Origin of the sequence: Enterobacter cloacae complex sp. IR5450, assembly GCF_049238665.1 — a bacterium.
GTDB lineage: Bacteria > Pseudomonadota > Gammaproteobacteria > Enterobacterales > Enterobacteriaceae > Enterobacter > Enterobacter hormaechei_C.
In genome coordinates, this window is the sequence record NZ_JBMKIC010000022.1 from 1 (window position 1) to 57671 (window position 57671).

The following is a 57671-nucleotide window of genomic DNA, read 5'->3' on the forward strand; positions in this document are numbered from 1 at the left end:
CAGTGGTTGCAGGCAATCGACAGGTAATAGGCGAAGACATTCTGATGCCAGACGCCGTTATCCTCCTGCCAGTCGCCGCCCGCGTATTCATAAATACGCCGGAAGCTGACCTCCGGGGTCAGGTCTTTGTAATCCTTGCAGGCCAGCTCGCAGGTTTTGCACCCGGTGCAGCGGCTGGAATCAATAAAAAATCCATACTGGGTTGTCATCGGTTACTCCTTACGCCTTTTCAACCTGAACGAGGTTTGTGTGGGATGGGTTGCCCTTCGCCAGCGGCGATGGACGCTGCGTAGTGAGAACGTTGATGCAGCCCGCCTGATCGATACGGTTCGCATCCGGGTTATACCAGGCCCCTTCCCCCAGCGCGACAACGCCAGGCATCATACGCGGAGTCACTTTAGCTTCGATATGCACTTCGCCACGTCCGTTGAAGATACGTACGCGATCGCCATTACTGATGCCGCGGGCTTTCGCATCCATCGGGTTGATCCACATCTCCTGTCGGCAGGCCGCTTTCAGTACGTCAACGTTGCCGTAGGTGGAGTGAACACGCGCTTTGTAGTGGAAACCGGTCAACTGAAGCGGGAATTTCTCCGTCAGCGGATCGTTGTAGTTTTCGAAGCCTGGCGTATAAATCGGCAGCGGATCGATAACGTCCCCTTCCGGCAATTCCCACGTTGCGGCAATTTTTGCCAGCTCTTCGGAGTAGATCTCGATTTTGCCCGACGGCGTGGTCAGCGGATTGGCCTGCGGATCGTCGCGGAAGGCTTTATACGCCACGTGATGCCCTTCCGGATCGCGCTGCTTGTACATGCCCTGCTTGCGGAAGGTATCGAAGTCCGGCAGGTCAGGAATGGCTTTGCGGGAAAGCTCGTGCAGATGGCGCATCCACCCTTCCTGAGTACGTCCTTCAGTGAACTGCTGCTCAACGCCAAGACGTTTCGCCAGCTCGGAAGTCATCTCATAGATGGTTTTGCACTCGAAGCGCGGTTTGATGGCCTGGTCAGTGAAGATCACATAGGACATATTGCCGCAGGAGGCATCCAGCGCGAAATCCATCTGCTCAGACGCGGTGCAGTCTGGGAGCAGAATATCGGCATACTTTGCCGATGAGGTCATGTGGCAGTCGATCACCACAATCATTTCGCACTTCTTATCGTCCTGCAAAATTTCATGGGTGCGGTTGATCTCTGAGTGCTGGTTGATCAGGCAGTTACCGGCATAGTTCCAGATCATTTTGATCGGCACGTCCAGCTTATCTTTGCCCCGAACACCGTCGCGCAGCGCAGTCATTTCCGGGCCGCGCTCGATCGCGTCTGTCCACATAAACATGGAGATGCTGGTCTGAACCGGGTTATCCAGCGTTGGCATACGTTCAAACGGTACTTCATACGAGCCTTCACGCGCCCCGCTATTACCGCCGTGAATACCGACATTGCCAGTCAGAATCGAGAGCATAGAAATAGCGCGGGTGGCAATTTCGCCATTCGCGTGGCGCTGAGGTCCCCAGCCCTGGCTGATATAAGCCGGTTTGGTTGAACCAATTTCACGTGCCAGCTGAACAATACGTTCGACAGGAATGCCGGTGATAGTGGATGCCCACTCCGGGGTTTTCGCCACGCCGTCGCTGCCCTGGCCAAGAATATAGGCTTTATAGTGCCCGTTAGCCGGTGCGCTGGCTGGCAGCGTCTTCTCGTCGTAACCAACGCAGTATTTATCCAGGAACGGCTGGTCGACGAGGTTTTCAGTAATCATCACATACGCCAGCGCATTGACCAGCGCCGCGTCGGTACCAGGGCGGATGGGGATCCACTCGTCTTCACGCCCTGCGCCGGTATCGGTGTAGCGCGGATCGACGATGATCATTCGTGCGTTGGATTTGGCGCGCGCCTGCTCAAGGTAATAGGTTACCCCGCCGCCGCTCATGCGCGTTTCGCCTGGGTTGTTGCCGAACAACACCACCAGTTTACTGTTCTCGATATCCGACGGGCTGTTGCCGTCTGCCCAGCCGCCGTAGGTATAGTTCAGGCCCGCGGCAATCTGTGCGGAAGAGTAGTCGCCGTAATGATTGAGATAGCCGCCGCAGCAGTTCATCAGGCGCGCCACCAGCGTTTTACCCGGCGGCCAGGAACGGGTCATGGTGCCGCCAAGCGTCCCGGTGCCGTAGTTGAGGTAGATAGATTCGTTGCCGTACTCTTTGATCAGGCGCTGCATGTTGGTCGCGATAATATCGTAGGCTTCGTCCCAGCTAATGCGCTCGAACTTCCCTTCCCCACGCTTACCGACGCGCTTCATTGGGTATTTCAGACGATCCGGGTTATATACGCGACGGCGCATTGAGCGACCACGCAGACAGGCACGAACCTGATGTAACCCTTCGTAGTTATCATCGCCGGTATTGTCGGTTTCGACATATTTGATTTCACCGTCCACCACGTGCATACGCAGTGGGCAGCGGCTACCGCAGTTAACGGTACAGGCACTCCACACCACTTTTTCCGGGGCTGAAGCGGGAGACAGAGCCTCCGCCGCCGACGCCAGTCGGGTAAAGGGGAGCGTAAAGGCGCTGCTGGCAACCGCCAGACCACCTATTGCCGTGGTTTTCATCAACCCACGGCGAGTGACCTCGGCTGCCATTAACGCTTCAGGCGCTTTGATTTTCATAAAGACTCACTTTGGTTGCTCACAAAGAAAAGAGAGGCGGCGCAAACCGCTATGTAGTTTTATTTATAACGAATTACAACGTTATTGGTGTTTTATGCTGACTTTCGTTCGGAGGAGTATTACTACTTTAGAGGGAGGGGTTATTGCTTCGTATCAAATCAGAGGCATAAAAAAAGCGCCCTGAGGCGCTTTTTTGTCTTAGTGCAAATAATTATCCGATGAACTGCTGGCCTTTCATGTAAGGGCGCAGCACTTCAGGGATCTCAATGCGCCCGTCAGCCTGCTGGTAGTTTTCCAGCACAGCAACCAGCGTACGGCCTACTGCCAGACCAGAACCGTTCAGGGTATGAACCAGACGGGTTTTCTTGTCAGATTTGCTGCGGCAACGCGCCTGCATACGACGCGCCTGGAAATCCCAGACGTTGGAGCAGGAGGAGATTTCACGGTAGGTGTTCTGCGCAGGCACCCAGACTTCAAGGTCGAAGGTTTTGCAGGCACCGAAGCCCATGTCGCCGGTGCACAGCGCCATACGACGGTATGGTAGACCCAGCAGCTCCAGCACTTTTTCCGCGTGGCCGGTCATCTCTTCCAGCGCGTCCATAGACTCTTCCGGACGAACGATCTGCACCATCTCAACTTTATCGAACTGGTGCATACGGATCAGACCGCGCGTATCGCGGCCGTAAGAACCGGCTTCAGAACGGAAACATGGAGAGTGCGCAGTCAGTTTGATTGGCAGATCGTCTTCGTCGATGATCTCATCACGCACGAGGTTGGTCAGCGGCACTTCCGCAGTTGGGATCAGCGCGTAGTTGCTGCTGTCAGCTTCCTCGTCCAGCGGACGGGTATGGAACAGATCGCCGGCAAATTTCGGCAGCTGGCCTGTACCGTACAGCGTATCGTGGTTAACCAGATACGGAACGTAGGTTTCGCTGTAGCCGTGCTGCTCGGTGTGCAGATCCAGCATGAACTGCGCCAGCGCGCGGTGCAGGTGAGCAATTTGCCCTTTCATTACCACGAAGCGAGAACCGGTCAGCTTAACCGCTGCCGCAAAGTCCAGGCCCGCGTGCATTTCGCCCAGCGTCACGTGATCGCGCACTTCGAAGTCAAACTCGCGAGGCGTACCCCAGCGTTTCACTTCAACGTTGTCGTTTTCGTCTTTGCCGACAGGCACGCTGTCGTCAGGAATGTTCGGGATCGCCAGAGCAATATCGCGAATTTCAGCCTGAAGAACGTCCAGTTCAGCTTTCGCCTGATCCAGCTCTTCACCCAGTTTGTTCACTTCCAGGCGTAATGGCTCAATATCTTCCCCGCGCGCTTTCGCCTGGCCAATGGATTTCGATCGAGAATTACGCTCTGCTTGCAGATTTTCAGTTTGTACCTGCAAAACTTTACGACGCTCTTCAAGAGCGCGCAGCTTATCTACATCCAGCTTAAAGCCCCGGCGTGCCAGTTTTTCAGCGACTGCGTCTGGCTCATTACGCAGCAGATTGGGATCGAGCATGCTTATCCTGTGCTTATCGAATTAAAAAAGGAAAAAGTGACCACAGCCTGCGGCCACAGAGATATATTGCCAACATTACCGCAACGATTGAACTAACGGTAGCGTTTTATAGGGCTATTTTGATCCTGTCCGGCAAGCCAGGCGAGCTTTTCGCCAATCTTACCCTCAAGACCTCTGTTTGTAGGGTGATAATAGCGGGTTTGTGCCATCTCCTGCGGGAAATACTCCTCCCCGGCGGCGTAGGCATTGGGTTCATCATGGGCGTAGCGATACTCCTGCCCGTAACCCATTTCTTTCATCAGCTTTGTAGGGGCATTGCGAAGGTGTACCGGAACGTCGTAATCCGAACGTTCACGTGCATCCGACATCGCCGCTTTGAAGGCGGTATACACCGCGTTACTTTTCGGCGCGCAGGCCAGATAGACAATTGCCTGCGCAATGGCACGCTCACCTTCCGCGGGTCCGACGCGGGTAAAGCAGTCCCAGGCGGAAATAGCGACCTGCATGGCGCGTGGATCGGCATTACCGACATCTTCTGACGCAATGGCCAGGCAGCGACGCGCGACATATAACGGATCGCCACCGGCGGTAATGATACGCGCGTACCAGTAGAGCGCCGCATCCGGGGCGCTGCCGCGCACGGACTTATGTAATGCAGAGATCAGGTCGTAAAAACGATCGCCTTTATTATCGAAGCGTGCGCTCCGCTCACCGGCTATTTCGGTCAGCAGCTCCTGCTTTAGCACCCGCTTTCCGGCATCATCCACTTCGGCCATATCGGCCATCATTTCCAGCGTATTCAGTGCCCGACGCGCATCGCCGTTGACCAGTTCAGCGATCGCACGACGCGTCTCGTCCGGCAGAACGATATCCTGTCCGCCGTAACCCCGCGCTTTGTCCGCCATCGCCTGGGTCAGAACCTTTTCGATATCCTCTGTGGTCAGGGATTTAAGCAGGTAAACGCGGGCGCGGGAAAGCAGCGCGGAGTTGAGTTCAAACGACGGGTTTTCCGTGGTTGCGCCGATGAAGAAAATCGTGCCGTCTTCAATGTGCGGCAGAAACGCATCCTGCTGGCTCTTGTTGAAACGGTGGACTTCATCAACAAACAGAATGGTGCGGCGCCCGGCATTACGGTTTTGCCGTGCGCGCTCGATCGCCTCGCGGATCTCCTTCACGCCGGAGGTAACCGCCGAGATGCGCTCAACGTCCGCGTTAGCATAGCGGGCGATCACTTCAGCGAGGGTGGTTTTGCCGGTGCCGGGTGGCCCCCAGAGGATCATGGAGTGCAGATGCCCCGCCTCAATAGCGCGAGGCAAGGGTTTCCCCGCAGCCAGCAGGTGTTGCTGGCCGATGTACTGCGCTAAATTTTCTGGCCGCATACGGGCGGCCAGAGGTTGAAACGCATTATCTGAAAAATCGAGCGACAGGTTGCTCACTCATGCCTCTTACTTATTACGTTGGTCGTCCACCGTTACGCCCTGCGGCGGGGTAAAGATGAATTTCGAAGCATCTACAGCGCCGTTTTGCTGAGACTTAAGCTGATAGCTACTGCGCTGATCGTCCTGCTCAACCGCGCCGAACTGATTGATGGTACCGTTGCTGCTCACGTTAATCGTGAACTGCTTCAGATTACCGTTGCTGCCTTTTGGCGTCAGGATGAACTCATCACCGTTTTGTTTGATGTTGTACTGCTGCCAGTCGCTGGACTGGTTACGGGCAATGAGCATAAACGGCGTATTGCTGGTCGCGTCTTTCAGCCAGGTGGCGGTTGCCTGCTCAACAAACGGGTTGTAGAACCACAAGGTTTTCCCGTCGGACACCAGCACGCTTTCATCAGGCTGGGTCATGTGCCAGTTGAAGAGATTCGGGCGTTTCACCCACAAATCCCCCTGACCTTCCTGCACCGCGTTGCCGCTGCCGTCAGTCACTTTTTGCGTGAAGCTGGCGTGGAAGCTGCTCACTTTATCCAGTCGGCTTTTAAGGTCGCTGGCTGCATCAGCCCAGACGCTGCTGGCAACAAAACTGGAGAGTAATGCACAGGCGATGGCGATTTTTTTCATTGTTATTCCTTAAAATACGTCTTCCCGATATGGGGGTTCCGTTTCTATTCTGGACCTGCCCGAAGGCAGGCGACAGAAGAATATGCTTAATTTTTGCTGATTTACCCTTCTTTGCAATCGCTGAAGGTTAATCAAAAGGCGGTGGTGCCAGCACCTCTCGGTTACCGTTATGCCCCTGTTCGCTCACAATACCCTGGGCTTCCATCTGCTCGATAATACGCGCCGCGCGGTTGTAGCCGATACGGAACTGGCGCTGGACGCCGGAGATGGACGCCTTACGTTTTTCGGTGACGAAATTAACCGCCTGGTCAAATAACGGATCCAGTTCTTCGCCGCCGTCAAAACCACCGCCGCCACCTTCGCTTTCACTGTCGGAGGTGATGCCGTCAACGTATTGCGGCCGCCCGCGCGCTTTCCAGTCCTGTACCACCGCATGCACTTCCTGGTCGCGAACAAACGCACCGTGGACACGCACCGGCGAGGTGGAGTTCGGGCCGGAATAGAGCATATCACCCATTCCCAGCAGCGACTCTGCACCGCCCTGGTCAAGGATAGTACGCGAGTCAATTTTACTCGACACGGTAAACGCGATACGGGTCGGGATGTTTGCCTTAATAAGACCGGTGATAACGTCTACGGACGGACGCTGCGTTGCCAGTACCAGGTGGATGCCCGCCGCACGCGCTTTCTGTGCCAGACGCGCAATCAGCTCTTCCACTTTCTTACCAACGGTCATCATCAGGTCGGCAAATTCATCCACCAGCACCACGATGTAAGGCAGTTTTTCCAGCACCGGATGCTGGGCATCCATGCTGTCACCCGGCTTCCAGTATGGGTCCGGAATCGGACGGCCCATACGCGCCGCCTCGGCGATTTTCTCGTTATAACCGGCCAGGTTACGCACGCCCAGCGCCGACATCAGCTTGTAGCGACGCTCCATTTCATTGACGCTCCAGCGCAATGCGTTGGCGGCGTCCTTCATGTCGGTCACCACTTCCGTTAACAGGTGCGGAATGCCTTCGTAGACGGACAGTTCAAGCATTTTCGGGTCGATCATGATGAAACGCACATCTTCAGGCTGCGCTTTGTAGAGCATACTGAGGATCATGGCGTTCACCCCGACTGATTTACCGGAGCCGGTGGTACCCGCAACCAGCAGATGCGGCATCTTCGCGAGATCGGCAACCACCGGATCGCCGGCGATATCTTTACCCAGCACCACGGTCAGCGGGGACGGGTTGTCGCGGAATTTGGTGTTATCCAGAACTTCACGCAGATAAACGGTCTGGCGTTTCTTGTTTGGCAGCTCAAGGCCAACGTAAGGCTTACCTGGGATCACCTCCACCACGCGTACCGCCACGGTCGACAGAGAACGCGCCAGGTCACGGGACAGGTTAGAAATACGTGCCGCTTTTACGCCTGGCGCCAGATTCAGTTCGAAACGGGTGATCACCGGGCCAGGTGAGTAGTTCACCACGTCCGCTTTAATACGGAAGTCAGCCAGACGCGCTTCCACCAGACGGGCCATCTGTTCAAGGGCAAAGGTATCCACCGGCTCGACTTCCGCTGGCGGCGGCGTTAACAGATCCAGCGACGGCAGCGGCGTACTTGGTCGTTGCAGCGGACGGCTGTCTCCGTTACGCATCAGCAGCGGGTGAATCAGGCTTTCCTGCGGCTGTGGTGCTGGCTGCTGGAACTGCGGCTGCGGCGGTTGGGCCGGTGGTGTATGCGGCTGCGCATTAACCTGTGGCGCTGGCGCCTGACGCACCGGTTCCGCTTCCGGCATCACGCTCGGCGTGAACAGCGGTTCGCTCGGACCGTCATCCACCAGATCTTTCATCGGTGAAAATTCAAAATCCGAGAGCGAGAACGGATTTGCCCCCGAAGGCTGCTCACCGGAATAACGTTGCTGTTGCGTGGCGGCAAACTGACGCGCTAATTCCGCTTCGGCAGCATCATCTTCATCCTGCTGAGAATGAACATCGTGTTGGTAATCATTCCCGTAGCGTTGAGTCTGTTGGGCAGCAAACTGACGCGCCAGCTCATCCTGATGCAGTTCGTCGGCATCATCTTCGTAGTCGGATTCACGGGCTTTCTCTTCCGCCATACGCTGGGAAGGCAGTTTAATGCCATAAGAGGCCAGCTCCCGGCGCGTAGGTACGCGCACGCGATTAGGGCGCGGCAATTGTGGACCAATGCCCTCTTTCACCTGAGGACGCGGCGCACCGTCGGTTGCCGGGCTGAATAGCGGAGCGGACGCGGCAGCGGCTGCCGTTGCCTGCTTCACGGTTTCTGCTCCTGACGCAACGGCTGGCGCTGGGTCTACAGGTGCAACGCTCGCAGAAGGCGCTTTTACAACAGGCTCCTGCACCGGCTCAGGCACGGGCTGATACCAGGCGGCAAGCTGCTCGCGCTCACGGGCACGGCGCTCTTCCACTTCTTCAAAATAGTACAATGGCGGACGGGATGGCTTCGCTTCCTCCACCACTTCGGGTTCAGACACCGGCGCAACATATGGCTGTTCAGGCACAGCGGGTTCGGGCGTATAAGCCTGATACGGCTGTTGCGGCTCGCTGGCAGGCTCAGACGGATGATACGATTGCTGACACTGTTCCTGCTGCACAGGAATATAGCTTTCAGGCTCCGGCGCAATGGTCGGTTCAGGCGTATGGACGCCTGGCGCAGTCTGCCAGTCCACCTGCGGTTGCTGGATCGCGGACTCCGGTGCCGGAACAGGCGAGGACGGCATCACGGCTTCAACAGGCGCAACATGGGCCTGCGCAGCCGTCGTTGCGGCGGCAGCAGCGGCTACCGGTTCAGTCACGGAATGACCATGCAACAGCGGATCGTATTCGTCATACTCACCCGGCGTAGCTCGATGACCAGAGAACAACACATCATCAGGATCGACGGCCGCACCGCGATACTCAATCTGCTCGTCTTCATCCATACGTTTGCCGGAGAAAAGCGCGGCATCCGTTTTACGGCCTAACGGGTTAGCGAATTTTTCAGCAACGCGCTGGCGGCGTGCCAGAGCACCGCGCAGAATACGGGCACGGCGGGATTCACGACGCTGCACAGGTGCCTCGTCTTCCTCTTCGTATTCATCTTCATATTCGTCTTCATCGACCCACGTATCATCACGACGGGTACGATTGCTGGCAAACGTCAGCAGAGTCAGAATAAAGCTGCCGATTTTTTCGGCAATGCTCACCCAGGACCAGCCGGTAAACAGCGTCAGGCCCGCCACCCAGATGCAGAGCAGCGCCAGCGTGCCGCCGCTGCTGTGAAGCATCGGTTGCAGCGCGGAGCTCAACAGGCTGCCAATCACACCGCCGGAGGCGAAATACCAGATGTCATCGGCATTGATCGCCGCCAGTCCGCAGGAGGTGAGGATCAGCGCCAGGGCGCCAATCAGGCGCAGCGAAACGGCAAAATAATCGATGTAGTCGTCGTTCTGTCGATGACGCCAGGCAAACCAGCATCCGCCAATAATGATGACGGGAAGGGTATAGGCCATCACACCGAAAATGAAGAAGAGCGTGTCCGCAAGCCAGGCGCCGGGAACGCCACCCAAATTATGGATAGGCTCATGCCATGCGGTTTGCGACCAGCTGGGATCTGAGGGGTTGAAACTGAGTAAGGCAGCCATCAGCCAGACGGCAAAAAGGGCAATAACAATCAGTAACGCCTCAAGGAGACGACGTCCGCTGCTTAGCTTAGATAATGTGACTTCTTTGTCTTCAGTGTATTCCTGGCTCAAGAAAGGCTCTCCAGGTATCAGGCATGTCCTGCCTGTGTGCTAAAACGGACAACAGCGCCGGGACTCCCCGGCACTGTTGCTGTATGGATTAACAGGAGTGTAATCAAACTACACTGATTTTGCACCTGTTCCGTGTTAGCGCGTCTTAATAACCAGACGATTGCTCTGTTTGACCTCTTCCATCACCACATAAGTACGGGTGTCGTTCACGCCTGGCAGACGCAGCAGGGTTTCCCCCAGCAGCTTACGGTAGGCGGACATATCAGGCACACGGGTTTTTAACAGGTAGTCAAAATCACCGGAAACCAGATGACACTCTTGAATTTCTTCAAGTTTTTGTACAGCGGCGTTAAATTGCTCAAACACATCTGGTGCACCACGATTCAGAGTAATCTCAACAAATACCAGAAGTGAGGCATCCAGATAATGCGGGTTCAGCAGAGCCGTATAGCCCTGAATAAAACCCTGTCTTTCCAGTCGACGCACACGCTCAAGGCACGGCGTCGGGGAAAGTCCCACACGTTTTGAAAGCTCGACGTTGGAAATACGCCCATCCTTTTGCAATTCATTAAGAATGTTACGATCGATACGGTCGAGATCTTTGCCAGGGCGCTTCTTGCTATCTACCATTATTATTGTCTCTCTGTATTCCTTCCCTACTCCTGCCTGGACCCTGTGCACATCACTGTTCAGAGCCTGTACCCGTTATTCATCACATCGCCTGGTTATGTATTAGACGCGATGTGGATTCGGGTTCTGCGGTAAGAAGACCGTTGCCCGAAAGCAGTCACAGACATCACGTATGGCGTCTGTCCACACCATGCGTAGATTTCACTGACCCGGTAAAAATGGCATTTCCGTGCATGTCTATGCGGCATGCAGTTCGTGCGTCTTTTTTTCTTCCTTGAATGTTTTCGCAAAAGCGCAGGGGATTGTCAAAGCAAAACATCGATTTTTAGTACAAGATGCCGGATATTCATTACGGAGGGGTATTAATCCTCATTTTATTGCCTTATAAACGCGCTGTTTTCAGTAGCAGACGTGATGTGACCGCCTCTGACCCATAGGGCGCGTCTATTGCATATATCGGAAGCAAAACTGCCGTGCTCTTTTTTTACGGCAACAAATTCCCTACAATCCAGCCCATTGCCTGCCAACAACAATGGGGATCTCATGGGCACGACCAAACACAGTAAGCTGCTAATCCTTGGATCTGGACCTGCGGGTTATACCGCAGCGGTCTATGCTGCACGCGCTAACCTGCAACCGGTACTGATCACCGGGATGGAAAAAGGCGGTCAGTTGACCACCACCACGGAAGTGGAAAACTGGCCGGGCGACCCGAACGACCTGACCGGGCCGCTGCTGATGGAGCGCATGCACGAGCATGCCGCCAAATTCGAAACCGAAATCCTGTTCGACCACATCAATAAAGTGGATTTGCAGAACCGTCCGTTCCGCCTGACGGGTGACAGCGGCGAATACACCTGCGATGCGCTGATCATCGCCACCGGCGCCTCTGCCCGCTATCTCGGTCTGCCGTCTGAAGAAGCGTTCAAAGGCCGCGGCGTGTCAGCATGCGCGACCTGCGACGGTTTCTTCTATCGCAACCAGAAAGTTGCGGTGATCGGCGGTGGTAATACTGCGGTCGAAGAAGCGCTGTATCTGGCAAATATTGCCTCAGAAGTACACCTGATCCACCGTCGCGACACCTTCCGCGCGGAGAAGATCCTGATCAAACGCCTGATGGACAAAGTGGCGAGCGGTAACATTGTGCTGCATACCAACCGTACGCTGGAAGAAGTAACTGGCGATCAGATGGGCGTGGCGGGGCTGCGTATCCGTGATACCCAGAACACCGATAACGTCGAAACGCTGGAAGTGGCAGGCCTGTTTGTGGCAATCGGTCACAGCCCGAACACGGCTATCTTTGAAGGTCAGCTGGAGCTGGAGAACGGCTACATTAAAGTGCAGTCTGGCATTCACGGTAACGCCACCCAGACCAGCGTTCCGGGTGTCTTCGCAGCTGGTGACGTGATGGACCATATTTATCGTCAGGCGATCACCTCTGCGGGCACCGGTTGTATGGCCGCGCTGGACGCAGAACGCTACCTGGACGGGCTGGCTGAACAAGGTAAATAATCTTTACAAGTCAGTAACAAACGTAAATAAAGGCGGCCACTGGTCGCCTTTATTTTTGCTCACGTGTAACATGCAGATGTCTAATTTCTTATAACGTCACCTGCAAAGTACGCAATGGAAAAAACCCGTCAACAAGAGTTAACCCGCTGGCTGAAACAGCAAAGCGTTCTGTCCCGCCGCTGGCTTATGATTTCCCGCGTTCTGGGATTTATCAGCGGTCTGTTGATTGTTGCCCAGGCATGGCTGCTGGCCCGCATTCTCAACCATATGATCATGGAGAATATCCCGCGCGAAGCGCTGCTGTTGCCGTTTATCGTTCTGGTGCTGGTTTTCGTTCTGCGTGCGTGGGTGGTCTGGCTGCGCGAGCGGGTTGGGTTCCATGCCGGGCAGCACATCCGCTATGAGATCCGCCGCAAGGTGCTCGATCGGCTTTCAGAAGCCGGGCCTGCGTGGATCCAGGGCAAGCCGGCCGGTAGCTGGGCGACGCTGATCCTTGAGCAAATCGACGATATGCACGATTACTACGCGCGTTATCTTCCGCAGATGGCGCTGGCGGTGTTTGTGCCTCTGATGATTGTTATCGCCATCTTCCCGGTTAACTGGGTGGCGGCGCTGATCCTGCTGGGGACCGCCCCGCTTATCCCGCTGTTTATGGCGATGGTCGGCATGGGCGCGGCTGATGCTAACCGCCGCAACTTCCTGGCGCTGGGTCGGTTAAGCGGCCATTTCCTGGACCGGCTGCGCGGCATGGAAACCCTGCGGATCTTTGGTCGTGGTGAAGCGGAAACCGAAAACATTCGCCTGGCGTCGCAGGATTTTCGTCAGCGCACCATGGAAGTGTTGCGCATGGCCTTTCTCTCTTCTGGCGTACTTGAATTTTTCACCTCCCTGTCGATTGCGCTGGTGGCGGTTTACTTTGGTTTCTCCTACCTCGGCGCGCTGGACTTTGGTCACTACGGTACGGCGGTTACGCTTTCCGCCGGGTTCCTGGCGCTGATCCTGGCCCCGGAATTTTTCCAGCCGCTTCGCGATCTCGGCACCTTTTACCATGCCAAAGCGCAGGCGGTGGGTGCTGCCGACAGCCTGAAAACCTTCATGGAAACGCCGCTGGCGCATCCGGAGCGTGGTGAGGTAACGCTGAATACGAACGATCCGGTGACCATTGAAGCACAGGATTTTTCTGTTCTGTCGCCTGAAGGCAAAGTACTGGCCGGTCCGCTGAACTTTACCCTGTCTGCCGGGCAACGTGTGGTGCTGGTGGGTACCAGCGGCTCAGGTAAAAGCTCATTGTTGAATGCGCTTTCAGGTTTTATGGCGTACACCGGATCGCTGCGTATCAACAAAACGGAGCTGCGTGAGCTCGATCCTGATGCCTGGCGTAAACAGCTAAGCTGGGTGGGGCAAAACCCGCAGCTGCCAGCTCCGACGCTTCGCGAGAATGTGCTGCTGGCACGCCCGGATGCGCGTGACGATGAGCTGCAATCGGTCCTCGACCGCGCCTGGGTCAGCGAGTTTCTGCCGCTGCTTGCGCAGGGTGTCGATACCGTCATTGGCGATCAGTCTGCCGGGCTGTCAGTAGGCCAGGCACAGCGCGTCGCGGTTGCCCGTGCGCTGCTGAACCCCTCTTCGCTAATGCTGCTGGACGAACCCGCCGCCAGCCTGGACGCTCACAGCGAGCAGCGCGTGATGGATGCGCTTAACGCAGCCTCACGCCAGCAAACCACCCTGATGGTGACTCACCAGCTGGAAGGTATTGCCGACTGGGATCAGATCTGGGTGATGGAAAACGGACACATTGTTGAGCAAGGCGATTACGCCGCGCTTGTTGCCGCGCAGGGGCCGTTTGCGACCCTGCTGGCGAACCGTCAGGAGGATATCTGATGCGCGCCCTGCTTCCGTATCTTGCACTGTATAAACGCCACAAATGGATGCTGACGCTCGGGATCGTGCTGGCGATCGTCACTCTGCTGGCCAGCATCGGTCTGCTTACGCTTTCCGGCTGGTTCCTCTCCGCGTCTGCGGCCGCAGGCTTTGCCGGGCTATACAGCTTTAACTACATGCTGCCTGCCGCCGGGGTGCGCGGTACGGCGATTACGCGAACTGCCGGGCGCTACTTCGAGCGTCTGGTCAGCCACGACGCGACCTTCCGCGTGCTGCAACACCTGCGTATTTATACGTTCAGCAAACTGCTACCCCTCTCCCCTGCCGGGCTGGCACGTTTTCGACAGGGCGAATTACTCAACCGCGTGGTCGCAGATGTGGATACGCTGGATCACCTCTATCTGCGCGTCATTTCACCCATGGTGGGCGCGTTTGTGGTGATTGTCGTGGTCACGCTGGGGTTGAGTTTCCTGGATGTTCCCATCGCACTGACGCTCGGCGGCATCATGCTGATGACGCTGATTATTCTGCCACCCCTGTTTTATCGTGCAGGTAAAACCACCGGGGAAAACCTGACGCGCCTGCGCGGGGAATACCGCCAGCAGCTCACCGCCTGGTTGCAGGGACAGGCCGAGCTCACCCTTTTTGGCGCCAGCAAGCGCTACCGCGCCCGCATGGAAAATACGGAGCTGAACTGGCATGAAGCCCAGCGTCGCCAGTCTGAACTGACCGCTTTCTCCCAGGCGCTGATGATGTTAATTGGTGGGATTGCCGTAATCGCCATGCTCTGGATGGCCTCCGGTGGCGTGGGCGATAACGCGCAGCCTGGCCCGCTAATTGCGCTGTTTGTTTTCTGTGCCCTGGCAGCCTTTGAAACCTTAGCCCCGGTTACGGGCGCCTTTCAGCATCTCGGCCAGGTGATTGCCTCTGCGCTGCGCATTACGGATATTGCCGAGCAGGAGCCGGAAGTGAAGTTCAGCGCGGGTCAAACCGCTGTGCCGGAGCAGGTCGCGCTGACGCTCAGCAATGTCACTTTCGCCTACGACAAGCCGGCGCAAAACGCGCTGGAAGACATCACCCTTTCTGTTGATGCCGGGCAGCGCATTGCGATCCTTGGCCGTACGGGATGTGGAAAATCGACACTTCTGCAACTTCTCACGCGCGCGTGGGACCCACAGCAGGGCGAGATTCGGTTTAACGACGTTCCGCTGTCTGGTTTTAGCGAAGCGGCCTTGCGTAAAACGGTCAGCGTCGTGCCCCAGCGGGTGCATCTGTTCAGCGCTACGCTGCGCGATAATCTTCTTCTGGCGGCACCAGACGCCTCCGACGATACGCTACGGGCAATGCTGGAGCAGGTTGGGCTGCACAAGCTGCTTGAAGACGATGGCTTGAACAGCTGGCTGGGTGAAGGGGGTCGACAGCTTTCCGGCGGCGAACTGCGTCGTCTGGCCATTGCGCGTGCGCTGCTGCACGATGCGCCGCTGATGCTGCTGGATGAACCGACAGAAGGACTGGATGCCACGACAGAGAGCCAAATCCTTGATTTACTGGCGAATGTGATGAAAGGTAAAACCGTACTGATGGTCACGCACCGTCTGCGCGGGCTGGTGAATTTCGATCAGATAATTGTGATGGACAACGGACACATAATTGAGCAAGGTAGTCACGCAGAGCTGCTGGCAAAACAGGGTCGCTACTACCAGTTTAAACAGCGCCTGTAGACTATATTTGTAGCGTCCTCTCTCGCGTACTGGAGTTCTGTTGTCATGCGCCTGGTGCAGCTTTCTCGCCATAATATTGCGTTCCCTTCACCTGAGGGGGCGCTGCGTGAACCTAACGGCTTGCTGGCTCTGGGCGGCGATCTCAGCCCGGCACGGCTCTTAATGGCTTACCAGCGCGGCATCTTCCCGTGGTTTTCGCCTGGCGACCCGATCTTATGGTGGTCTCCCGATCCGCGAGCCGTGCTGTGGCCTGGGCAGTTTCACCTGAGCCGCAGCATGAAGCGGTTTCATGCAAAATCACCCTTTCGCGTCACGCTCAATCACGCCTTCGGCCAGGTTATCGAAGGCTGCGCTGAAGATCGTCATGAAGGCACCTGGATAACCCGCGATATCATTATCGCCTACCACCAGCTTCATGAGCTGGGCTACGCGCACTCTATTGAAGTATGGAAAGAGGATAACCTCGTCGGTGGAATGTACGGCGTGGCGCAGGGCACGCTGTTCTGCGGTGAGTCGATGTTCTCCCGTGCCACGAATGCGTCAAAAACCGCGCTGCTGGTGTTTAGCGAGGAATTTGCCCGACGTGGCGGACGGCTGATGGATTGTCAGGTGCTGAATGAGCACACCGCCTCGCTCGGCGCCGTTGAAATCTCCCGCCGACACTATATCGAACATCTTGAACAATGCCGAAAAGAGACCCTTCCACGCGATTTTTGGGTTCCCAGAGCGCTCTTTATGCCCAATGCCTAAATGTTTTCCGCATATTTTTTATGAGGGTGTTATAATTATGCCGCAGAGTAGCTTCTGCCTGTTGCCCCGCCGCCGTTTGGGACCCTCGCTTCAGATAACGTCCTGACGTTTATCCTGTCGTCTCCCCTTTACGAATGCGCTTTCCGTTCGGTTGTACCGTGACGCTTGGGCAATACGCTGAGACTGTTTTGCTGCGTTTTAAACGCGCAATTCTTTACTTAATTGAGGAATTTCGGCATTATCTTGCCGGTTCAAAACTTGGTAGTGATACCCCAGAGGATTAGATGGCCAAAGAAGACAATATTGAAATGCAGGGTACCGTACTTGATACGTTGCCTAATACCATGTTTCGCGTAGAACTGGAAAACGGTCACGTGGTAACTGCGCACATCTCCGGTAAAATGCGCAAAAACTATATCCGCATTTTGACGGGCGACAAAGTGACTGTTGAACTGACCCCGTACGACCTGAGCAAAGGCCGCATTGTCTTCCGTAGTCGCTAATTGTTTTCGCCTGTAATGGCAGATGAATATTTAAAAGGTCGGGATATTCCCGGCCTTTTTTATTTATGGTCTTAGTGTGGCTGTGTCGGCAGATGTATAGTCATGCACGGGTTCATAGGTACGATTAAATCTTCAGCCATCGCGTGGGTGATGTCATGCAGCAGTCCCGTCAGGTGCGGCAGCATATCGCGGTCAACATGCGATACCAGCAGCACATGGTTTAACGCCCGGCAGTAGTCGCATTTCGTTTCGGTATCTTCCAGCAACCACTCTTTTTGTCGCGGTTGCTCCGCGTCGTCCTCAAATTCCACCACCTGAAAATCACGCATGGATTCTGCGAGTCCGGTTTTAACTACTTCCAGATAAGCCCCGAGGCAACGGCAAACGGGCTGCGTTTGTGGGAGCGAATGGCAGTCAAGCAGGATTTCGGTGAGCAGGTTGCAGCGTTCGGCAAGGGTTGGCAGATCGGGGTTGAGGGAGAGTTCGCTATATAAATGGGCCAAATTATTTTCTGTATTCATTGGGTAATTCCTTCACACACTTTGAATTTACCACCGCAGGAAACGCCAATTCGCTGGCGGCGGACGAAAAGGAATTGGCGTACCAGTGTGTGTGCTACTGGCGCTTCAAGAGAAGCTTCCGATTCGCCCGCCAGATGCAGAATTATACCCCTTTCCTTAGGGCGAACGAAGCCTTCAGCATACTGCTGCTCACACACTTTCAGGACGCCAATCCCGGCACCTGATTTTGCAGGTGCGCCGCCATTTTATTACTGTGGATTTATCCAGCAACCAACGTAGTACGAAACTGGAAAGCGCTTCGCAAAATTCCTCTGCGGTCTGTTGCCCTCACCCCAACCCTCTCCCACAGGGAGAGGGGGAAAAGCAGGCATAAAAAAACCGGGCATTCGCCCGGTTTTTAACATTAACGTTCAATTCACTCAGTGAGCCGCTTCCGGCTTGTGCTTCGCCGCACTCTGGAAATCGTACGTCAGTTCGTTCTTCGCCTGATCCAGCCCTACCGTGACCTGGCCGCCGTCCACCAGCGAGCCAAACAGCAGCTCGTTCGCCAGCGGCTTCTTCAGGTTGTCCTGAATCACGCGCGCCATCGGACGGGCACCCATCGCACGGTCGTAGCCTTTCTCAGCCAGCCAGTTGCGGGCCTCCTGGCTCACTTCCAGCGACACGCCTTTCTGATCCAGCTGAACCTGCAACTCGACGATGAACTTGTCCACCACCTGATGGATCACCTCGGTAGACAGGTGATCGAACCAGATAATGTTGTCCAGACGGTTACGGAACTCCGGCGTGAAGATCTTCTTGATCTCTTCCATCGCATCGGTGCTGTTATCCTGGTGGATCAGGCCGATGGATTTACGCTCGGTTTCCCGCACGCCCGCGTTGGTGGTCATCACCAACACCACGTTGCGGAAATCGGCCTTGCGCCCGTTGTTATCGGTCAGCGTCCCGTTGTCCATCACCTGCAGCAGGATGTTGAACACGTCCGGGTGCGCTTTCTCGATTTCATCAAGCAGCAGTACCGCGTGCGGATGCTTGATCACCGCGTCAGTGAGCAGGCCGCCCTGGTCAAAGCCCACGTATCCCGGAGGCGCACCAATCAAACGGCTGACGGTATGACGCTCCATATACTCGGACATATCAAAGCGCAGCAGCTCAATGCCCAGCGCTTTGGAGAGCTGAACCGTTACCTCGGTTTTCCCCACACCGGTCGGACCGGCGAACAGGAAGGAACCAACCGGCTTGTGGTCATGCCCCAGGCCAGCACGAGCCATCTTGATCGCTTCGGTTAAAGCCTCAATGGCTTTATCCTGACCAAAGACCAGCATTTTCAGGCGATTGCCGAGGGTGCGCAGCGTATCACGGTCGCTCTGAGAAACGCTCTTCTCAGGAATACGCGCGATGCGGGCCACCACGGACTCGATATCCGCCACGTTCACGGTTTTCTTACGCTTGCTGGCTGGCATCAGGCGCGCACGCGCACCCGCCTCATCAATCACGTCAATCGCCTTATCTGGCAGATGACGGTCGTTAATGTATTTCACCGCCAGCTCCACCGCCGCACGGACCGCTTTCGCGGTGTAACGCACGTCGTGGTGTGCTTCGTACTTGGTTTTCAGGCCGTTGATGATCTGCACCGTTTCGTCAACCGACGGCTCGGTAACGTCGATTTTCTGGAAACGACGCGCCAGCGCACGATCCTTCTCAAAGATGTTGCTGAACTCCTGGTATGTCGTGGAGCCCATCACGCGGATCTTGCCGCTGGAGAGCAGCGGTTTAATCAGGTTAGCCGCATCCACCTGGCCACCGGAGGCCGCACCTGCGCCGATAATGGTGTGGATCTCATCGATAAACAGGATGCTGTTGGTATCCTGCTCCAGCTGTTTTAACAGCGCTTTGAAGCGTTTTTCAAAATCACCGCGGTATTTAGTGCCCGCCAGCAGCGAGCCGATGTCCAGCGAGTAGATGGTGCAGTCAGCGATCACTTCCGGCACGTCGCCCTGCACGATGCGCCAGGCAAGCCCTTCGGCAATCGCGGTTTTACCCACGCCAGATTCCCCCACCAGCAGCGGGTTGTTCTTGCGTCGACGGCACAGCACCTGGATGGCACGCTCCAGCTCTTTGTCGCGACCAATCAGCGGGTCGATACCGCCAACGCGTGCAAGCTGGTTAAGGTTGGTGGTGAAGTTTTCCATACGATCCTCCCCGCCTGCTTGCTCTTCACTGTTGTTGATCTGTCCGCTGGGATCCGATGCCTGGTTAGGCTCGTCTTTTCGCGTTCCGTGAGAGATGAAGTTGACCACGTCGAGCCGGCTGACTTCGTGTTTGCGCAGCAGGTAGGCCGCCTGGGACTCCTGTTCGCTGAAGATGGCGACTAAGACATTGGCACCAGTCACTTCGCTACGTCCGGAAGACTGGACGTGGAAAACCGCGCGCTGCAACACGCGCTGGAAGCTGAGCGTCGGCTGCGTGTCGCGCTCTTCTTCACTGGCTGGCAGCACCGGTGTGGTTTGTTCGATGAAGGCTTCGAGTTCCTGACGTAGCGCCACCAGATCCACGGAGCAGGCTTCCAGCGCTTCGCGGGCAGATGGGTTGCTAAGCAGTGCGAGCAGCAGGTGCTCGACGGTCATAAACTCATGTCGGTGCTCACGCGCTCTGGCGAAAGCCATGTTTAAACTGAGTTCCAGTTCTTGATTGAGCATAGGCACCTCCCCCAATTTTATGCCTTATCAGGCCTTTTCCAGCGTACACAGCAACGGATGCTCGTTCTCCCTCGCATAGTCGTTCACCATCGCTACTTTGGTTTCCGCGACTTCGGCAGTGAAGATGCCGCAGATCGCTTTGCCACGATAATGAACGGTAAGCATCAGTTGCGTTGCACGTTCAACATCATAAGAAAAGAACTTTTGTAGCACGTCAATAACAAATTCCATTGGCGTGTAATCATCGTTCATTAACATAACTTTATACATAGATGGCGGTTTTAGCGCGTCGCGCACTTTATCTTCCGCCAGCTGGTCAAAATCCAGCCAATCGTTGGTCTTACCCATTATGCATAACCACTTTGAATCTACCTCAGATGTTAGATAACAATCATCTATTACTGTCATCCGCGATGTCTGTCACAAACTGTTGCAATAGCGTTAACTGCCTCAAATTTTGGTTGATTATTGTCCCAACTCCAGCGCCAAACGCTTGACGGCTTCTTCCGTTTCTCTAAATTGTACAAGCGTGAGTTGGCGAGGTTTTGAACAGCCCCCACTCCACCACCGGTTCATTCCATCTTAATTTATAAGATTTACGAAGGATGTCGAAGCATGGAAATGGGTACTGTTAAGTGGTTCAACAACGCCAAGGGGTTTGGCTTCATTTGCCCCGAAGGCGGCGGCGAGGATATCTTCGCTCACTATTCCACCATTCAGATGGATGGTTACAGGACGCTCAAAGCCGGGCAGTCCGTCCGGTTCGATGTACACCAGGGGCCAAAAGGCAATCACGCCAGTCTTATCGTGCCCGTTGAAGCAGAAACGGTTGCATAGCTCTCTGATTCATTGTGTACACCCCGCAGGCAAAATGCCAGCCCGATCGGCTGGCATTTTTATTTTCGGGCTATTCCCGCGCCAGCGCATCCACCGGATCGAGCCGCGCCGCGTTTCGCGCTGGCAGCCAGCCGAAAAGAATACCGGTGAAGGTGGAACATAAAAACGCCGTCAGGATCGCCATCGGCGAGAAGCCAATTTCCCAGCCCGGTAAGAAGAGCTGGAGCGCGAAGGCGATCATCATCGAAAGCGCAATCCCCATCGCGCCTCCCACCAGACACACCAGCACCGCTTCAATCAAAAACTGCTGGAGCACGTCGCTGGCCCTGGCCCCGACCGCCATGCGGATGCCAATCTCCCGGGTGCGTTCAGTTACCGACACCAGCATGATATTCATCACCCCGATACCGCCAACGACCAGCGAGATCACCGCGACCAGCGTCAGGAACAGCTGAAGAGTACGTGTGGTCTTTTCCGCCGTTTTCAAGAGGCCGTCCATATTCCAGGTGAAGAAATCCTTCTTCCCGTGGCGCAACGTTAACAGCCGTTCCAGCTGCTGTTCCGCCAGCGCACTGTCATAGCCCTCCTTCACGCGCACGGTGATGGAGTTAAGCCACGACTGGCCCATAATCCGCCCGGAGATGGTGGTATACGGCAGCCAGACGCGCAGGATCTTGCTGCTGCCGAACATCGACTGCTTCTCTTCCGCCACGCCAATGACCGTGGCAGGCATGTTACCCACCAGGATCACTTCCCCCACTACACGGGTTTTATTGGGGAAAAGCTGTCTGCGCGAGTTCGCGTCCAGCACCACCACCTGCGCCCTGCCCGCCAGCTGCTCCGCGTTGAAGGTCGCCCCTTCGCTAAAGGTCATGCCGTAGACGTTGAAGTAATCTCCGCTGACGCCGTTAGCGCTGGCCGCCACGTCAATGTTGCCGTAGCGCAGACGCAGGTTTTGCGACACGGCAGGCGTGGCGGAGTTCACCCACGGCTGCTTCTGAATAGCCGCCAGATCGTCATATTTCAGCGCCTGCTGATACTGCGGCTCGTCGTCGCCAAAATCTTTGCCGGGGTAAACGTCGATGGTGTTAGTCCCGATGGCCCGAATATCCGCCAGCACCAGCTGTTTCGCCGCATCGCCCACCACCACAATCGACACCACCGAGGCAATACCGATAATGATGCCGAGCATGGTCAGCAGAGTGCGCATTTTGTTGGCCGCCATCGCCAGCCAGGCCATGGTCAGCGCCTCGCGGAAACCGCTGGAAAACTGGCCCCAGCCGGTGGACACAGGCAAAGCTTCTTTCGCCGCCGCCGCTCTGGACTGACGCGGCGGCGGGTTGCTGACCAGCTCGCCGTCGTGGATCTCGATAATGCGTTCCGCCTGCGCCGCCACCTGCGGATCGTGGGTGACGATAATCACCGTATGCCCCTGATCGCGCAGTTGATGCAGGATCGCCATCACCTCTTCACCGGAATGGCTGTCGAGCGCACCGGTTGGCTCATCGGCGAGGATCACCTGTCCGCCGTTCATCAGCGCGCGGGCAATACTCACGCGCTGCTGCTGACCGCCGGAAAGCTGCGAAGGCTGATAATCAACACGCTCCGCCAGCCCAAGACGCGTTAACAGCGCCTTCGCGCGTTCAAGGCGTTTTTTGCGCTCGACGCCCGCATACACCGCCGGCACTTCCACATTCTGCGCCGCGCTCAGGTGTGAAAGCAGATGGTAACGCTGAAAGATAAAGCCAAAATGCTCGCGACGCAGCTTCGCCAGCGCGTCGCCGTCCAGGGTGGAAACATCCGTCCCGGCCACGCGATAGGTGCCGCTGGTGGGCTTATCCAGACAGCCAAGAATGTTCATCAGCGTTGATTTACCCGAGCCCGACGCCCCGACAATCGCCACCATTTCACCGGCTTCAACGCGCAGGGAGATGCCCTTCAGCACCTCCACCGGCCCGTCGCCGGACGGATAGCTGCGACGAATGTCATTCAGCTCAAGCAGCGCCGTCATTGCGCGGCTCCGGGCAGGGTTTCGCTGGTGACCACTTCTTCACCCTCTTCCAGCCCTTTTACCACCACCACGTCGGTGTCGTTACGCGCGCCAATCACTACTTCCCGCTCGCGGGTTTCGCCGTTGCGCAGCACTTTCACCTTGTAGCGATTGTCCCCGGCGGATTCGCCCAGCGCGGAGAGCGGAACCGTCAGCACGTTTTTCACGCCGGTCAGCTGGATATGCACCTGGGCGGTCATGTCCAGACGCAGCACGCCCTGCGGGTTTGGCACCTCGAAACGCGCGTAGTAGAAGATGGCGTCGTTGACCTTTTCCGGCGTCGGCAGGATATCTTTCAGCACGCCCTCATAGCGGGTTTGTGGATCGCCCAGCACCGTAAACCAGGCTTTCTGCCCCGGCTTAAGGTGAATGACGTCCGCTTCGGATACCTGGGCTTTCACCAGCATGGTGCTCATATCCGCCAGGGTCAGGATGTTTGGCGCCTGCTGCGCGGCGATGACCGTCTGGCCTTGCAGGGTGGTTATCTGCGTCACTTCCCCGGCCATTGGCGCAACGATTTGCGTGTAATCGAGGTTGGTTTTCGCCGTATCCAGCGAGGCCTGATTCCGTTTGATTTGCGCATCGATGGTGCCAATCTGCGCCTGCTTCACCGCCAGCTCCGTGGCGGCTGTGTCCAGATCCTGTTTCGAGATGGCCTGCGTTTTCGCCAGCGCCTGCTGGCGCGTCAGGGTGACCTGAGCGAGATTACGCTCCGCCTGAGCCTGCGCGCGCTGCGCGCGCAGCTCCATCAGCGTCGCTTCCACTTCGCGGATCTGGTTTTGCGCCTGCTCAGGATCGATCACGCCCAGCAGCTGGCCTTTTTTAACCTTATCGCCAATCTCAACTGACAGGGTTTTAAGCTGACCGCTGACCTGCGCGCCCACGTCAACCTTACGCAGGGCATCCAGTTTCCCCGTCGCCAGCACGTTTTGTTGTAGCTCGCCCGGACGAACAATCAGCGTTTGATACTGTGGTACCGGCGCGTTCAGTACCTTCCATAACCAGAATCCGCCCGCTAACACCACTACCGCCAGCAGCAGAAACAGCTTTCTGCGTTTTCCCTTCAGGTTCATAAATATTCCAAATAGTTGTTCTGGCTATCATCACCGTTGATTTTATCTAAACCACTCCTCAACGAAACCCCCGATCCCCGTAATCGTCGGGAATTGTTTACCCGATGTTGATAAAGCGCCTGCTGAAATAGCGATATTCCACCAGAAGCAGGATCTAACATGTCTTCCATCGTCGATACACCTTATTCAACGCTGCCCCAGCCTAAATCGGGCTGGCAACTGTTTAAAAGCCTGACATCGGGTTCCCTCACGCCGGGGCTGGCGTGGCAAAATCCGGCCTATCGACGTAAGTTTATGTTGCGCTCGCTGGCAACGCCGTTCACCACTGCGCGCCTGCTCGGAAACCTTGCAAAACAGCCCCGTCTGATGCAGATCCTGCGCGTGCAGCCCGGCCTGCCGTGCCGCCTGCACCGGCCGTGGCTGACCATCAATATGGGTCGTCAGAATACGCTGGACGCATTGAACGATCACTATCAGATGATGAGCCGCCATCTTCCGGCGTCGCTGCTCAACGGCTACCTCTCCAGCCAGGGCATCACGCTGGTGACGTTAACGGGCAAAGAGGAACAGCAGTTTAGCGTTCGCCTGAGCGCGGATGCGTTTCTGGACAAAGAAGGGGAAGCGACCCTCACTTTTTGCGACCACCAGAACACGGTGCTGGCCGAGCTGACCTTTACGCTGTGCAAATACCAGGGCAAGACAACGCTCTTCATCGGCGGAATGCAGGGGGCGAAAGCGCATGTCCCGCACGAGCACATTCAGCTGGCGACCAAAGCCTGTCACGGACTGTTCCCAAAACGTCTGCTGGTTGAAGCGGTCATGACGCTGGCAGGCGCCTTCCCGGTCGAGCAGATCCTCGCGGTGAGTAACGCCACCCACATCTACCGCAGCTGGCGCTATCGCAAGAAAAAAGAGGGAAAATTGCTGGCTGACTATGACAGCTTCTGGCGCTCCCTTGGCGGACAGCAGCAGGATAACGGCAACTTTGCCCTGCCACTGACCATGCCACGCAAACCGATGGAAGAGATTGCGAGTAAAAAACGGTCCGAATACCGCCGCCGCTATACCCTGCTTGATAGCCTGATCCAACAGGTTTCGCAGGCGACTGACCGCTAATCGGCCCTCCCGCGAGCCAGCCAGAGGACGCGGGAGAACATTTTACGCAGCAGCGTGGGCACCGACTCCACGCCTCGCCTGCCGGCTTCCGTCGCGACTTCAATGGCCAAATCCGGTTTTGACGACCGATGGATAGCTTTGGCAATCACCCGACGCATGTTCATGGGTACATCCACCGGGATCATCGCCACGCGGTGAAAGACGTCGTCAAATCCCTGACGGTACATAAAGTGCTCCATGTCCATCGCAGGCAGCGCGGTCAGATGTTCCCGCTCCTCTTCACGATCGTTATTGAGCAGGCTGCGCACGGTCGCCGCATATTTTTTACCCGCCTCATCGCCATCCACCAGCACGTGCCACTCTATCCCCATCCGGCGCGCAAATTTGATCAGCGGTTTTAAGCCAGACTGAGCAAATTCGATCACTTTGATCCCTTCGGCATCAAAGTGGTGCCCGCACTGGCGAGCCAGCTCGTTTATCACCCAGGTTTCCGTTTCCCCTTCCACCAGCAACCAGCAGCGGGCAAACAGGGAAGAGGCACGGTTAAAACGGATATGAAACGCAATCCGTCGGCCATCTTCGGCATTTAACCCGCCGGGCCCGAGCCGGTAGGCGGTGACCCGCGACGATTCACGCACCAGGCGGCAGACATACTCTACCGGCGTCAGAGAGAGCAGCTCTCCGGAATTCGTGGTGGTGACTCGCTGCAACGGCAGCAGATTAAGAAGATGCCACGCCACGGAAAGCATAATCGGGTGGAGCCGCGTTTCCGGATCTTCCACCAGCAGCAGCGGGCGCGCGTCCCGATCCAGGCGCACCGTCCCTTTCGCCTGTAAAAGCGTGGAGAATAAACCCAGCAGGATCACCCGATGCGTACGCCCGCCGGGGCGGTCGATCATGCGGTTGATAATATCGAGATAGCGCCAGCTTCGTTGTTCATCGTGCGAGCGGCGACGCATCAGACGGTGGCGCGCCTGCCCCGTTCCCTGCTCGGAGAAGTAGTGCTCCAGCAGTTGTACCATGGCAGACAGTCCCTGACGGATCTGGCCGTCGGTGAGGTTCTGCGGCCGTGAGACCAGTTCACGGGCGAGGAAATCCAGTTCGCGGGCGGTTACTTCTACCTCGGGCATATTCGGCACGGTGCCGTTACGGATCCGCCGCATAAAACGCGCGTCGCGTAAGCGCAATACGGGGGAGAGGCGGATAAGATGTCGGGCAAGCTCGTCAATATTATCGAGCGGGATCGGATTCCCCTTCTCATCAAGAAATTCACGCAGGGTTAATACCCCGTCGTTTTGCGCCATTTCGCCCTCAAGGCGATAGAAAATACGCTGGAACCCATCTTCACAGGGCACCCAGCAGGCCGACATAGGGCGAAAACGACGCACGCGATGGCGACCGGGCTCGGATTCGCGGAAGGTCAGAATGATATGCAGGTGTTTCTCGCGCCCGTTGACATCCCCCGGCGGAAACCAGAAGTCATCATGAACGAAGTGGTACAAGTTCTCTTCGGGCGAAAGCAGCAGCGTCAGGGCATCCAGCAGGCTGGATTTACCCCAGGCGTTTTCGCCTATCAGGACGTTGTTCTGTTCCAGTTGCAGCGACAGACGGTTAATCCCGCGAAACCCGACAATCTCCACACGTTCGAGTAGCATACATCCCCCGCAATTCGGCCACTTTTTCCTTCAAGTTATCAGCAGTATAGCGGCAGGCTGTGGGTCACGACAGCAGAATATACGCCTCCTTAATTATTGGGCTATGCTCTAATTACCTCCGTTCTGAACAAGGATTAACATCACATTGCCTTAAATCAAATTTAGTGAATTTATTTGAGTGGCGAAGGGATGTTGATGGTTTCAAAATACTGGCTCTTTGAGTCGTCATCCCTTTATGGCGATATAACCCGCGCGCAGGAATGGGCGCGGACGTTTATTATTGAGGTGGTTATGTTCAGAAAATTAGCGGCAGAATGCTTTGGCACATTCTGGCTGGTGTTTGGTGGCTGCGGTAGCGCAGTACTGGCAGCCGCATTTCCGGAATTAGGTATTGGATTTGTCGGCGTCGCGCTGGCATTCGGTTTAACCGTATTAACCATGGCATTCGCCGTGGGGCATATTTCCGGCGGTCATTTCAACCCGGCCGTCACATTAGGTTTATGGGCGGGCGGACGTTTCCCGGCGAAAGATATTATTGGCTATATTATTGCCCAGGTTATTGGCGGTATTATTGCCGCGGCGGTGCTGTACGTAATTGCCAGCGGAAAAGCCGGGTTTGACGCCGCGGCCAGCGGATTTGCGTCGAACGGCTTCGGCGAACACTCGCCAGGCGGCTACTCAATGCTGTCTGCTATCGTGATTGAAATTGTGCTCACCGCAGGTTTCCTGTTGGTGATCCACGGCGCAACGGACAAATACGCGCCTGCGGGCTTTGCCCCCATCGCTATTGGTCTGGCGCTGACGCTGATCCACCTCATCTCCATCCCGGTGACCAACACCTCCGTTAACCCGGCGCGCAGCACCGCGGTGGCTATTTTCCAGGGCGGCTGGGCGCTTGAACAGCTGTGGCTATTCTGGGTGATGCCAATTATCGGCGGTATTCTGGGCGGCGTGCTGTATCGCACCCTGCTGGAAAAACGCGATTAATGGTTTTCCCCCCTCTCCCTGTGGGAGAGGGCCGGGGTGAGGGCATCAGGCCGCACCACCCCAAATAGACAAGCCGGGTAAGGCGTAGCCGCCACCCGGCTTTTTTTGTAGCTTTACCTCACAGCCTTTATTGGGTAGTGTCTCTGGCGCTTAACTGATACTCAAAAGGACCGGCTGTTCATGTTCTCAGGACTCCTCATCATTCTTCTGCCCCTGATTGCGGGCTACCTTATTCCGCTGCGTCATGAATCGGCCTTAAAGCTTATTAATCGTTTTCTCAGCTGGATTGTTTACGTCATTCTGTTCTTTATGGGGATCAGCCTGGCCTTCCTGGATAATCTGGCGACGAACTTGCTTTCCATCCTGCATTATTCTGCGGTTACGGTAGTGGTTATTCTGCTGTGCAATATTGCCGCGCTGTTCTGGTTGGAACGCACTATTCCCTGGGAAAATCACCATCATCAGGAAAAGCTTCCCTCCCGTATTGCGATGGCGCTGGAATCATTAAAGCTGTGCGGCGTGGTGGTACTCGGTTTTTTACTGGGTCTGACCGGCTGGGCATTTTTACAGCACGCAACGGAAGCCAGCGAATATACGCTTATTTTCCTGCTCTTCCTGATTGGTATTCAGCTGCGAAATAATGGCATGACGCTGAAACAGATTGTCCTTAACCGCCGGGGCATGATGGTTGCCGTTATCGTTGTGGCCAGCTCACTGGCGGGGGGAGTGATTAACGCCTTTATTCTCGATCTGCCGCTGAAAACCAGCCTGGCGATGGCGTCCGGTTTCGGCTGGTATTCGCTCTCAGGTATTCTGCTGACCGAATCGTTTGGTCCGGTGATCGGCAGCGCCGCCTTCTTTAACGATCTGGCGCGCGAGCTGTTAGCCATCATGCTGATCCCCGGCCTGGTAAGCCGCAGCCGCTCTACTGCGCTGGGCCTGTGCGGGGCCACTTCAATGGACTTTACCCTGCCGGTGTTACAGCGCTCGGGAGGGCTGGAGATGGTTCCTGCCGCCATCGTACACGGCTTTATTCTGAGCCTGCTGGTACCCATTCTGATGGCGTTCTTCTCAGCCTAATACTGCTTTGGCGGTAGTGAACCTGCCGCCAAAATTGCGCTAAATCAATAACCCTCCACTTAGTATAAGAAAGCACTTTTCTCTGCTGTGGCACAGGCATAACCTTAAACATGTATCTCAAATATAACTTTAACAGGTGTGATTATGTTTTGTGTGCAATGTGAACAAACCATCCGTACCCCAGCAGGCAACGGCTGCTCTTACGCGCAGGGTATGTGCGGCAAAACCGCAGAAACGTCCGATCTCCAGGATCTGCTGATTGCGGCGCTGCAAGGCTTGTCCGCCTGGGCCTTCAAAGCCCGTGAATATGGCATTGTCGATCACTATGTCGACAGCTTTGCGCCGCGCGCATTTTTCTCCACGCTGACCAACGTTAACTTCGATTCTCCACGCATTGTGGGCTATGCCCGCGAAGCGATTGCCCTGCGTGAAGCCCTGAAAGCGCAGTGCCTGAATGCCGACGCCAGCGCCCGCGTGGACAACCCGATGGCGGAGCTACAGCTGGTGAGCGACGACCTGGGCGAGCTACAGCGTCAGGCCGCAGAATTCACCCCAAATAAGGACAAAGCGGCAATTGGCGAGAACATCCTCGGCCTGCGCCTGCTGTGCCTGTATGGTCTGAAAGGTGCTGCGGCCTATATGGAGCACGCGCACGTACTCGGCCAGTACGATAACGCTATTTACGCCCAGTACCACAAAATCATGGCATGGCTGGGCACCTGGCCTTCCGACATGAACGCCCTGCTGGAATGCTCGATGGAAATCGGCCAGATGAACTTCAAAGTGATGAGTATTCTGGATGCCGGTGAAACCAGCACCTACGGCCACCCAACGCCAACGCAGGTCAACGTCAAAGCGACCGAAGGCAAATGCATCCTGATCTCCGGTCATGACCTGAAAGATCTCTACAACCTGCTGAAGCAGACCGAAGGCACCGGCGTTAACGTTTATACCCACGGCGAAATGCTGCCCGCGCACGGCTACCCGGAGCTGCGTAAATTTAAGCATCTGATCGGTAACTACGGCAGCGGCTGGCAGAACCAGCAGGTGGAGTTCGCCCGCTTCCCTGGCCCAATTGTTATGACCTCTAACTGCATCATCGACCCGACCGTCGGCGCGTATGACGACCGTATCTGGACCCGCAGCATCGTCGGCTGGCCGGGCGTGAGCCACCTTGAAGGCGACGATTTCGGTCCGGTTATCGCTCAGGCGCAGCAGATGGCAGGCTTCCCGTACAGCGAAATCCCGCACCTCATCACCGTCGGTTTTGGCCGTGAAACCCTGCTGGGTGCGGCGGATTCCCTGATTGACCTCGTCAGCCGTGAAAAACTGCGTCACATCTTCCTGATCGGCGGCTGTGACGGCGCGCGCGGGGAACGTAACTACTTCACCGATTTCGCCACCCGCGTACCGGAAGACTGCCTGATCCTGACCCTGGCCTGCGGTAAGTACCGTTTCAACAAGCTGGACTTCGGCAACATCGAAGGTCTGCCACGCCTGGTGGATGCGGGTCAGTGTAACGATGCGTATTCAGCCATCATTCTGGCGGTCACGCTGGCAGAGAAACTGGGCTGCGGCGTGAACGACCTGCCGCTGTCGCTGGTGCTCTCCTGGTTCGAGCAGAAAGCGATCGTTATTCTGTTGACCCTGCTCTCTCTCGGCGTGACCAACATCGTCACCGGGCCGACTGCGCCAGGCTTCCTGACGCCGGACCTGCTGGCCATCCTGAACGAGAAATTTGGTCTGCGTTCCGTGACCAACGTTGAAGATGATATGAAGCAACTGCTGAGCGCGTAAGGAGTAACTCATGACCATGCCAACCTCACAATGTCCGTGGCGGATGCAGGTTCATCACATCCATCAGGAGACGCCGGATGTGTGGACGCTGTCGCTGCTGTGCCATGACTACTACCCGTACCGCCCAGGTCAGTATGCGCTGGTTAGCGTGCGTAATTCGGCGGATACCCTGCGCGCCTACACCCTCTCCTCCACGCCGGGCGTGAGCGAATACATTACGCTCACCGTCCGTCGTATTGATGACGGCGCAGGATCCGAGTGGCTGACCCGGGACGTGAAGCGCGGGGATTACATCTGGCTGTCTGACGCGCAGGGCGAGTTTACCTGTGACGACAAGACGGAAGATAAATTCCTGCTGCTGGCGGCAGGCTGTGGCGTGACGCCGATTATGTCGATGCGTCGCTGGCTGGCGAAATACCGTCCTCAGGCCGACGTGCAGGTGATTTTCAGCGTGCGTTCCCCGGAAGATGTGATTTTTGCCGAAGAATGGCGCAACTATCCGGCGACGCTGGTGGCTGAGCACAACGCGACGCACGGTTTTGTCGCGGGGCGCCTGAGCCGCGAGCTGCTGCAAAGCGTGCCGGATATTGCGAACCGCATCGTGATGACCTGCGGCCCGGCGCCTTATATGGAGATCGTGGAGAAAGAAGTGAAAGCGCTCGGCGTGACCCGCTTCTTCAAAGAGCAGTTCTTCACGCCTGTAGCGGCAGCGGCGACCAGCGGGATGAAGTTCACGAAGCTGCAACCGGCGCAGACCTTCTTTGGCCGCGTGGGCACCACGCTGCTTGAAGCGCTGGAAAGCAACAACGTACCGGTGGCAGCGGCCTGTCGCGCCGGGGTGTGCGGTTGCTGTAAGACCAAAGTGGTTTCCGGTGAGTACACGGTCACCAGCACCATGACGCTGACCGACGCGGAAATTGCCGAGGGCTATGTGCTGGCATGTTCGTGCCATCCGAAGGGCGATCTTGTGCTCGCATAATCTGTCGTGGTTCACCTGTAGGCCCGGTAAGCGTCAGCGCCACCGGGCTTTTTGCCGGGTGGCACTACGTTTACCCGGCCTATTTTGTGCCTACTGCCTGTACGGCAGCCCGTTATTTGTTTGACTTTGCCAGGCGCGTCGCGCAGAAAAACCACCTGTACTTAAAGAGGACTGAGCAGGCAATACAGCGACTTTCTTCTAAGCTTGTAAGCGATATCACAAAAAGGAGACGGACAACCATGAAACAAACCGTGGCTGCATACATAGCAAAAACCCTTGAGCAGGCTGGCGTAAAGCGTATCTGGGGCGTCACCGGCGACTCTCTGAACGGACTCAGCGATAGCCTTAACAAGATGAAGACCATTGAGTGGATGCCCACCCGCCATGAAGAGGTCGCCGCCTTTGCCGCCGGTGCCGAAGCGCAGCTTACGGGTGAACTCGCCGTCTGTGCGGGTTCCTGCGGACCGGGAAACCTGCACCTCATCAACGGTCTGTTCGACTGTCACCGCAACCATGTTCCGGTGCTGGCGATTGCGGCTCACATTCCGTCATCTGAAATCGGTAGCGGCTATTTTCAGGAGACGCATCCGCAGGAGCTGTTCCGTGAATGCAGCCACTATTGCGAGCTGGTCTCATCACCGGAGCAGATCCCACAGGTGCTGGCGATAGCCATGCGTAAGGCGATCCTGAATCGCGGGGTTTCGGTGGTTGTGCTGCCGGGGGACGTGGCGCTGAAGGCCGCACCTGAAACCGCCACCACCCACTGGTACTCTGCGCCACAGCCAACCATTACCCCTGCCGAAGAAGAGCTGAAAAAGCTGGCGCAACTGCTGCGATACTCCAGCAATATCGCCCTGATGTGCGGCAGCGGCTGCGCCGGTGCGCATAAAGAGCTGGTGGAATTTGCCGGCAAGCTCAAGGCGCCAGTGGTGCATGCCCTGCGCGGGAAAGAGCACGTTGAATACGATAATCCGTACGATGTCGGCATGACCGGGCTGATCGGTTTTTCCAGCGGCTTCCACACCATGATGAACGCCGACACGCTGATCCTGCTCGGCACTCAGTTCCCGTACCGCGCGTTCTACCCGACGGATGCCAAAATTATCCAGATCGACATTAATCCCGGCAGCATCGGTGCGCACAGCAAGGTGGATATGGCGCTTATCGGCGATATCAAATCCACCCTCGCCGCCCTGCTGCCTCTACTGGAAGAAAAAACGGACCGCAAATTCCTGGATAAAGCCCTGAGCGACTATCGCGATGCGCGTAAGGGGCTGGACGATCTCGCCAAACCGAGCGAAAAAGCGATCCACCCGCAGTATCTGGCGCAGCAGATCAGCCACTTCGCCGACGACGATGCCATCTTCACCTGCGACGTGGGAACGCCCACCGTCTGGGCAGCACGCTACCTGAAAATGAACGGCAAACGACGCCTGCTTGGGTCGTTCAACCATGGCTCAATGGCCAACGCCATGCCGCAGGCGCTGGGCGCAAAAGCGACGGCACCGGAACGTCAGGTGGTGGCGATGTGTGGCGACGGCGGGTTCAGTATGCTGATGGGGGATTTCCTGTCGGTGGCGCAGATGAAGCTTCCGCTGAAAATCGTGGTCTTTAACAACAGCGTGCTGGGCTTCGTGGCGATGGAGATGAAGGCCGGAGGCTACCTCACGGACGGCACCGAGCTGCACGACACCAACTTCGCCCGCATCGCCGAAGCCTGCGGTATCACCGGTATTCGGGTGGAGAAAGCCTCAGAGGTGGACGACGCCCTGCAACGCGCCTTCGCCATCGACGGCCCGGTGCTGGTGGATGTGGTGGTCGCCAAAGAAGAGCTGGCGATCCCGCCTCAAATCAAGCTGGAACAGGCCAAAGGATTTAGCCTCTACATGCTGCGCGCCATCATCAGCGGGCGCGGTGACGAGGTGATCGAACTGGCAAAAACCAACTGGCTCAGGTAAAACATCTGGCATCGCCTTTTTAAATATAAGGACATGCCATGATTGATTTACGTAGTGATACCGTTACCCGTCCGGGCCGCGCCATGCTCGAAGAGATGATGGCCGCCCCGGTCGGGGACGACGTCTACGGCGATGACCCGACGGTCAACGAACTCCAGCGCTATGCGGCCGAGCTGAGCGGTAAAGAGGCTGCTCTGTTCCTGCCCACCGGCACGCAGGCTAACCTGGTGGCGCTGCTCAGCCACTGCGAGCGCGGCGAGGAGTATATCGTCGGCCAGGGGGCGCATAACTACCTGTACGAAGCTGGCGGCGCGGCGGTGCTCGGCAGCATCCAGCCGCAGCCGATCGATGCTGCGCCGGACGGTACGCTGCCGCTGGACAAAGTCGCGGCGAAAATCAAAGCCGACGATATTCACTTCGCCCGCACTAAACTGCTAAGCCTCGAAAACACCCATAACGGTAAAGTCCTGCCGCGCGAATACCTGAAAGCGGCATGGGATTTTACCCGCGAGCGCAAGCTCGGCCTCCACGTCGACGGCGCACGTATCTTCAACGCCGTGGTGGAGTACGGCTGCGAGCTGAAAGAGATCACCCAATATTGCGACTCGTTCACCATTTGCCTCTCTAAAGGGCTGGGCACGCCGGTAGGTTCCCTGCTGGTTGGCAGCGCAGACTACATCAGACGCACCAACCGGTGGCGCAAAATGACCGGCGGCGGGATGCGTCAGGCGGGTATTCTGGCGGCTGCCGGACTGTACGCGCTGAAAAATAACGTGTCACGCCTGAAAGACGATCACGACAATGCGGCGTGGATGGCAGCGCAGCTGCGTGAAATCGGCGCTGATGTCATGCGACACGACACCAACATGCTGTTTGTCCGCGTCGGCGATGAGCATGCTGCCGCGCTGGGCGACTTTTTGAAAGCCCGAGGCGTGCTGATCAACGCCTCCCCGGTCGTGCGACTGGTGATGCATCTTGACGTTAACCGCGAGCAGTTGACCGAGGTGGTGAAACACTGGCAGGCGTTTTTAAAGCGTTAAGGAGCATACCGTGCCGCAACGTATTCTGGTGCTCGGCGCCAGCGGGTATATCGGTCAGCATCTGACCACTGCGTTAAGCCAGCAGGGCCACCAGGTGCTGGCAGCGGCACGCAACACGGAACGCCTGCAAAAGCTACATTTGCCTGGCGTGACGTGTCACAACGTTGACCTTAACTGGCCGAAAGCGTTTCCTGCGCTGCTGGAAGGGGTCGATACGCTTTACTACCTTGTCCACAGCATGGGCGAAGGCGGCGATTTTATCGCCCACGAGCGTCAGGTGGCGATGAACGTTCGTGAAGCGCTGCGGCAAACGCCGGTGAAGCAGGTGATTTTTTTAAGCTCACTCCAGGCGCCTGAGAACGAGCAGTCAGATCATCTGCGCGCCCGACAGCTGACGGCAGAAACGCTGCGAAGCGCCCGTATCCCCGTCACCGAACTCCGGGCAGGGATCATCGTCGGCGCGGGTTCCGCCGCGTTCGAAGTGATGCGCGATATGGTCTACAACCTGCCTGTGCTGACGCCGCCGCGCTGGGTACGCTCGCGCACCACGCCCATTGCGCTGGAGAATTTACTCCACTATCTGGTGGCATTGCTGGATCACCCGGCGGAGCAGCATCGCGTGCTGGAGGCGGCAGGCCCGGAAGTGCTGAGCTATCAGGCGCAGTTCGAACATTTTATGCGGGTGAGCGGCCGCCGCCGCTGGCTGATCCCCATCCCCTTCCCGACCCGCTGGATTTCGGTGTGGTTTTTGAATGTGATCACCTCCGTGCCGCCGACGACTGCCAAAGCGCTTATACAGGGACTGAAGCACGATCTGCTGGCGGACGATCGTGAACTGCGTGCCTTGATCCCTCAGGAATTGATCCCCTTCGACGATGCCGTACGCAATACGCTGAAAGAAGAAGAGAAGCTGGTGAACTCCAGCGACTGGGGCTACGACGCGCAGGCGTTTGCCCGCTGGCGGCCCGAGTACGGCTATTATCCGAAACAGGCGGGCTGTACGGTCAAAACCACGGCCAGCCTGGCAGCGCTGTGGGAAGTTGTGAACCAGATTGGCGGCAAAGAGCGCTATTTCTTCGGCAATATTCTGTGGCAAACGCGCGGCGCGCTGGATCTGCTGGTCGGTCACCGGCTGGCAAAAGGGCGCCCTGCCCATCCCTGGCTGAAGGTGGGCGATACCGTCGACAGCTGGAAGGTGATTATCGTTGAGCCGGAAAAACAGCTGGCGCTGCTGTTTGGCATGAAGGCGCCGGGGCTGGGGCGGCTCTGCTTCACCCTGAAGGACAAGGGCGACCATCGTGAACTGGACGTTCGGGCATGGTGGCATCCGCACGGAATGCCGGGTCTGTTTTACTGGTTGCTGATGATCCCGGCACACCTGTTTATCTTCCGCGGAATGGCGAAACGGATTGCGCTACTGGCAGAAGAAAAGCGGGAAAATAACTAAATAAAACTCTTAATCTTTCACCTTTCCCATTGCAACACATCGTAATTCACGAAAGAATGCGCACGAAATTCTTTTCAACACAGTGGATTGTTATGAAGGTACTGGTTACCGGGGCGACCAGCGGCTTAGGCCGAAATGCGGTCGAGTTTCTGCGCAACAAAGGCATCAGCGTGAGGGCCACTGGTCGCAATGAGGCGATGGGTAAGCTCCTGCAAAAAATGGGCGCTGAATTTGTCCATGCCGATCTGACGGAGCTGGTCTCCTCTCAGGCCAAGGTGATGCTCGCCGGTATCGATACGCTGTGGCACTGCTCCAGTTTTACCTCCCCGTGGGGTACCCAGGAAGCCTTTGATCTCGCCAACGTGCGCGCCACGCGCCGTCTGGGTGAATGGGCCGTCGCCTGGGGCGTGCGTAACTTTATTCATATTTCCTCTCCATCGCTCTATTTCGACTATCACCACCATCGTGATATTCAGGAAAATTTCCGCCCGGCGCGCTTTGCCTGTGAGTTTGCCCGCAGTAAAGCGGCGGGCGAAGAGGTGATCGACCTGCTGGCCCAGTCAAACCCGCACACCCGCTTTACCGTGCTGCGTCCGCAGAGCCTGTTTGGGCCGCACGACAAAGTCTTCATCCCGCGACTGGCCCAGATGATGCATCACTACGGCAGCGTGCTGTTACCGCGCGGCGGCGATGCGCTGGTGGACATGACCTATTACGAAAATGCCGTTCACGCCATGTGGCTGGCGAGCCAGCCGGAATGCGATAAGCTGGTGTCGGGGCGCGCGTATAACATCACCAACGGCGAACCCTGTACCCTGCGCAGCATTGTGCAAAGGCTGATTGACGAATTAAAAATCGACTGCCGGATCCGTTCCGTTCCCTACCCAATGCTGGACATGATTGCCCGCAGCATGGAGCGTTTTGGCAGCAAATCGGCGAAAGAGCCTGCGCTGACGCATTACGGTGTGTCGAAGCTCAACTTTGATTTTACGCTGGATATTTCTCGGGCGGAGAACGAGCTGGGATATAAACCGATTGTCTCGCTGGATGAAGGGATAGTGCGTACGGCGGCGTGGTTACGGGATCACGGGAAGTTGCACCGGTAAGCGTTCCTGCCTCATGTAGGCCGGGTAAGCGCAGCGCCACCCGGCAAAAAACAGAGAGTGCGGACTGATGCCCTCACCCCGGCCCTCTCCCACAGGGAGAGGGTGCAGACACTAAAACGGCAACCCTGGGGGTTGCCGTTTGCTTTTACAGAGCCGTCCAGGCTTCAGCCCATGCCAGACCTGCGCCTGGTTCATAGTACGTTGGAGAGTTGTTACACCAGCCGCTGTACGGGAACGGTTTGCACTGGAACAGTTTACCGTGGTTGTTCACGATATCACCGGCGTTGTACTTGCTGTTCGCGCTCCATGCCGGGTAAGACGTATCTTCTCCGGATGGCGTTGCCGCTTTCGCTTTCACGTTCAGCAGGTAAGACGTGGTGCTGCTCAGCTCGCCATCGCTGACGGTCAGGCTCACTTCATACTGCTGCGCCGTCGCAGACTCTGGCGCTGTGAAGGTCACAACCGCTTTGTCCTGGCCGGTAACAGTCTGACCATCCTGGGAACGCCAGGTATACGTCAGTTTGTTGCCATCAGGATCGGTGGAGCCTTCCGCACTCAGAGAAACCTGCGCACCTGCTTCCACTGCACCGATCGGACCGGCAATCTGCGCAACCGGCGCGTGGTTCACCACAACAGGTTCGACCGGGGTTTCATCCGGCGTTGGTGTTGGCGCTGGCGTTTCATCGCCAGATGGCGTCGGTGTTGGCGTGACCGGGGTTTCGTCCGGGGTAACGGAAGAACCATCATCGTTAACGATTTTCACGTTAAAGAACTTCTGCACGCACTTGCTGTAGTCACCTTCTTTAAAGGCGCTGAACGGAGTCTGGTAGCCCACCAGCTGGCAAGAGTAGGTCTTGCCGTCCGGGGTATCCGCGCTCCATCCCCAGTCCTGTTCCCAGTAAATCTTCAGGGCGCCTGCGCCACCTTCGTCGAACTGCTTCATGTTGGCGCAACCCAACACTTCATTCGCCGGAACAGGCACTTTCAGGTAGTTTGCAAACTCTTTGTAGTATTTGATACGGTTCTGAGACTGCGCAATTTCAGTCGGGCCGCCGCACTCAACGCCGCCGTTGATGATCTGGGTGGTCACACCAAAGCCCGGAACCAGACCGTTGGCTTTATCGTGGTCGTTCGGCTGCCATGTACCGTCGATCACCTGCAACATGCTTGGTTTTGGCGGCTGCGGATAGGCGAAGAAGAAGATCGCACTCGCCAGGTTCAGCCAGGTGTCCGCCACCAGCTCAGGTTTGTCGAGCAGCGTACGCACGTCGCCGTACATCGCTTCAGAGAATGGACCGTAGTTGTAGTTGTAAGACAACTGTTTCGCACCGCGTCCGAAATAGCTCAGGAAATCGCCGTCTTTATCTTTACCGCAAGGCCAGGTCTGTCCTTGCCAGACGTCCGGGTTACATTCGCCGTTATAACCGCCCTTCTGCCCTTCGCTCCAGCCCATTTCACGTACGTGGACCAGCGCCTGACGCCATTCGGCTTCCGGACGCCAGCTTTCGTGGCCGCCAGTTTCCTGGGCAAAGTGGGCAAACATGGTGGCCAGCTCTTTGCGACAGATGGCGTCGCTGTCACGACCGTCATTATAGGTTTTACACAGCGCCGGGAATTTACCCACGGCTTTCAGGAAGTTGCTGTAGGTATAGGCCTGGGCGCGCAGCGGGAAGAGATATTCCCAGTCGCTGGCTTTCACAATCCCTTCAACGCGTTTAACGTTGTCCGGGTTCGCCGCCCGGCCTGGCTCAATCAGTTCGACCTGCGCGTTATCCAGCGTCTGGATGGTCTCTTTAACCGAAGCCATCAGCGGGAAGTCCGTCAGTTCCTTCTCTTTCTTCGCCAGATCGCTGGCTTTGATGGTGTACGGCTCAATGCTGGTCTCCTTCAGATTCGCAGCCTGGGCCATGAATGGCGCCACGCAGGCTCCCGCAATGAGTACACTCAGTAACGTCCTTTTGTTCATTTCAGTTTTCCTGTTCGTTTCAAATTAAATGTTAATATCCCGGCTTAGGTATTACTCCGTTAATACATAAACCACATTCAGCTGTTTTCACTTTTCGAAGAACACCTTCAGGAATTCTTCAAAAATAAAAAACGTTAATAACGTGCCGCTAATTTCAGTTGCTGATATTTGGCCCAGACCTTATGGGCATATTTCATCCTCTGCGGATAATTTTCTTTTTTCAGTCCGGCGTTATACGCGCCAACGGCTTCCCAGTTGTAGCCATACACCCTGATCATCCCGGAAAGGATAGAAGCCCCGACCATGATCGAAGTACACGGCTCAGTGATTAATCGATATTCGTCGATGCCTCTGCTTTCCAGCGCGGTAAAATGCGAACTGTTGATTTGCATCAGCCCGACATCCCGCGTGCCATCGCGGTTTTGCCCAACCACATACGGATTCATACCGGATTCCACATTCGCTATCGCGTACAGTAAATAAGGATCGACATGATAATAATGCGCCGCTTTATCCCAACAATTTGCCAGTGCGCTTTGGCTTATTATCAATAACAACAAAATTAACTTTTTCATTTTTACCTGCTGACAGTTTCGGTTATTTCTCCTTACCAACATCCTGTAAAATGAATTTTGAATCACTCCCCCTCTAAAGGGGGAGTGATTAATGGGTTAGATTATTTGCAATCTGTTGATGCGCCTTCTTTTACCCATACGTCGCTGTTGGCTGGGTTATCACCACGGGTCCACCATTTCGCACGGTAAACGTTACCTTCATAGGTGGTAGTGTCGCCGCCGTTGTAGACCAGGTCAGAACGCCAGTTCATCTTCACGTTGCTCACCAGCTCCCATGCATCCACACCGAAGCCAGGCTGATTGCCCTGAGTCCAGTACTTCGCTTTCCACACCAGATGGTCGAAGCTTACGGTATCGCCACCGTTGTAGATTTTGCTGGATTCCCACGCCGCGTATTTGCTGGCGTTAGCATCCACAGGTGCATCGCAGCTTCCTTTGTCAGACGGAGGAGTCACATCATCAGCCGGAGGGGTAACGTCATCCGCCGGGTTAGTGTCTTCGTCAGCAGGTACCGGTGCAGGCGCCGCTTTCGGATTCACGGTAACCTGGACGTTAGACTGCACGCTGGTCTTACCGTCGCTCACTACCACGCTCAGGGTGTAGGTAGACGTCGAGCTCACTTCCGGCGCCGTGATATTCACGTTCGCGGAGTCAGTTCCGGTGGCGTGCATATCTGCTGGTACGCTCCAGGCGTAGGTCAGCGCATCACCGTCTGGGTCCGCAGCCTGGGCATGCAGCGCATAGGTTTCACCAGATTCAAGCGTGATCGCTTCCATTGGGTTTAAAACCGGTGCCTGGTTAGCTTTCGGTGCCTTGTTCACCACCTGGACATCAATCGCGTTGCTCAGGCCTTTTGCATCGGTCACCGTCAGGCGGAACGTCATGGTCTGGTCGGTGGTCGCTGCCGCAACATTGAAGGTCGCTTTCGCTTTGGTGCTGTTGTTGATGGTGACAGACGGACCAGAGACCTGAGTCCATTTGTAGGTAATCGCATCGCCATCAGGATCGCTGGAAGCAGAGCCATCGAGCGTGACGGTTGCCGGGCCAGACACGTTCTGATCGGCAGAGGACGCGATTGGCGCGTGGTTGGTGACCACCGGATCAACCGGAGTCGAGTCGCCGCCCAGCAGGCTTTCGTTCATCGCATTCAGAATGTCGCCGGTATCAGAGTCGATAGACCACGCGAACAGACCGCCCAGTTTATTGGCCAGAACATACTTGCCTTTCGCCGTGGTTGAACGCGCATCTTCATACGAGATCAGGTCGCCGGTGGATTTGTTGAAGACGTAAGGGGCTTCAGCGGTCGTGTCGTAGCCGTATTCCCAGCCCGGTTTGCCTTTGTATTCGTTCACGATCTGACGGTAGTCAACCACGCCCGGTTCCCAGGTGCCTTTCACCATGCCGGTTGCCGTACCGGTGAATGGATTGTCACCGGTGTAGCCATGCACGCCGGTCCAGCCGCGGCCATACATGCCCGCACCCACCACGATCTTGCCTGGCTGTACACCCTGCGCAAGCAGCGCGTTAACGCCGTTTTCAGTGGTGTAATCAGTGTCCGGACGCCATGCTGGCGCACGCAGCGCAGCCTGGTGGCCGAGAACGGTGTTGCTCCAGCCGCCGTAGAAGTCGTAGCTCATCAGGAAGATGTGGTCGAGATACTGCTGAGCCGTAGTGTAATCCACGTCTTCGATCTTATCGCGACCTGCACCGATGGCGCTGGTCAGTTCATAGGTACGGCCCGTCTGTGCAGACAGCTCGTTCAGCATGGTGCGCAGGTCGTGCATCAGTGCGGTATAGGTCGCTTTATCCTGCTGCGGGTTACCCAGGTTTTCGGTTACACCGCCACCGCCCGGGAATTCCCAGTCGATATCCACGCCGTCAAAGAATTTCCACGTCTGGAGGAAATCTTTCACAGAAGAGACAAAGCGTGCTCGGATAGCCGGGTCGCCCATGTGGAAGAACGGATCGGAAAGCGTCCAGCCGCCGATAGATGGCAGCACTTTCAGGCCTGGATGCGCTTTTTTCAGCGCCATCAGCTGGCCAAAGTTACCTTTGTACGGATCATCCCAGTTGGAGACGCCAGCCTGTGGTTTTTGCAGCGCAGCCCATGGGTCGTGGATCGCCACGGTAAAGTCAGGACGGCCCTTACAGTCGTTCTGAAGCACGCGGAAGCTGTTACCACCTTCAATGGTTTTCAGGCCGTCGTTGATGCCGTCACCGCCACAGATTGGAATGAAGCCGTACAGAATGTGGTTGAGGTTTGCCGCAGGGATCTTATCAACCGGGAAGTTACGGTCGTAAACGCCCCATTCCGGGAAGTAGGCCGCAACCACTTTATCGGTATGCTTCGCGAACGCTTTGTTGTTCTCCTGGAGAGACGTATTCAGCGGCAGCAGGTGGCTACCGTCGGTGTCAGCCACAATAATCAGCTTACTGGCGCTTTTCGCACAGCCGCTGGCATTACAGACTTCAACCTGTTCCTGATAACGCCCGCCTTTTTTCACTTTAAACGTTGCAGAGCCCGTCGCACCGGCTGCGCCGGTCCATACGGTCTGTCCGTCCAGCAGAACTTTCGCAGAAGTTGGCGCATCACCACTCCAGACGTTCCACTCAACTTTTACATCCACGCCATCGTTATGCACTTTGACAAGATTGTTATAATCCTGTGCAGCCTGATCCACTTCCACCAGGGCAAATTTGTCATTGCCATAGCCGATCGTCGGTGCACCTGGCGCTGCTGCAAATGCGGAGCTGGTTGCCGCCGCAATAAAGAGCGCCAGATATTTTGGCTTCATAAATTTCATTTTTATTTCCTGATAAATTTATTTATAACGTAGTAACCCATGTCTTCCGTGAGATCATGGATGCGTTTCGCGTAATGCGTATTTAACCAACGTGAGTGCCGTGAACAAAAAATTGTTGCTGCGTTGTATTCCTCCATTAAAAGATACAAGCCAAATCCCGTGTAGCTTATATCTCTTACGATACACTGAGCGTAAAGGATCGTCCTTTCCTTCCTCCATCAAAAAGATTTATAAAAAATCTTGACCTGTATATTTAAAATGTGAAAGCAATTTGCTGACTAATAAAAACCCCTATTCCAGCAAAGGCGAGATAAGGACCAAAAGAAATAGTGAGGTTATTTTTATTTAAATTATTTACGGCGAAATAACCGACAATACCGCTTAACGCTGCCGCCAGTTCAATAGAGGGCAACGCCTGCCAGCCGCACCAGGCGCCCAGCGCTGCCAGTAGCTTAAAATCCCCGTAACCCAGACCTTCTCGTCCCGTGATCAGACGAAAAGCCCAGTAGAGCAGCCAGAGCGACAGATAGCCCGCCACCGCGCCGAACAGCGCATCGCGTAGCGGCAACGTGTGGTCAAACACATGAAGCAAGAGACCTGCCCACAGCAGCGGCTGGGTCAGGCAGTCCGGAAGCAGCTGGTGCTGCCAGTCGATCATGGCCAGCGGCAGTAAAAAAGCCGCCAGTAACCACAAAGAGAACAGCGCCTGAACGTCCGGCATGCACCAGGCCGTGATGCCAAAAAACAAGGCGGAGATCAGTTCGACCAGAAAGAGTCGCAGCGGGATCGCGCTGCCGCACTGGTGGCAGCGCCCCCGTAATAAAAGCCAGCTGAGCAGCGGGATGTTTTCCCACGCGGCGAGCGCGTGCTGGCACACCGGACAGTGCGAGGCCGGAATGAGCAGATTACCGCTCCCCTCCTCATCCATCACCATCCCCGGTACGCGTTCGGCGACAACGCCAAGAAAACTGCCCACAATGCCGCCCAGGATCGCACTCATTATCGGGAACCCTACCGGAAAGGCATCCCGCATCAGCGCGAAGGTATTCATGCGTTTTTTGCCCAGGTGAGTTGCACCTGCGCTTTCACATCGCTGAGGTGGTCAACCGGCGTGAGGTTTATTTTTTGCAATCTCACACCGGTGGTCTGATTAATTTCACGCAGCCAGCTTTTTAATTCATACACATTAACCCGATTCACCACGAACGATAAAGTTTGCCCCTCCTGGCGCACATCCGTCAGCGAAAGGTTAATTTCATGGGCGCTATTCTCGACCACCGTACGCGGATTATCCGTTTTGACTAACTGGATCTGAAGATGATTTTTATCAATTTCACTGCGCATCCAGTTAAGCGTCTCTTTTTGTCTTTTAAGTGTCGATTTACTATTTTTAATCATATTATCCAAGGGGATCACTCCTGTGTAATACACCGCTGCCCCCACAATGGCAACGGCACATATTTTTAAAATGATTTTTTCCCGGGCGCTGTAATTCTGATAGCGCGCTTTCAGCTGTGCGATTCGCTCTTTCATTTATGTTTCCCTGCGATCATGGCGGTATACGGTTCGGTTGTTGAAACAGGCTGTAAGGTAAAATCAAAATTCTCACTGGTCTGGTTAACAAACGCCTGCAACGCGGGCTGGTTTTGCGCGCTGACGCTCAGCGTCAGGGTGTTTTGCTGCGCATCGTATTCCAGCAGATCGATCTCCATCGCAGGGACTGACTGCCGGGCTTTCTCCAGCTCCTCAAGCTGAAGAAAGAACCCCTTGCTCTGTTTTTTCAGGCTTTGGCCAAAGTGATATTTGATATTGGTCTGCTGGCGCATGCTGGGGAAATGGTGCTGATAAACCTGGACGATCTCCTGCTGCACCCGATTTTCCTGCTGCACCAGCATCCAGGCCATCGCAATGCGTGGCCCCAGCAGCAGACCAACAGACAGCACGCCCGCCGCCACCATCGCGGCTTTCATCCTTTTCGCCGCCCGCCCATGACCGGCCTTAAGGCTGAATTCACCGTGAAGCAGGTTAACGCGACAGGTTTGCCACTGCGGCTGGATCAGCGCCAGCGGATGCTGCCAGGCATGCTGCACGTCAACGTGCACCTTCGCAGGCGCATCGCCGTAACACCACACTTCCCCGACCCCGGCTTTCTGCATTAACAGCGGCAGCAGGGTTGCCTCCATTTCACCCGCCACATGGGGCGATAAACGCAGCCAGTAGCCATCATCCTGCGCGACCAGCGTGCTGCCCCCTGCCGTCACGGGCAGGAGCCAGGCATCAGGCAGGGCCTGAATCACGTTTAATCCGGCCTCCTGACAGCGGGTTAATGTTGCGCGCAGGCGGTCGGCGTCAATGGCCACGGCGTCGACGTCGGCGCCTTTTTTGTGGAGTACCGTCCAGTGGAGGTTGTCCACGTCGCCAATCAGCGTCTCTTCTGCCATCCACGAGAAGGCCATTCCCTGAGAAGCCACCTTTTTCGCTAGCCTAAAATGGCGGAAAATCATGTCGCTGGCGGGTAACAGGAGACAAACGCGCGTAGCCAGGGGGTGTTCGGCCAGCATCTCCAGGCTGTCGACCACCTCGACGCGCTCGCTGCCGGACTCACACCACATTATTTTCCCGCGCTCGCGGCTGTCGGGACGAACAAAAAGTACCTGTTTCATAACGTTCTACTTTTCTTATTCAATCATTCGGTAACGACGCTGCCACGTCACGATCTCACCGGCTTCGTTATTCACCTGAAACTGGCTGACCACGCGAAGCGTTAATTCATCGGTATTGCCGGTGTAATTCACGCGGAAGTACCGGCTGTTTATAGAAAATTGATCTACCACCTGCGGGAGATCGTCTTTTAACTGCGGGAAGGCCTGCTCCAGCGCTTTGCTGAACGCTTCCATATTTTCCCAGCCCGATTCCGGACGCGAATCCAGCAGGCGAACGGCGTCATCCCGCGTGAGTTTTCCCGGGAACATGGCCGCCAGCACGGCGGCCTGTTCCGGTTGCAGGGTGTTCACGTCCACCTTGCTGGCGGCGTCCGGCAGCGCGCATAACAGCTTGCTCACCTTTGGATATGCCGTAACAGGGAACGCCGGCAGCAGTTTGATTTCCGCGATGCTGCGCATCATCTGATTTGCCGGTTGCCGCGCGGGCACGACGCCAGCCCACGCATCGCTTTCGGCCCCCTCCTTCGCCGTGGTGCTGTCACCATCGAGATAATCCACCAGCTGGAAATAGACCGCCTCCGCCGTGCCCGGACTGAGCCCACTTTCCGTCAGAAGTTGTTCTACAATCCGCGCTTTAAGCGGTGTTTCCGCCACCGCGGGAGCGCTTTGCCCCTGGGGTGCGATGTCGGCGGTCAACAGGTTATTGACGTTAAAGCAGTCCTGCGCATCTTCCACCTGGCTCACGACCGTGTAATCTTCACCCTGCGTCTCCAGCGGCTGATGCCAGTCGCCGTCCAGCGCCAGCGGCTTGCTCTCGCCACTGGTGTCGGTCTGTAACCGGTCCTTCACCACTTTTTCCTGGGCCTGCATCGCCCAGCGCAGCTGCTGCTGGCTTACCTGATAATGCGTTTTCTGCAAATTACGGCAGAACTGCTGGCTGATTTTGGCGGCCAGCGCCGACATCATCACCAGCAAAATCAGCACCACCAGCAGGGCTACGCCCTGTTGTTGACGCATCCGCTTCATGGTCTGGTCTCCGGCGAAGGGGCAGGCGCAGGGGCTGCATCCGGGGGCGTCCCAGGCGCGTCGGCGGCTTTCTCTGGCGCCGCGGCAGCGGCCACCTCCTGCATATCACCCGGCGTGGTGAATACCCAGCGCCAGGTATCCCCGTTTTCCATCGTCAACGTAACCTCCACGCCGTCCGGCAGATGGGCGGCGTCGCTCCAGCTTTTCAGCCAGCCCTGACGATAAAACCGCCACTGCAATGATTTAACGCCGCTGACAATCGGCACTTCGTCAGGCTTAACGTCCGCCGGGCCGTCAATGACCGGCCAGACGTCGCGATACAAACGCCCCTCTTCCAGCCGCCAGCGCACGCGCTCCAGCTGGACCGTTCCGCTCACGCCATTCAGGGTGGTCAGTTCAAGGGCATCGCCCGCCTGACGAAACAGCTCCGGCTCATTACGCGGGGCGCGCGCCTGAAGCTGGAAAAAATCACGCTCCATCAGACTCCAGGCGCGCTGAAGCTGGTTGAGCTTTGCGGCGCTGGCATCCGTCGCCGAGCTGGTACGCATCGCGCCGTCCAGAATTTGCCAGGCCAGGGTGCGGATCACCGCGAAGATAGTCAGCGCAATCATGATCTCCAGCAGGGTAAATCCGCGCTGGCGTCGCGTTTTCTTCACTTGCTCTCTCCCGGCGGAATGATATGCAGGGAAATAACCGGCTGGCTCTCATCGCCTTCCGCATACACGCGTATTGTATTCGCCCAGACGTTGTCGGCGGTTTTCACCCGCTGCTTACGCCAGTTCCAGCTGCGCCCGCCCATGATTTCCGTCCCCTGCTGTTCAGCATCCGGGAAGTCGGTTTTCGTGAGCTGTGCTTCCGCCAGCTGGTTTTCCGCCACCCAACTGGCCTGCAAGGTATCGGCCAGGCCATGGGTAAAACGCACGTTCAGGGAGACCGAGTTCATCAGCGCCAGCGCGGCGGTGGAGAAAATCACCAGAGCGACCATCACCTCCAGCAGCGTCATCCCCTTTTGCTTTTTGTTGCCGTTAGCCATCGTTTTCTACCGATAACGGCGCCGCACCTTGCGACACCACGCGGAAATGGTGCTGTTTGTCATAACTTTGCAGCGTCAGCGTAAAGCGGCTGATTTCACCGTCCGGTAAAAAGATCACCTGCGGCTCGGACGTCACCGTCGCGGCCAGGCGCTGCGGCGAGAGCGACACATGCATCTCTTCCGGAAAATCACCTTTGGTGGTAATGCGTCCGGCAGATAATGGCACCCAGTGACGCTCGCCATTTTCATCGGCGATCGTCACCAGCTGATATTTATCGGTGGCGATCACCAGCCCGACAATATTTCCGTCCATCACCGCACGGTCTGAACCATAATCAACAAGCGCTTTTAATTGCTGGCCAAATATATCCGCGCCGCTGCGCGAAGGAATGGTGGACACCACCATCATGGCGCAACTGGCAAATATCACCAGCGCCAGAATAATTTCCAGCAACGTAAAGCCGCGTTGATTTTTCATTATTTCTCTTTCTTATCCAGAGACCAGTTGGTAATGTCATCGGCGGTATTGGCTTCGCCGTCCGGACCGGCTGAGAAGACGTCCACCGCGCCGTGTTCACCCGGGCTCACCAGAAGATAATCATTGCCCCAGGGGTCCTGCGGCAGGCGACGGATATAGCCGTCCGTGCGGTAGCCGTTCGGGATTGGCGCGATTTCAGGTTTGGTCACCAGCGCCTGCAAACCCTGCTCTGTGGTCGGGTAGCGGTGGTTATCCAGCTTGTACATATCCAGCGAGCCTTCGAGCGCGACAATATCGCTGGTTGCTTTTTGCGTATCGGCTTTTTCCTTATTGCCCATTAAATTTGGCACTACCATACTCGCCAGTACGCCGAGAATAACAATGACCACCATTAATTCGAGCAATGTGAAGCCCGCCTGGCGAGCCAGGTTTTTACGTTTTAAAGCCATGATTTAACCTACCATATTATTAAGTTGCAGAAGCGGTTGTAATATTGAAAGCACGATGAATAAAACAATCGTCGCCATGGATACCACCAGCGCCGGTTCAAAGACCGACAGCGTTAATGTAATTCGATGTTGTAAGGCCGATTCCTGATTTTCCGCCGCGCGATCCATTAAATTACCTAATTCCCCGCTCTCTTCACCGGAGGCAACCATATACAGCATGGTGGGCGGGAATAATTTCGCCTGTTCCAGCGCCGCATACAGCGACGCCCCCTGGCGCACGGTGTCGGCGGCCTGCTCCAGCACCTGCCGGGCATAGCGGTTTTCGATACCGTCCATCGCGATATACATTCCCTCCAGCAGCGGCACGCTACTGGCCTGCAAAATACTCAGGGTACGGATATAGCGGGCGCTGTTGATGGCGCAGACCAGCTTTTTAATCGGCGAGCCGTTCACCAGCCAGCTGTGCCAGCGAAAACGGTTTTTGGCATTCCTCAGCCAGGTTTTGAAGCCGATAAAGCCCCCCCCCAGAATGCCCACAATATAAATGCCCCAGGCTTGCAGGAAATCACTTACCGCAATCAGCGTCCGGGTGGTGATCGGCAGCTGCTGCTTCATGTGAGTGAACTGCTCGATCACCTGCGGCACCACCGCCACTAGCAGTATGCTGATGACCGCGATGGCGACCACGGTGAGGGTTATCGGGTAGACCATCGCCTGCGTCAGCTTACTTTTCATTTTCTGGCGCTGCTCGTTGTACTCCGCCAGCTTCTCCAGCACGTCGCCCAGGTGACCGGTTTTCTCCCCGGCCATCACCAGCGTGCAGTAAAGCTTGTCGAAGGTGCGCGGGAACTGGCTGAAGGCATCGAACAGGGTGTGGCCTTCCACCACCTTCTCGCGGATCTCCACCACCATCGCCGCCAGCTTTTTGTCTTCCGTCTGCTTCGAGATCGCTTTCAGCGCGCTCTCCAGCGGCAGCGCGGCGTTGACCAGCGTCGAAAGCTGACGGGTAAACATCGACAGCACCGGAGTGGAGAGCTTCACCCCGGTTTTCGCTTTCCCGCCAGCCGCCGTTTCGCGGGTTTCGGTAATGCTGACGGGCATCAGTTTTTGCTCGCGAAGCCACTGGCGAACCTGCTTCTGCCCCTCGGCCTGTAACGTCCCGCGCTGGGTTTTCCCCGCGGCATCCGTCGCTGTCCAGGCGTAGAAAGCCATTATGCATCCCCCCCACGCTCGGCGGTGACGCGCATGACCTCTTCCAGAGACGTCACGCCGCCGATCACCTTCAGCAGCCCGTTTTCACGCAGGCTGTAGGCCTGCTTAAAGAGCTGCGTTTCGAGGGACATTTCGTCCTTATCTTCATGGATGGCGCGGCGCATGGCGCTGTCCACCACCAGAAATTCATGAATACCGGCGCGGCCCTGATAGCCGCTCTGACGGCAGTGTTCGCACCCCACCGCGCGGTAAATCGCTTCTGGCGGCGCGTCCATAAAGCTGAACAGCGCTTTTTCATTGGCGTCCAGCGGACTGGTGGTCCGGCAGTGCGTACACAGCCGACGCACCAGACGCTGGGCAATGACACCGAGCAACGATGAACCGATTAAGAAGGACTCCAGCCCCATATCCCGCAGACGGGTTATCGCCCCTGCGGCACTGTTGGTGTGCAGCGTCGACATCACCAGGTGACCGGTCAGCGACGCCTGCACCGCAATCTGGGCGGTCTCACCGTCACGAATTTCCCCGATCATTACCACGTCCGGGTCCTGACGCAGAATGGCGCGCAGCCCGCGGGCAAAGGTCATGTCCACGCGCGGGTTAACCTGCGTCTGCCCCACCCCTTCCAGCTCGTACTCAATCGGATCTTCCACGGTCAGAATGTTGCGTTCGTGGCCGTTCAGCGCTGAAAGAATGGCGTACAGCGTGGTGCTTTTACCGGAACCCGTCGGGCCGGTAACGAGGATGATCCCGTGCGGGCGTTCGATCAGCCCTTTCAGCTTCTCCAGTTCTTCATCAATCAGCCCCAGCTTGTTGATGTCGGGCTTGAGATTGCTTTTATCGAGCAGACGCATCACCACGCGCTCGCCGTACTGGGACGGAATGGTCGACACACGCACGTCGATCGCCTTGCGACCGATGCGCAGGGAGATACGGCCATCCTGGGGTAAACGTTTCTCGGCGATGTCGAGTTTCGACATCACCTTGATTCGCGATACCAGCAGCGGGGCGAGCTTACGCGCCGGTTGCAGCACCGGGCGCAGCACGCCGTCAACGCGAAAGCGAATGCTCAGGGTGCGCTCGAAGGTTTCGATATGAATATCCGACGCGCCGTCCTTCACCGCCTCGCCGAGAATGGCGTTGATCAGGCGGATCACCGGCGAGTTTTCGTCGTTATCGAGCAGATCTTCGTTATCCGGGATCTCCTCGGTTAACGCCATCAGATCGATATCCGCGTCCATGTCATCCACCAGCTGCTGCGACACGCCGCTGCTCTGCTGCCAGATTTTGGCCAGCATCTCGTCAAACGCTTCCGGCGCCAGAGTGATCGGGACGAACGCGCGTCCAAGCACCCGGCGCACCTCCAGCAGTGCTAACGCCGGGGTGTCCTCACGGATATAGACGTCATTGTTGTAAAGCAGAACGCCGTTATCTTTTGCGTAGTTGCTGCTACACAGGGATTTACTCAGTTCGTCCACGGTATCCCTCCGCCTTACTCTTTAAACGGATTGCGTGCCGCGGAGGTTTTCACCGGTGCGACGTGAGGGCTTGCTGAAGGAAACGCGGGCAGGACGGCGTTGTCGCTCGGCTCAACAATACCGAGCTTTTTCTCTTCCACGCGCTGCATCTGGCGCACCCGGATCTGGTCATATTTCTCTTTCGAGGCTGCGCTGTAGTTGTCGTCGTCACGCAGGACGGTGGTATGAATAAACACCATCAGGTTGCGTTTAGAGGTATCCTGCGAGGTGTAGCGGAACAGCTGCCCGACCAGCGGGATATCGCCGAGCAGCGGCACTTTGGAGACGGACTGTTTGGTCACATTTTCCATCAGGCCGCCGAGCACCACCGTCTGGCCACTGTGAACCATCACTTCGTTATTGATCGTGCGCGTGTTGAAGGTTGGGCCGAGGCTGGAATCTTCCGTCGCGCTGTTGTCAACGCTGGACACTTCCTGCTCAATCTTCAGGTGGATCATGTCGCCATCGTTGATTTGCGGCACAATCTTCAGCTTGGTACCGACGGTTTTACGCTCAACGGAGTTAAACACGTTGTCGCCGCTGGTGGTTTGCGAACCGGAAAGCACCGGCACATCCTGACCGACGTTGAATGACGCTTCTTTGTTATCCAGCGTGACCACGCTTGGCGTGGAGAGGATGTCGTTTTTGCCGTTGGTGGAGAGCGCGGTCATCAGCGCACCGAAATCACCGTTAAAGAAGCCGGTCGCAAGGCCCGTGAAGCTCGCCCCTTTCATGGTGCCATTTTTAATCTGGCTGATTGGCAGGCCGGTAGCGCCAAACTGCACGCCGCCGTGCTTGCTGGTCCACTGCACCCCAAGATCCAGGCCGTTGCCGTCCTGCACTTCGGCAATGATCGCTTCCACCAGCACCTGCGGACGGCGAATATCCAGCTTGTCGATCACCTTCTCCAGGGAGTTCATCACATTAGGCTGCGCAGTGATCACCAGGGAGTTGGTTGACTCGTCGGCGGTGATATTCAGATCGGTTGAGGCGCTCGCGGTTTTCGCTTTGGCCGCGCCCGGCTTGTCTTTCAGCTGCTCGCCAATCCCGGTCAGCACCGGCACCACTTTGGTGGCGCTGGCATATTTGAGGTAGAAGACGCGGGTGTTCCCCTCGTTATTCTGCTCGCGATCCAGCTGATGGATAAGGGAACGGGTACGCGCGCGCGCATCTTCCGAACCGCTGATCACCAGGCTGTTGGTTTCGTCATCCGCCACCACCTTGGTCGCCAGCTGTGGCGCGTTCTGCCCTTTCTGCTCTTCGTTGTTGAGGTTGTTCAACATATCCGAAAGTTCTTTGGCAGAGGCAAAGCGCAGCGGGATGATTTCGCGGCGCTGAATACCGTCTTTATCGACGCGCTGCACCAGATCCACCAGGCGGTTCACCACCGAGGCTTTACCGGTTAACAGCAGGACGTTGGACGGCTCAAAGTGCACCACGTTCCCGATGCCAGTGGCATCGTTGAGCTGACGCAGCAGCGGGGCCAGCTCGCGAACGGGTACGTTTTCCATGCGCACCACGCGGGTGATGATCTCATCACCTTTGCCCGGGTTCTTGCTGTCTGCCAGCGGCGCACCGGCGGTACGCGCCACGCTTGAGCGCACCACTTTGACCATGCCGTTGTCCAACGGGATCACCGACAGGCCGTAGAGATCCAGCACGCTCAGAAAGAATTGGTAGTACTCATCTTCCGTCAGCACGTTGTAGGTTCGGACCGAGACGGTGCCCTGGACGGACGGGTCGACCAGAATGGTTTTGTTGAGATTGCGGCCTACCGTATCGATAAACTCGCGAATATCAGTATTTTTAAAACTCGCGCTAAAGTTAGCTGCAAGCAGCGAACTGGAATATAACGACAATGCGGTCAGCGCCACGCACGCCCAGGGAAATTTTTTCATGTCTGCACACTTGTTAATTGTTTAGAACATTAACCCGAATATTTTCAAGGTGAGCGTGACGCCGCACGACGACATCCGCTTCTTTCATTTTCGACCAGTTGGCAATAATGCTTTTCGCTTTTGCTTCATCGGTCATATCGACAGAGTTAACCTGAACCGCCACATCGCCTTTTTCCAGACCTGACTGACTGTAAAAGGCGGAGGCATTCCTTGGATTTATCCTGTAGCCTTCCAGTCGGCCTTTTTCAATGATGGGTTTTAACACCAGATAATCATCAAGATGCAAACTTTAGCGCCAGCATCTTTCGTCGATTTTGTAACCGGGCCGCTATCCACGCCCCCCTTAAAATAGTCCGGTTTATTTAACGCCAGTACCTGCGTAGCACCTTCATAATTAACCACCACATTATCTTTGTTTATTTCCTGAATAAATGCGTCGTTAAATCCGGCGAGAGGTTCACCCTCACGGTAGCTTCGCTGACCGCCTGGGGTTTTGATAACAGCAAAGGAGAGCCAGGCGTCATCACTGCGCACAATGCCCTCTATCTCCGCTGCCAGCGGGGCTTTTGCCGCATCCGCTAAGTTCTCCTGACGGACGGCAGCCGTAAAAAGCGTGAAGGGTTTATCTTCGTGCGTTTTTTTCAGCGGCTGTAGATCAGCTTTAGCCAACTTATTCGTAACTTTTTTATAATCTTTTAAGGTGAGATACCCTTGCTGGCCGCTAAAAATGAGCAGCACAAACATAAGACAAGGCGTTATCCACCGTGACAGAAATGAGAACCTCATTTTTTATCCGGCCTATAGCAAAGCAAAAATAAGCAGCGTCATACTGCGCCAATATGGAGGAAAATAGTAATAAGCTGTTGCAAATACGACCACTGACTTCGCCACCAACTTTCATACAGAAAAATATTGACCGTATAAAATCCAGATGTTAGGCGCGGCCAGCTGGATATTTTTACCCTGTCTGCAAATTGACCGCTCAGGGGCATTACCTTACTTTCTGCTGCTGTTGCTATTCCTAATCAGAGACGGTCAGTCGTTATGTATCAGAGCCACTTTAATTTTAAAAATCCGCCATTCAGGACAATCACCCGTTTATCCGGTGATTTTCTGGTGCCTTATCATCAGGACGTGTTCAACCTGCTGAAAGAGAAAACCCAGCTGGCGGGTATTATCGGGCTTTTTTGCGACGACGCTCCGCTTCTGAGCCACTTCATCGACGCGCTGAAAGCCAGCAGCAATACCGTTATTGCCATCAACGCGTTTCCCAAACTGAGTGCCAGTAGCCTGCTGTACAAACTCAACCCGGGAACGAAAGCGATTAAAGATCGCATGCAGGCGGTGGATGCCGTCCTGCGCCAGTGGCAGGAGGGGAAAGCAAAATCCAGAGTGCTGACCATCGCCCATTCCGAAGCCATGAAGGAGAGCTGCCGTGAAGTCCTGGGAACGCTGCTCAAGCGCGCCCAGGAGCTGAACTTCCGGCTCGCCGTGGTGCTGACGGGTGCTGCGGAGCAGGAACGCCTGCTAAAGCAACCTGAACTGCGCGAATATACGCACACACATCATGTCCTGCGCCCCCTCACCTGCCGCGAATACCTGAGCTATGTGCAGGCGCAGTGCGAAGAACACGACTGTGAACATTCGCCGTTGCCGCCTGCCCGCGTGCGCAAAATGCACACGCTGACCAAAGGCAACATCAGCAAACTGAACGCGCTGGCACACCTGTCAATGCTCGCCGCCTGGACGGAACGCGCGGCACAGGTCAGCCCACGCCATTTACGTCTGGCGGCGGGAGAGATCCTGCCCGCCAAAAAACACGGTAAGCGCCTGGCAACCGTGGGGCTGTTTGCGTCCGTGCTGTTTGCCGCCTGCGGCTGGTATTTTACCTCGTCGATCGGCGCGCGCCTGCCGATCCAGCTGCCGGTGCCCGTCAGCTGGAAACAGCAGACGCCAAAACCTGAGGCAGCCGTAGTGCCGGTTATCGACAACGAAATAGTTAATCAGCCGGATGCGATGCATCAGCTTTATCTCATGTGGGGGTATGACGCCTCGGCCGACGATGCGCTGTGCCAGAACGCCGCTAAAGTGAACCTGATGTGTAAACAGGGGAACGCGTCCCCGCAGACGCTGGCGCAGGAAGGGTATCCGTGGGTCAGTGAGCTGAAAACCAGCGGTCACCTTAACTATGCAGTGGTCGCCAGGGTCGGAGATACATCAATTGACTTGTTAATGAATAACCGGACCTGGCAGGTAAGCCGCAGCTGGTTTAACCGGCATGCGACCGGCAACTTCACCCAGTTGCACCGCCTGACACCGGAAGGAAAAGACGCGATCGGCACGGCCAGCGACAGCAAAGACATGGTCTGGCTCGATCAGCAGTTAAGCATCGCGTTGAGCCAGCCCGAAACGCATGCCCGGATCTGGACCGCAGAAATGATGAAACGCACCCGCGAGTTCCAGCAAAAAATGCATCTGCACGTGGATGGCATCCCCGGTGAAGAAACGCTGATGCAGCTGATGCGCGTGACCAACAGCACGCCGGGCGTACTGATTCAGGCAACCCGCACCACCCCGGACGCAAAAATGCAGGAGAAGAAAGCCTAATGTCGACCATCTGCCTTGCGGCCCAGCGCAGCTATACAACCGGGGAAGCGGTCTGGTTTTCGTACCGCCTCCCCAGCCTGAAAAACGTATTCGGCAAAACAGCGTTATGGCTGGTCGGGTTTTGCGCCATGCTGGTTGTCGGCCTGTATATGCACGTCTACTGGAACCTGCGCCACCCGGCACCTGAACCGGTCAACGCCAGCGTTGCCAAACCGGAAACGCAGCTTTCGGAAATGCATTACGTGTACGTGAGTAAACCGTTCCCGCATCCGCAGCCTAAAGTTGCGCCAGTGCATGTTGATGTTCCACCGATGCAGGATCTGCCGATCAGCAGTGATGATGCCGACTGGCAGCAGGCGCCCGAGGGCGCGGTGCCGCACGATACCTCGCGGGATACCTTACCCGGAACCGAGGCGCATGAGCACGATATCGCCCCCGCCAGCACGAGCAGTGAAGAGTCATCATTAACGGAATTATTTAAGCAGGCATTAAAAGAGCAGGAGCAGGATTATTCTCAAGGAAAAATTCCCGCGCCGCCGGTTGACGAAACGCAGGATAATTCACAAGCGAGTGTAAAAAACAGTGGAAATAGCCGTTCTCCTTTGAGTGAGAAAGGAGAACGGCGGGAGTAGGTGTTAATATTTTTCAGGCAGTGCGGTGAGATTAAGCAATCGACCTTTTTCCACCACAATATATTGACCTTTTTTCAGATCGGAGAGGATTTTGATAATAGTACTACGTGCGAGGTTAGTGTATTCCTGAATGTAATCATAAACGTTAATATCACGTTGCTGATGAACAGTCAGATCGTTAATCTCATATAAAAATTCACGAACAACAGAATACGCACTGCGGGCAACCAGAACATCATCACGTTTGCTCATCACGCATATGTACCAGGAAAGGACTTTGGTCAGGTCAGGCCACAGATTTTTTTCGGTCATCAGCTGGGCGAAGACCTCTTTCTTGATCGAGCGAACGACCGTATTCGTCCGGACAAGGCCGTACATATGGGTGGCGTTGTAATACATTGACGATAGGCCGAAAAGGCATTGTCCGGTGACAGTAAACATGCACAGTTCGTCAGATTCACGTCGAAATTCGACTTCGCCGCTGACGATGACATGAATGTAACCGGAATCAGTAGTGGAAATTTTCTGCCATTTCTTTAACGTTTTTTCTTCAACGCCTGCGGTTGCAGAAATAATTCTTTCCATTTCATATTGTGGACGTAATTTTTTTCCATAGATGCTTAACATTGTTATACCCGATTTAAGATGTGATTTTTTAAAATAAGATGGCCGCGGCATTTACGCCGAACCATAAATTTTTACCTGATGAAAATCTCAAGAATAAAAATAAAAGAGTAAAGTTTTTGATTAATTCGCTACATTACTTAGCGCGCTATGTGTCCATCTTAAATCGGGATAATTTTAAGTCAATTAACTAAAAATGAAATGAGTTTGTACTTAGGATTAATCTGATAGAAACTTAAGAAAATATACTCACTCGGGGGTAATCCGAAGGTTTACCCCTGCCCGTATTTCTCTAAAAGTGCTTCGGCAATCGCCATGGTTTCCACATCCGCTACGCCATTCCATAACTGCGGGCGGAAATGCATCTGGAAAACCATGATGATGCGTTTTTGCTGTGCGGGCGTGCTGTTTTCTGGCACCTCGTAACCGTAGCGCGCCAGCAGATCGAGCAGCGCTGCGGTATCAACCTGCTGATAATGCGGTCGGCCGTTGATATAAAAACTCACCCGCGCCGGATCGGGCCAGGCCCCGATACCCTGCTGCGCCAGCTCGCGCCACGGAAACATCGGGCCAGGATCGTCTTTGCGCTGCGGGGCGATATCCGAGTGTGCCACCACGTTCTGCGGTTTTATGTCGTAGCGGGCGATGATGTCTCTGGCAAGCGGGATCAGCGCCGCAATTTGCCCCGGTTCGAAGGGGGTAAAGGTTTTCACGCCATCGGTTTGCCGCCAGCCGCGGTTTTCCAGCTCAATGCCGACGGAGGTATCATTTATGCGGTTGGTGCCACGCCAGAAGCTGATGCCCGCATGCCAGGCCAGCTCGCTCTCCGGGACCAGCTGCCAGATACGCGGTTT

General features: G+C 56.1%; 45 protein-coding genes and 2 pseudogenes (1 of these 47 running past the window's edge). 17 read left to right on the top strand and 30 right to left on the bottom strand.

The features are described from left to right. The 7 genes and pseudogenes from dmsB to lrp all read right to left on the bottom strand — a co-directional run. Positions 1 to 209, bottom strand: a pseudogene (gene dmsB, locus ACOTYB_RS16275) (dimethylsulfoxide reductase iron-sulfur subunit DmsB); the annotation flags it as partial. Between the two features lie 10 nt (positions 210 to 219). After that, positions 220 to 2664, bottom strand: a complete 2445-nt coding sequence (gene dmsA, locus ACOTYB_RS16280) for a dimethylsulfoxide reductase subunit A (RefSeq protein WP_022650720.1) — start codon at positions 2662 to 2664, stop codon at positions 220 to 222. A 211-nt stretch (positions 2665 to 2875) separates the two neighbouring features. Continuing rightward, a complete protein-coding gene (serS, locus tag ACOTYB_RS16285) occupies positions 2876 to 4168 on the bottom strand; it encodes a serine--tRNA ligase (protein WP_003858266.1) in 1293 nt (430 codons plus the stop codon). Positions 4169 to 4260: 92 nt separating this feature from the next. After that, positions 4261 to 5604 carry a replication-associated recombination protein RarA gene (gene rarA, locus ACOTYB_RS16290; RefSeq protein WP_104468468.1) on the bottom strand — a complete coding sequence of 448 codons (1344 nt, stop codon included), beginning with the start codon at positions 5602 to 5604 and terminating at the stop codon, positions 4261 to 4263. 9 nt (positions 5605 to 5613) lie between these two features. After that, a complete protein-coding gene (gene lolA / locus ACOTYB_RS16295; RefSeq protein WP_421765840.1) occupies positions 5614 to 6228 on the bottom strand; it encodes an outer membrane lipoprotein chaperone LolA in 615 nt (204 codons plus the stop codon). 127 nt (positions 6229 to 6355) lie between these two features. Beyond that, on the bottom strand, positions 6356 to 9991 hold the full coding sequence (locus ACOTYB_RS16300; protein ID WP_220153702.1) for a DNA translocase FtsK 4TM domain-containing protein: 3636 nt from the start codon (positions 9989 to 9991) through the stop codon (positions 6356 to 6358). A gap of 135 nt (positions 9992 to 10126) precedes the next feature. Further along, positions 10127 to 10621, bottom strand: a complete 495-nt coding sequence (gene lrp / locus ACOTYB_RS16305; protein ID WP_000228469.1) for a leucine-responsive transcriptional regulator Lrp — start codon at positions 10619 to 10621, stop codon at positions 10127 to 10129. Between the two features lie 543 nt (positions 10622 to 11164). Between lrp and trxB the strand changes: the two genes are divergently transcribed. The 5 genes from trxB (at position 11165) to infA (ending at position 16988) form a co-directional block, all read left to right on the top strand. Continuing rightward, on the top strand, positions 11165 to 12133 hold the full coding sequence (gene trxB, locus ACOTYB_RS16310; protein ID WP_003858303.1) for a thioredoxin-disulfide reductase: 969 nt from the start codon (positions 11165 to 11167) through the stop codon (positions 12131 to 12133). Positions 12134 to 12247: 114 nt separating this feature from the next. Then, positions 12248 to 14014, top strand: a complete 1767-nt coding sequence (gene cydD / locus ACOTYB_RS16315) for a heme ABC transporter permease/ATP-binding protein CydD (RefSeq protein ID WP_045337407.1) — start codon at positions 12248 to 12250, stop codon at positions 14012 to 14014. After that, positions 14014 to 15735, top strand: a complete 1722-nt coding sequence (gene cydC, locus ACOTYB_RS16320; protein ID WP_409248798.1) for a heme ABC transporter ATP-binding protein/permease CydC — start codon at positions 14014 to 14016, stop codon at positions 15733 to 15735. Before cydD ends, cydC begins: the two co-directional genes overlap by 1 nt. Before the next feature lie 45 nt (positions 15736 to 15780). Continuing rightward, complete coding sequence (gene aat, locus ACOTYB_RS16325) at positions 15781 to 16485, top strand: leucyl/phenylalanyl-tRNA--protein transferase (protein ID WP_032608953.1); 705 nt, start codon at positions 15781 to 15783, stop codon at positions 16483 to 16485. A 284-nt stretch (positions 16486 to 16769) separates the two neighbouring features. After that, positions 16770 to 16988 (top strand): translation initiation factor IF-1, encoded by a 219-nt coding sequence (gene infA / locus ACOTYB_RS16330; RefSeq protein ID WP_002211347.1) that lies wholly within the window; start codon positions 16770 to 16772, stop codon positions 16986 to 16988. A 71-nt stretch (positions 16989 to 17059) separates the two neighbouring features. Here the strand turns inward: infA and ACOTYB_RS16335 are convergent, their stop codons facing one another. From ACOTYB_RS16335 to clpS, 3 genes are all read right to left on the bottom strand, one after another. Further along, positions 17060 to 17509, bottom strand: a complete 450-nt coding sequence (locus ACOTYB_RS16335; RefSeq protein WP_220153701.1) for a hypothetical protein — start codon at positions 17507 to 17509, stop codon at positions 17060 to 17062. A gap of 419 nt (positions 17510 to 17928) precedes the next feature. Continuing rightward, positions 17929 to 20208 carry an ATP-dependent Clp protease ATP-binding subunit ClpA gene (gene clpA / locus ACOTYB_RS16340; RefSeq protein ID WP_022650716.1) on the bottom strand — a complete coding sequence of 760 codons (2280 nt, stop codon included), beginning with the start codon at positions 20206 to 20208 and terminating at the stop codon, positions 17929 to 17931. A 27-nt stretch (positions 20209 to 20235) separates the two neighbouring features. Beyond that, complete coding sequence (gene clpS, locus ACOTYB_RS16345; RefSeq protein WP_006174393.1) at positions 20236 to 20556, bottom strand: ATP-dependent Clp protease adapter ClpS; 321 nt, start codon at positions 20554 to 20556, stop codon at positions 20236 to 20238. A gap of 267 nt (positions 20557 to 20823) precedes the next feature. Between clpS and cspD the strand changes: the two genes are divergently transcribed. Then, positions 20824 to 21045, top strand: coding sequence for a cold shock-like protein CspD (gene cspD, locus ACOTYB_RS16350; protein WP_006809408.1), 222 nt, complete (start codon positions 20824 to 20826; stop codon positions 21043 to 21045). 70 nt (positions 21046 to 21115) lie between these two features. On the opposite strand, the gene macB is transcribed toward cspD, so the two are convergent. Continuing rightward, a complete protein-coding gene (gene macB, locus ACOTYB_RS16355) occupies positions 21116 to 23056 on the bottom strand; it encodes a macrolide ABC transporter ATP-binding protein/permease MacB (protein WP_050871437.1) in 1941 nt (646 codons plus the stop codon). After that, positions 23053 to 24168 carry a macrolide transporter subunit MacA gene (gene macA / locus ACOTYB_RS16360; protein ID WP_017384842.1) on the bottom strand — a complete coding sequence of 372 codons (1116 nt, stop codon included), beginning with the start codon at positions 24166 to 24168 and terminating at the stop codon, positions 23053 to 23055. The genes macB and macA overlap by 4 nt, the downstream gene beginning before the upstream one ends. Before the next feature lie 159 nt (positions 24169 to 24327). On the opposite strand from macA, the gene ACOTYB_RS16365 reads away from it, so the two are divergent. Next, positions 24328 to 25284 (top strand): VirK/YbjX family protein, encoded by a 957-nt coding sequence (locus ACOTYB_RS16365; protein WP_045897769.1) that lies wholly within the window; start codon positions 24328 to 24330, stop codon positions 25282 to 25284. On the opposite strand, the gene ACOTYB_RS16370 is transcribed toward ACOTYB_RS16365, so the two are convergent. Continuing rightward, positions 25281 to 26939: an ATP-dependent endonuclease gene (locus ACOTYB_RS16370; RefSeq protein WP_023324396.1), complete on the bottom strand. Its 1659-nt coding sequence runs from the start codon at positions 26937 to 26939 to the stop codon at positions 25281 to 25283. The two genes, ACOTYB_RS16365 and ACOTYB_RS16370, sit on opposite strands and share 4 nt — an antisense overlap. A gap of 291 nt (positions 26940 to 27230) precedes the next feature. On the opposite strand from ACOTYB_RS16370, the gene aqpZ reads away from it, so the two are divergent. The 8 genes from aqpZ (at position 27231) to ACOTYB_RS16410 (ending at position 37333) form a co-directional block, all read left to right on the top strand. Further along, entirely contained in the window at positions 27231 to 27926 is a 696-nt protein-coding gene (gene aqpZ, locus ACOTYB_RS16375) for an aquaporin Z (protein WP_026080729.1), read from the top strand. 180 nt (positions 27927 to 28106) lie between these two features. After that, positions 28107 to 29006 (top strand): lysine exporter LysO family protein, encoded by a 900-nt coding sequence (locus ACOTYB_RS16380; protein WP_220153699.1) that lies wholly within the window; start codon positions 28107 to 28109, stop codon positions 29004 to 29006. 144 nt (positions 29007 to 29150) lie between these two features. Beyond that, positions 29151 to 30803 carry a hydroxylamine reductase gene (gene hcp, locus ACOTYB_RS16385; RefSeq protein ID WP_017384847.1) on the top strand — a complete coding sequence of 551 codons (1653 nt, stop codon included), beginning with the start codon at positions 29151 to 29153 and terminating at the stop codon, positions 30801 to 30803. Positions 30804 to 30813: 10 nt separating this feature from the next. After that, on the top strand, positions 30814 to 31782 hold the full coding sequence (hcr, locus tag ACOTYB_RS16390) for an NADH oxidoreductase (protein WP_220153697.1): 969 nt from the start codon (positions 30814 to 30816) through the stop codon (positions 31780 to 31782). A 239-nt stretch (positions 31783 to 32021) separates the two neighbouring features. Beyond that, on the top strand, positions 32022 to 33740 hold the full coding sequence (gene poxB, locus ACOTYB_RS16395; protein ID WP_017693711.1) for a ubiquinone-dependent pyruvate dehydrogenase: 1719 nt from the start codon (positions 32022 to 32024) through the stop codon (positions 33738 to 33740). Between the two features lie 38 nt (positions 33741 to 33778). Continuing rightward, entirely contained in the window at positions 33779 to 34780 is a 1002-nt protein-coding gene (ltaE, locus tag ACOTYB_RS16400) for a low-specificity L-threonine aldolase (RefSeq protein ID WP_409248800.1), read from the top strand. A gap of 10 nt (positions 34781 to 34790) precedes the next feature. Next, positions 34791 to 36227 (top strand): SDR family oxidoreductase, encoded by a 1437-nt coding sequence (locus tag ACOTYB_RS16405; RefSeq protein WP_220153696.1) that lies wholly within the window; start codon positions 34791 to 34793, stop codon positions 36225 to 36227. 92 nt (positions 36228 to 36319) lie between these two features. Continuing rightward, the gene (locus ACOTYB_RS16410) at positions 36320 to 37333 is read left to right on the top strand and encodes an NAD-dependent epimerase/dehydratase family protein (RefSeq protein ID WP_032661724.1); all 1014 of its coding nucleotides are present in this window, start codon (positions 36320 to 36322) and stop codon (positions 37331 to 37333) included. Between the two features lie 145 nt (positions 37334 to 37478). On the opposite strand, the gene ACOTYB_RS16415 is transcribed toward ACOTYB_RS16410, so the two are convergent. The 15 genes and pseudogenes from ACOTYB_RS16415 to gspC all read right to left on the bottom strand — a co-directional run bounded on the left by ACOTYB_RS16415 (position 37479) and on the right by gspC (position 53698). Further along, positions 37479 to 39299, bottom strand: coding sequence for a glycoside hydrolase family 19 protein (locus tag ACOTYB_RS16415; protein WP_421765841.1), 1821 nt, complete (start codon positions 39297 to 39299; stop codon positions 37479 to 37481). A 134-nt stretch (positions 39300 to 39433) separates the two neighbouring features. Then, a complete protein-coding gene (gene iagB, locus ACOTYB_RS16420) occupies positions 39434 to 39874 on the bottom strand; it encodes a type III secretion system invasion protein IagB (RefSeq protein WP_409248801.1) in 441 nt (146 codons plus the stop codon). Positions 39875 to 39975: 101 nt separating this feature from the next. Next, on the bottom strand, positions 39976 to 42678 hold the full coding sequence (locus ACOTYB_RS16425; protein WP_023324390.1) for a glycosyl hydrolase family 18 protein: 2703 nt from the start codon (positions 42676 to 42678) through the stop codon (positions 39976 to 39978). A gap of 253 nt (positions 42679 to 42931) precedes the next feature. Beyond that, positions 42932 to 43729: a prepilin peptidase gene (locus tag ACOTYB_RS16430; RefSeq protein ID WP_022650706.1), complete on the bottom strand. Its 798-nt coding sequence runs from the start codon at positions 43727 to 43729 to the stop codon at positions 42932 to 42934. Continuing rightward, positions 43726 to 44211, bottom strand: coding sequence for a type II secretion system protein GspM (gspM, locus tag ACOTYB_RS16435; RefSeq protein ID WP_022650705.1), 486 nt, complete (start codon positions 44209 to 44211; stop codon positions 43726 to 43728). The genes ACOTYB_RS16430 and gspM overlap by 4 nt, the downstream gene beginning before the upstream one ends. Further along, a complete protein-coding gene (gene gspL, locus ACOTYB_RS16440) occupies positions 44208 to 45341 on the bottom strand; it encodes a type II secretion system protein GspL (RefSeq protein ID WP_003858342.1) in 1134 nt (377 codons plus the stop codon). The genes gspM and gspL overlap by 4 nt, the downstream gene beginning before the upstream one ends. Positions 45342 to 45356: 15 nt before the next feature. Then, positions 45357 to 46367 carry a type II secretion system minor pseudopilin GspK gene (gene gspK, locus ACOTYB_RS16445; RefSeq protein ID WP_022650704.1) on the bottom strand — a complete coding sequence of 337 codons (1011 nt, stop codon included), beginning with the start codon at positions 46365 to 46367 and terminating at the stop codon, positions 45357 to 45359. Beyond that, positions 46364 to 47023: a type II secretion system minor pseudopilin GspJ gene (gene gspJ, locus ACOTYB_RS16450; RefSeq protein ID WP_220153695.1), complete on the bottom strand. Its 660-nt coding sequence runs from the start codon at positions 47021 to 47023 to the stop codon at positions 46364 to 46366. The genes gspK and gspJ overlap by 4 nt, the downstream gene beginning before the upstream one ends. Continuing rightward, positions 47020 to 47400, bottom strand: coding sequence for a type II secretion system minor pseudopilin GspI (gene gspI, locus ACOTYB_RS16455; protein ID WP_003858348.1), 381 nt, complete (start codon positions 47398 to 47400; stop codon positions 47020 to 47022). The genes gspJ and gspI overlap by 4 nt, the downstream gene beginning before the upstream one ends. Then, positions 47393 to 47878 (bottom strand): type II secretion system minor pseudopilin GspH, encoded by a 486-nt coding sequence (gene gspH, locus ACOTYB_RS16460; RefSeq protein ID WP_003858349.1) that lies wholly within the window; start codon positions 47876 to 47878, stop codon positions 47393 to 47395. The genes gspI and gspH overlap by 8 nt, the downstream gene beginning before the upstream one ends. After that, positions 47878 to 48327: a type II secretion system major pseudopilin GspG gene (gene gspG / locus ACOTYB_RS16465; RefSeq protein WP_003858352.1), complete on the bottom strand. Its 450-nt coding sequence runs from the start codon at positions 48325 to 48327 to the stop codon at positions 47878 to 47880. Before gspG ends, gspH begins: the two co-directional genes overlap by 1 nt. Before the next feature lie 3 nt (positions 48328 to 48330). Next, entirely contained in the window at positions 48331 to 49539 is a 1209-nt protein-coding gene (gspF, locus tag ACOTYB_RS16470) for a type II secretion system inner membrane protein GspF (protein WP_022650701.1), read from the bottom strand. After that, complete coding sequence (gene gspE / locus ACOTYB_RS16475; RefSeq protein WP_022650700.1) at positions 49539 to 51017, bottom strand: type II secretion system ATPase GspE; 1479 nt, start codon at positions 51015 to 51017, stop codon at positions 49539 to 49541. Before gspE ends, gspF begins: the two co-directional genes overlap by 1 nt. Positions 51018 to 51031: 14 nt before the next feature. After that, positions 51032 to 52954, bottom strand: a complete 1923-nt coding sequence (gene gspD, locus ACOTYB_RS16480; protein ID WP_022650699.1) for a type II secretion system secretin GspD — start codon at positions 52952 to 52954, stop codon at positions 51032 to 51034. A gap of 13 nt (positions 52955 to 52967) precedes the next feature. Beyond that, a pseudogene (gspC, locus tag ACOTYB_RS16485) lies at positions 52968 to 53698 on the bottom strand (type II secretion system protein GspC). Positions 53699 to 53998: 300 nt separating this feature from the next. Between gspC and ACOTYB_RS16490 the strand changes: the two are divergent. Together ACOTYB_RS16490 and ACOTYB_RS16495 are read left to right on the top strand one after the other, a co-directional pair. Beyond that, positions 53999 to 55561, top strand: a complete 1563-nt coding sequence (locus tag ACOTYB_RS16490; protein WP_220153692.1) for an ExeA family protein — start codon at positions 53999 to 54001, stop codon at positions 55559 to 55561. Continuing rightward, positions 55561 to 56193, top strand: a complete 633-nt coding sequence (locus ACOTYB_RS16495; RefSeq protein WP_409248802.1) for a hypothetical protein — start codon at positions 55561 to 55563, stop codon at positions 56191 to 56193. The genes ACOTYB_RS16490 and ACOTYB_RS16495 overlap by 1 nt, the downstream gene beginning before the upstream one ends. 3 nt (positions 56194 to 56196) lie before the next feature. On the opposite strand, the gene ACOTYB_RS16500 is transcribed toward ACOTYB_RS16495, so the two are convergent. Then, entirely contained in the window at positions 56197 to 56820 is a 624-nt protein-coding gene (locus tag ACOTYB_RS16500; RefSeq protein ID WP_022650695.1) for a helix-turn-helix domain-containing protein, read from the bottom strand. Between the two features lie 269 nt (positions 56821 to 57089). Next, positions 57090 to 57671, bottom strand: the 3' portion of a protein-coding gene (locus ACOTYB_RS16505) for an N-acetylmuramoyl-L-alanine amidase (RefSeq protein WP_045337502.1). Its footprint extends 249 nt past the window's final position; only the last 582 of its 831 coding nucleotides appear in the window; the start codon falls outside the window, past its right edge — the gene reads right to left on this strand; the stop codon is at positions 57090 to 57092.

What these genes read in the sequence shown, in the direction of transcription:
- dmsA (WP_022650720.1), bottom strand. Translation starts at nt 2,664, where the DNA reads ATGAAAATCAAAGCGCCTGAAGCGTTAATGGCAGCCGAGGTCACTCGC.
- serS (WP_003858266.1), bottom strand. Translation starts at nt 4,168, where the DNA reads ATGCTCGATCCCAATCTGCTGCGTAATGAGCCAGACGCAGTCGCTGAA.
- lolA (WP_421765840.1), bottom strand. Translation starts at nt 6,228, where the DNA reads ATGAAAAAAATCGCCATCGCCTGTGCATTACTCTCCAGTTTTGTTGCC.
- lrp (WP_000228469.1), bottom strand. Translation starts at nt 10,621, where the DNA reads ATGGTAGATAGCAAGAAGCGCCCTGGCAAAGATCTCGACCGTATCGAT.
- trxB (WP_003858303.1), top strand. Translation starts at nt 11,165, where the DNA reads ATGGGCACGACCAAACACAGTAAGCTGCTAATCCTTGGATCTGGACCT.
- cydD (WP_045337407.1), top strand. Translation starts at nt 12,248, where the DNA reads ATGGAAAAAACCCGTCAACAAGAGTTAACCCGCTGGCTGAAACAGCAA.
- cydC (WP_409248798.1), top strand. Translation starts at nt 14,014, where the DNA reads ATGCGCGCCCTGCTTCCGTATCTTGCACTGTATAAACGCCACAAATGG.
- aat (WP_032608953.1), top strand. Translation starts at nt 15,781, where the DNA reads ATGCGCCTGGTGCAGCTTTCTCGCCATAATATTGCGTTCCCTTCACCT.
- infA (WP_002211347.1), top strand. Translation starts at nt 16,770, where the DNA reads ATGGCCAAAGAAGACAATATTGAAATGCAGGGTACCGTACTTGATACG.
- ACOTYB_RS16335 (WP_220153701.1), bottom strand. Translation starts at nt 17,509, where the DNA reads ATGAATACAGAAAATAATTTGGCCCATTTATATAGCGAACTCTCCCTC.
- clpA (WP_022650716.1), bottom strand. Translation starts at nt 20,208, where the DNA reads ATGCTCAATCAAGAACTGGAACTCAGTTTAAACATGGCTTTCGCCAGA.
- clpS (WP_006174393.1), bottom strand. Translation starts at nt 20,556, where the DNA reads ATGGGTAAGACCAACGATTGGCTGGATTTTGACCAGCTGGCGGAAGAT.
- cspD (WP_006809408.1), top strand. Translation starts at nt 20,824, where the DNA reads ATGGAAATGGGTACTGTTAAGTGGTTCAACAACGCCAAGGGGTTTGGC.
- macB (WP_050871437.1), bottom strand. Translation starts at nt 23,056, where the DNA reads ATGACGGCGCTGCTTGAGCTGAATGACATTCGTCGCAGCTATCCGTCC.
- macA (WP_017384842.1), bottom strand. Translation starts at nt 24,168, where the DNA reads ATGAACCTGAAGGGAAAACGCAGAAAGCTGTTTCTGCTGCTGGCGGTA.
- ACOTYB_RS16365 (WP_045897769.1), top strand. Translation starts at nt 24,328, where the DNA reads ATGTCTTCCATCGTCGATACACCTTATTCAACGCTGCCCCAGCCTAAA.
- ACOTYB_RS16370 (WP_023324396.1), bottom strand. Translation starts at nt 26,939, where the DNA reads ATGCTACTCGAACGTGTGGAGATTGTCGGGTTTCGCGGGATTAACCGT.
- aqpZ (WP_026080729.1), top strand. Translation starts at nt 27,231, where the DNA reads ATGTTCAGAAAATTAGCGGCAGAATGCTTTGGCACATTCTGGCTGGTG.
- ACOTYB_RS16380 (WP_220153699.1), top strand. Translation starts at nt 28,107, where the DNA reads ATGTTCTCAGGACTCCTCATCATTCTTCTGCCCCTGATTGCGGGCTAC.
- hcp (WP_017384847.1), top strand. Translation starts at nt 29,151, where the DNA reads ATGTTTTGTGTGCAATGTGAACAAACCATCCGTACCCCAGCAGGCAAC.
- hcr (WP_220153697.1), top strand. Translation starts at nt 30,814, where the DNA reads ATGACCATGCCAACCTCACAATGTCCGTGGCGGATGCAGGTTCATCAC.
- poxB (WP_017693711.1), top strand. Translation starts at nt 32,022, where the DNA reads ATGAAACAAACCGTGGCTGCATACATAGCAAAAACCCTTGAGCAGGCT.
- ltaE (WP_409248800.1), top strand. Translation starts at nt 33,779, where the DNA reads ATGATTGATTTACGTAGTGATACCGTTACCCGTCCGGGCCGCGCCATG.
- ACOTYB_RS16410 (WP_032661724.1), top strand. Translation starts at nt 36,320, where the DNA reads ATGAAGGTACTGGTTACCGGGGCGACCAGCGGCTTAGGCCGAAATGCG.
- ACOTYB_RS16415 (WP_421765841.1), bottom strand. Translation starts at nt 39,299, where the DNA reads ATGAACAAAAGGACGTTACTGAGTGTACTCATTGCGGGAGCCTGCGTG.
- iagB (WP_409248801.1), bottom strand. Translation starts at nt 39,874, where the DNA reads ATGAAAAAGTTAATTTTGTTGTTATTGATAATAAGCCAAAGCGCACTG.
- ACOTYB_RS16425 (WP_023324390.1), bottom strand. Translation starts at nt 42,678, where the DNA reads ATGAAATTTATGAAGCCAAAATATCTGGCGCTCTTTATTGCGGCGGCA.
- ACOTYB_RS16430 (WP_022650706.1), bottom strand. Translation starts at nt 43,729, where the DNA reads ATGAATACCTTCGCGCTGATGCGGGATGCCTTTCCGGTAGGGTTCCCG.
- gspM (WP_022650705.1), bottom strand. Translation starts at nt 44,211, where the DNA reads ATGAAAGAGCGAATCGCACAGCTGAAAGCGCGCTATCAGAATTACAGC.
- gspL (WP_003858342.1), bottom strand. Translation starts at nt 45,341, where the DNA reads ATGAAACAGGTACTTTTTGTTCGTCCCGACAGCCGCGAGCGCGGGAAA.
- gspK (WP_022650704.1), bottom strand. Translation starts at nt 46,367, where the DNA reads ATGAAGCGGATGCGTCAACAACAGGGCGTAGCCCTGCTGGTGGTGCTG.
- gspI (WP_003858348.1), bottom strand. Translation starts at nt 47,400, where the DNA reads ATGGCTAACGGCAACAAAAAGCAAAAGGGGATGACGCTGCTGGAGGTG.
- gspH (WP_003858349.1), bottom strand. Translation starts at nt 47,878, where the DNA reads ATGAAAAATCAACGCGGCTTTACGTTGCTGGAAATTATTCTGGCGCTG.
- gspG (WP_003858352.1), bottom strand. Translation starts at nt 48,327, where the DNA reads ATGGCTTTAAAACGTAAAAACCTGGCTCGCCAGGCGGGCTTCACATTG.
- gspF (WP_022650701.1), bottom strand. Translation starts at nt 49,539, where the DNA reads ATGGCTTTCTACGCCTGGACAGCGACGGATGCCGCGGGGAAAACCCAG.
- gspD (WP_022650699.1), bottom strand. Translation starts at nt 52,954, where the DNA reads ATGAAAAAATTTCCCTGGGCGTGCGTGGCGCTGACCGCATTGTCGTTA.
- ACOTYB_RS16490 (WP_220153692.1), top strand. Translation starts at nt 53,999, where the DNA reads ATGTATCAGAGCCACTTTAATTTTAAAAATCCGCCATTCAGGACAATC.
- ACOTYB_RS16495 (WP_409248802.1), top strand. Translation starts at nt 55,561, where the DNA reads ATGTCGACCATCTGCCTTGCGGCCCAGCGCAGCTATACAACCGGGGAA.
- ACOTYB_RS16500 (WP_022650695.1), bottom strand. Translation starts at nt 56,820, where the DNA reads ATGTTAAGCATCTATGGAAAAAAATTACGTCCACAATATGAAATGGAA.